This is a genomic window from Flavobacterium sp. LC2016-23 (assembly GCF_009674775.1).
Taxonomy (GTDB): Bacteria; Bacteroidota; Bacteroidia; order Flavobacteriales; family Flavobacteriaceae; genus Flavobacterium.
In genome coordinates this window covers 114,146-168,793 of the sequence record NZ_WKKE01000015.1, presented here as the reverse complement: position 1 = coordinate 168,793, position 54,648 = coordinate 114,146, and the positions used below count along the sequence as shown (strand labels likewise).

General features: G+C 36.5%; 39 protein-coding genes (1 of these 39 running past the window's edge). 13 read left to right on the top strand and 26 right to left on the bottom strand.

From position 1 onward, the window contains the following. The 3 genes from GJU43_RS14270 to GJU43_RS14260 all read left to right on the top strand — a co-directional run. Positions 1–3,249, top strand: a 3,249-nt coding sequence (locus GJU43_RS14270) for a gliding motility-associated C-terminal domain-containing protein (protein ID WP_154341427.1), incomplete at its 5' end; no start/stop codon positions are given. 78 nt (positions 3,250–3,327) lie between these two features. Further along, positions 3,328–4,245, top strand: coding sequence for a type IX secretion system membrane protein PorP/SprF (locus GJU43_RS14265; protein ID WP_154341426.1), 918 nt, complete (start codon positions 3,328–3,330; stop codon positions 4,243–4,245). 12 nt (positions 4,246–4,257) lie between these two features. Next, on the top strand, positions 4,258–6,180 hold the full coding sequence (locus tag GJU43_RS14260; protein ID WP_154341425.1) for an OmpA family protein: 1,923 nt from the start codon (positions 4,258–4,260) through the stop codon (positions 6,178–6,180). A 125-nt stretch (positions 6,181–6,305) separates the two neighbouring features. Here GJU43_RS14260 and GJU43_RS14255 read toward each other — a convergent pair whose 3' ends face one another. The 7 genes from GJU43_RS14255 to pyrR form a co-directional block, all read right to left on the bottom strand. Next, on the bottom strand, positions 6,306–6,812 hold the full coding sequence (locus tag GJU43_RS14255; RefSeq protein ID WP_154341424.1) for a CAP domain-containing protein: 507 nt from the start codon (positions 6,810–6,812) through the stop codon (positions 6,306–6,308). Between the two features lie 170 nt (positions 6,813–6,982). After that, entirely contained in the window at positions 6,983–7,627 is a 645-nt protein-coding gene (gene pdxH / locus GJU43_RS14250; protein ID WP_154341423.1) for a pyridoxamine 5'-phosphate oxidase, read from the bottom strand. Positions 7,628–7,808: 181 nt separating this feature from the next. Beyond that, complete coding sequence (locus GJU43_RS14245; protein ID WP_154341422.1) at positions 7,809–8,717, bottom strand: ribonuclease Z; 909 nt, start codon at positions 8,715–8,717, stop codon at positions 7,809–7,811. A gap of 204 nt (positions 8,718–8,921) precedes the next feature. Continuing rightward, positions 8,922–9,254 carry a ribonuclease Z gene (locus GJU43_RS14240; protein ID WP_154341421.1) on the bottom strand — a complete coding sequence of 111 codons (333 nt, stop codon included), beginning with the start codon at positions 9,252–9,254 and terminating at the stop codon, positions 8,922–8,924. A gap of 185 nt (positions 9,255–9,439) precedes the next feature. Then, positions 9,440–10,366 (bottom strand): aspartate carbamoyltransferase catalytic subunit, encoded by a 927-nt coding sequence (locus GJU43_RS14235; RefSeq protein ID WP_154341420.1) that lies wholly within the window; start codon positions 10,364–10,366, stop codon positions 9,440–9,442. An 83-nt stretch (positions 10,367–10,449) separates the two neighbouring features. Beyond that, positions 10,450–11,091, bottom strand: a complete 642-nt coding sequence (locus tag GJU43_RS14230; protein WP_154341419.1) for a hypothetical protein — start codon at positions 11,089–11,091, stop codon at positions 10,450–10,452. A gap of 104 nt (positions 11,092–11,195) precedes the next feature. After that, positions 11,196–11,735 (bottom strand): bifunctional pyr operon transcriptional regulator/uracil phosphoribosyltransferase PyrR, encoded by a 540-nt coding sequence (gene pyrR, locus GJU43_RS14225; RefSeq protein WP_154341418.1) that lies wholly within the window; start codon positions 11,733–11,735, stop codon positions 11,196–11,198. Positions 11,736–11,970: 235 nt separating this feature from the next. Here pyrR and GJU43_RS22815 point away from each other — a divergent pair, with 235 nt between their 5' ends. The 4 genes from GJU43_RS22815 to GJU43_RS14210 all read left to right on the top strand — a co-directional run bounded on the left by GJU43_RS22815 (position 11,971) and on the right by GJU43_RS14210 (position 18,338). Further along, positions 11,971–12,144 (top strand): hypothetical protein, encoded by a 174-nt coding sequence (locus GJU43_RS22815; protein WP_195760050.1) that lies wholly within the window; start codon positions 11,971–11,973, stop codon positions 12,142–12,144. Positions 12,145–12,482: 338 nt separating this feature from the next. Next, the gene (locus GJU43_RS14220; protein ID WP_154341417.1) at positions 12,483–15,569 is read left to right on the top strand and encodes a SusC/RagA family TonB-linked outer membrane protein; all 3,087 of its coding nucleotides are present in this window, start codon (positions 12,483–12,485) and stop codon (positions 15,567–15,569) included. 11 nt (positions 15,570–15,580) lie between these two features. Continuing rightward, the gene (locus GJU43_RS14215; protein ID WP_154341416.1) at positions 15,581–16,981 is read left to right on the top strand and encodes a RagB/SusD family nutrient uptake outer membrane protein; all 1,401 of its coding nucleotides are present in this window, start codon (positions 15,581–15,583) and stop codon (positions 16,979–16,981) included. 112 nt (positions 16,982–17,093) lie between these two features. Further along, entirely contained in the window at positions 17,094–18,338 is a 1,245-nt protein-coding gene (locus GJU43_RS14210; RefSeq protein ID WP_154341415.1) for an amidohydrolase family protein, read from the top strand. Between the two features lie 155 nt (positions 18,339–18,493). Here the strand turns inward: GJU43_RS14210 and GJU43_RS14205 are convergent, their stop codons facing one another. From GJU43_RS14205 to GJU43_RS14195, 3 genes are all read right to left on the bottom strand, one after another. Further along, complete coding sequence (locus GJU43_RS14205; protein WP_154341414.1) at positions 18,494–20,113, bottom strand: ABC-F family ATP-binding cassette domain-containing protein; 1,620 nt, start codon at positions 20,111–20,113, stop codon at positions 18,494–18,496. A 360-nt stretch (positions 20,114–20,473) separates the two neighbouring features. Next, positions 20,474–21,247 (bottom strand): TlpA disulfide reductase family protein, encoded by a 774-nt coding sequence (locus tag GJU43_RS14200; RefSeq protein ID WP_154341413.1) that lies wholly within the window; start codon positions 21,245–21,247, stop codon positions 20,474–20,476. A 117-nt stretch (positions 21,248–21,364) separates the two neighbouring features. Beyond that, a complete protein-coding gene (locus tag GJU43_RS14195; protein ID WP_195760049.1) occupies positions 21,365–21,724 on the bottom strand; it encodes a helix-turn-helix domain-containing protein in 360 nt (119 codons plus the stop codon). Positions 21,725–21,848: 124 nt separating this feature from the next. Here GJU43_RS14195 and GJU43_RS14190 point away from each other — a divergent pair, with 124 nt between their 5' ends. From GJU43_RS14190 to GJU43_RS14180, 3 genes are read left to right on the top strand one after another with little or no spacing between them, the layout of a single operon-like run. Continuing rightward, a complete protein-coding gene (locus GJU43_RS14190; protein ID WP_154341411.1) occupies positions 21,849–23,435 on the top strand; it encodes a hypothetical protein in 1,587 nt (528 codons plus the stop codon). After that, complete coding sequence (locus GJU43_RS14185; protein ID WP_154341410.1) at positions 23,413–23,979, top strand: hypothetical protein; 567 nt, start codon at positions 23,413–23,415, stop codon at positions 23,977–23,979. Before GJU43_RS14190 ends, GJU43_RS14185 begins: the two co-directional genes overlap by 23 nt. A 12-nt stretch (positions 23,980–23,991) precedes the next feature. Beyond that, the gene (locus GJU43_RS14180; protein ID WP_229655065.1) at positions 23,992–24,552 is read left to right on the top strand and encodes a hypothetical protein; all 561 of its coding nucleotides are present in this window, start codon (positions 23,992–23,994) and stop codon (positions 24,550–24,552) included. Between the two features lie 200 nt (positions 24,553–24,752). Here the strand turns inward: GJU43_RS14180 and chiA are convergent, their stop codons facing one another. The 8 genes from chiA to GJU43_RS14140 all read right to left on the bottom strand — a co-directional run bounded on the left by chiA (position 24,753) and on the right by GJU43_RS14140 (position 45,071). Continuing rightward, entirely contained in the window at positions 24,753–29,492 is a 4,740-nt protein-coding gene (chiA, locus tag GJU43_RS14175) for a T9SS-translocated chitinase ChiA (protein ID WP_154341409.1), read from the bottom strand. Between the two features lie 512 nt (positions 29,493–30,004). Next, a complete protein-coding gene (locus tag GJU43_RS14170) occupies positions 30,005–32,071 on the bottom strand; it encodes a beta-N-acetylhexosaminidase (RefSeq protein ID WP_154341408.1) in 2,067 nt (688 codons plus the stop codon). Positions 32,072–32,230: 159 nt separating this feature from the next. Continuing rightward, a complete protein-coding gene (gene nagB, locus GJU43_RS14165) occupies positions 32,231–34,168 on the bottom strand; it encodes a glucosamine-6-phosphate deaminase (RefSeq protein ID WP_154341407.1) in 1,938 nt (645 codons plus the stop codon). A gap of 113 nt (positions 34,169–34,281) precedes the next feature. Continuing rightward, entirely contained in the window at positions 34,282–35,865 is a 1,584-nt protein-coding gene (locus GJU43_RS14160; protein WP_154341406.1) for a RagB/SusD family nutrient uptake outer membrane protein, read from the bottom strand. Between the two features lie 10 nt (positions 35,866–35,875). After that, entirely contained in the window at positions 35,876–38,899 is a 3,024-nt protein-coding gene (locus tag GJU43_RS14155) for a SusC/RagA family TonB-linked outer membrane protein (RefSeq protein ID WP_154341405.1), read from the bottom strand. Between the two features lie 333 nt (positions 38,900–39,232). After that, positions 39,233–40,258, bottom strand: a complete 1,026-nt coding sequence (locus GJU43_RS14150) for a glycosyl hydrolase family 18 protein (protein ID WP_154341404.1) — start codon at positions 40,256–40,258, stop codon at positions 39,233–39,235. A gap of 95 nt (positions 40,259–40,353) precedes the next feature. Further along, entirely contained in the window at positions 40,354–41,871 is a 1,518-nt protein-coding gene (locus tag GJU43_RS14145) for a SusD/RagB family nutrient-binding outer membrane lipoprotein (protein ID WP_154341403.1), read from the bottom strand. A gap of 11 nt (positions 41,872–41,882) precedes the next feature. Next, positions 41,883–45,071 (bottom strand): SusC/RagA family TonB-linked outer membrane protein, encoded by a 3,189-nt coding sequence (locus GJU43_RS14140; protein ID WP_195760048.1) that lies wholly within the window; start codon positions 45,069–45,071, stop codon positions 41,883–41,885. Between the two features lie 270 nt (positions 45,072–45,341). On the opposite strand from GJU43_RS14140, the gene GJU43_RS14135 reads away from it, so the two are divergent. The 3 genes from GJU43_RS14135 (at position 45,342) to GJU43_RS14125 (ending at position 48,741) form a co-directional block, all read left to right on the top strand. Next, on the top strand, positions 45,342–46,394 hold the full coding sequence (locus tag GJU43_RS14135; protein ID WP_154341401.1) for a sensor histidine kinase: 1,053 nt from the start codon (positions 45,342–45,344) through the stop codon (positions 46,392–46,394). Further along, entirely contained in the window at positions 46,384–47,085 is a 702-nt protein-coding gene (locus GJU43_RS14130; protein ID WP_154341400.1) for a LytTR family DNA-binding domain-containing protein, read from the top strand. Before GJU43_RS14135 ends, GJU43_RS14130 begins: the two co-directional genes overlap by 11 nt. Before the next feature lie 180 nt (positions 47,086–47,265). Continuing rightward, positions 47,266–48,741 carry an MFS transporter gene (locus GJU43_RS14125; RefSeq protein WP_154341399.1) on the top strand — a complete coding sequence of 492 codons (1,476 nt, stop codon included), beginning with the start codon at positions 47,266–47,268 and terminating at the stop codon, positions 48,739–48,741. A gap of 80 nt (positions 48,742–48,821) precedes the next feature. On the opposite strand, the gene fsa is transcribed toward GJU43_RS14125, so the two are convergent. From fsa to GJU43_RS14085, 8 genes are all read right to left on the bottom strand, one after another. Further along, entirely contained in the window at positions 48,822–49,478 is a 657-nt protein-coding gene (fsa, locus tag GJU43_RS14120; RefSeq protein WP_154341398.1) for a fructose-6-phosphate aldolase, read from the bottom strand. 207 nt (positions 49,479–49,685) lie between these two features. Further along, a complete protein-coding gene (locus GJU43_RS14115) occupies positions 49,686–50,066 on the bottom strand; it encodes a hypothetical protein (RefSeq protein WP_154341397.1) in 381 nt (126 codons plus the stop codon). A gap of 111 nt (positions 50,067–50,177) precedes the next feature. After that, positions 50,178–51,005 (bottom strand): DNA adenine methylase, encoded by an 828-nt coding sequence (locus GJU43_RS14110; RefSeq protein ID WP_154341396.1) that lies wholly within the window; start codon positions 51,003–51,005, stop codon positions 50,178–50,180. A 191-nt stretch (positions 51,006–51,196) separates the two neighbouring features. After that, positions 51,197–51,388 (bottom strand): hypothetical protein, encoded by a 192-nt coding sequence (locus GJU43_RS14105; protein WP_154341395.1) that lies wholly within the window; start codon positions 51,386–51,388, stop codon positions 51,197–51,199. 25 nt (positions 51,389–51,413) lie between these two features. Further along, positions 51,414–53,279, bottom strand: coding sequence for an SGNH/GDSL hydrolase family protein (locus GJU43_RS14100; RefSeq protein WP_154341394.1), 1,866 nt, complete (start codon positions 53,277–53,279; stop codon positions 51,414–51,416). A gap of 1 nt (position 53,280) precedes the next feature. Further along, positions 53,281–53,493, bottom strand: a complete 213-nt coding sequence (locus GJU43_RS14095; RefSeq protein ID WP_154341393.1) for a hypothetical protein — start codon at positions 53,491–53,493, stop codon at positions 53,281–53,283. A gap of 17 nt (positions 53,494–53,510) precedes the next feature. After that, positions 53,511–53,900: a hypothetical protein gene (locus GJU43_RS14090; RefSeq protein ID WP_154341392.1), complete on the bottom strand. Its 390-nt coding sequence runs from the start codon at positions 53,898–53,900 to the stop codon at positions 53,511–53,513. Then, on the bottom strand, positions 53,900–54,648 hold the 3' portion of the coding sequence (locus tag GJU43_RS14085; protein ID WP_154341391.1) for a hypothetical protein. Its footprint extends 19 nt past the window's final position; the window shows 749 of its 768 coding nt (coding positions 20–768); the start codon falls outside the window, past its right edge; the stop codon is at positions 53,900–53,902. The genes GJU43_RS14090 and GJU43_RS14085 overlap by 1 nt, the downstream gene beginning before the upstream one ends.

Genomic DNA, 54,648 nt, shown 5'->3' with positions numbered 1-54,648 from the left:
GCAACCGATACCTGTGATGGTGATGTTTCGAATAGTGTAAAAACAAGCGGCGCTTTTGTTCCGTCAGAGACTTGCGCTAACGCAGGAACCTATACCAACACCTGGACTGTAAAAGACGATTGCGGAAATACTTCTGATACTTTCACGCAAGTGATTACCATTGAAGATACTACCGCACCAACCTGGAATACTGCGGCGGGTGCTTTAAACGTAACAGTGCAATGCAGCGATGCTGAGGCTTTGGCTGCTGCACAGGCACAATTCCCTATCGCAACCGATACCTGCGACGGTGATGTTTCGAATAGTGTAAAAACAAGCGGCGCTTTTGTTCCGTCAGAGACTTGCGCCAACGCAGGAACCTATACCAATACCTGGACCGTAAAAGACGATTGCGGAAATACTTCTGATACTTTCACGCAAGTGATTACCATTGAAGATACTACCAAACCTATGTTCAGCGGAGATCTTCCAACAAATATCACTGTTTCCTGCGATGCAGTTCCTGAACCCGCCGAACTGGCAGTTTCGGACAATTGCAATTTAGATTTACCGATTGTTTTCTCTGAAATAAAAAGTGACATTCAAAATCAATGTAACTCTAATTATACTTTGACACGCACCTGGACCACAAGTGACTGTTCCGGTAACACAGCATCTTATTCACAAATCATAATGGTGAGTGATACAACACCTCCAACCGGAACAGCGCCTGCGGATGTAGCCGGATTACAAAGTATTTCTGACATTCCTGTTGGTCGTCCTCAGGATGTTACAAATGTTTCTGATAATTGCGATTCAAATGTAACCGTTACGATCAATGACAGTAATAATGGTGCAAACGGATGCGATGGAAACGCTTATGTTTTAACGCGAACTTATACGCTTACAGATTGTTCCGGTAATAAAACGGAATTGATACAAACATTTACTGTAGAAAATAAAGTTAGTGTGAGCGCAGTCGTTTCAAACGTAACCTGTCTTGGAGGTACCGATGGTGTGATCACTGTAACAAGCAGTCCCGGTTCAATTGTTGTTATTAGAAATCAAAATAATGAAGTTGTTGGAAATATGAATCTTCCCGCTGGTATTTATACCTTAACTGCAACTTCCGCTGTAAATAATGAAAACCAAACTTGTACTGCAACTACATCAGTTACTATTACTGAGCCTCCGTATAAAATTAAAATATCTGGCCAAATTATAAATGCAGATACAAATACTCCGCTTGCTAATGTGCCTGTAACGCTTATACCACAAGGAACAACAACTGGCCCTGTTCTATTACGGTTAACAGATGCTAACGGAATGTATAGCTTTACCGGCATGGCTTCCGGAAATTATGTGGTACAAGTACAGGATGCCAATTTAATTAGTGCTTACCAATTATATCCTGTTAACTCAAATTCGTTTTTAACTGCTCTTGAAGAATGTAAATTCCAGGTACATAATTTCGAATATGGAAAATCAAGCCTTCCTGTTTTAGGCGATTATGTTTGGTACGACACCAATGCCAACGGAGTTCAGGATGAATGGTATGATGCCAATAATGATGGTGTAGTAACCAAAAACATACCGGATGGTAATGGAGCTGTTGATTATAGTTTATGGGAATGGATTGATTTAAATGGTGACGGAAGTTACTCCGGTGCTCAAAATGTTGGCGAGTTAAATGCCGGCGGTTTCGGAAACGCAATGAGTCCAAACGTTATTATTGATGGTCCAAACGGATATCACGCAGAAGTTATCATTGGCATGCAGGGATTTTGGATCAACCGACCTGCTTTTGAAAATCCTTATGGCGATTATAACGTAAAATTGCTAAGAGATTCCAGTTTCGATACTGCTGCAGCAGCTTTAGGAGCAACAGGACTGGTGAAAGTTATTCCTTCGGCAGCAGCCAAAAACGCACCATCTAAAACCGGAAAAGCGCAAATGCATACTATTTGCAGCATAACCAGTACGGGTGCTTATATTGCAACAGTTACAACTGCTGATTTGGTTCATTTAGATCTTGACTTTGGTATTGTCTGCAAAACGTATGCTGACATCATTGCCAATGACGATAGTGCAGGTCCGATAGCGGGAGTGAATATAAAAACGCCAAATATTTTGAATGTACTGCCAAATGACACGTTGGAAGGTGTAGTAGTAACGGCTGCAGATGTTGTAATCACTACCGTAACACCAAACGAATTTTTACAATTGAATCCTGATGGTTCTGTAGATCTTTTACCAAATGCTCCTACTGGCACATTAACCATGGTATATCAAATTTGTGAAGCCGATGATATCAGTAATTGTGATACCGCAATGGTAACTGTAACAGTAATAAATACACCTCCGGCTCCGCCAACAATTCAAGCCAATGATGATCTGTATGCTACTATTGGCTGTACTACTTTTGGACTGGTTGGAAATGTATTGAGTAATGATTTCTTAGATACCGCAGCTGCCACCATAGAACTTACCAACTTTACTTTAATAAATGAAAACAATAATGCGGCAAAAACAGATCCGAACATATCAATTGATGCTTCCGGTAATGTAAATGTATCCAGCTTAACACCGGCAGGGACCTACACCTATATGTACCAGCTTTGTGTTAAAGCATTCCCGGATATTTGCGATACTGCCACTGTTACCATAACTGTAGTTCCAAACGGCATAACCAATATAAGAAGTGAGGCTTGTGCAGATGACTCAACTCAGATTAATCTGCAGACTTTACTGCCTGAAAACACTCCGTTAACTGGAACATGGGCGGATACAGGTAACAGTAATGCATTGCAGGGCAGCACCTTTAATCCGTTTGGTTTAGCAGTGGGTACTTACGCTTTTGAATATAAAATAGTAGATGAAAGCTGTCCAAGAAGTGTTGTATTAACTATGGAAGTAAATGACGACTGTAAAGTGCTGGCTTGTGAAAGCATCGTGATACACAATGCCTTTACACCGAATGGTGATGGAAAAAATGATTTTTTCCAGATTGATCATATTGATGAAGTGACTTGTTATCCTAAAAATACGGTAGAAATTTACAATCGTTGGGGAATATTAGTATTTGACACCATCAACTACAATAATACAACTAATGCATTCGACGGGACTTCAAGAGGACGAACAACTATCAAACAATCGGAAGGTTTACCGACAGGCACTTATTTCTATATCATTAATTATGAGACTTTAGACGGAAAAAATATCGTTCAAAATCATAAAGAAAGTGGTTATCTTTATTTGTCCAAATAAAAATACCCTGACAGTGATTGCGGATTATAAGTATTAATAAAAAAATCATTAGTAATAATTGAATAATAAATAGCTACTATGAGAACAAAATTATTTTTCTTAGTCATCATGTTTACAGCAATAACTGGCTATGCACAGCAGGATGCCCAGTTTACACAATACATGTACAATACGATAAATATCAATCCGGCCTATGCAGGATCACGTGGAGCCCTGAGTATTTTCGGCTTATACCGTACGCAATGGATCGGACTTGACGGTGCACCGGAAACGAGCAGTTTTTCGGTTAATACGCCCATAAACAACAGTAATTTAGGGGTTGGAATTTCACTGGTCAATGATAAAATCGGGCCAACCAATGAAAATACGCTTTCAGCCGACCTTTCTTACACGATTCAGACATCAGCTAATTTCAAACTTTCTTTTGGGATCAAAGGGACGGCTAATTTATTCAATCTAGATATTAACAAACTGAATCCCGCAGATCAGGGAGATCCTCAGTTTCAGGATCTCCGTAATAAATTTTCTCCCAATGTAGGCGCCGGGATTTACTGGCACTCTGATAAAGCCTATATCGGTTTATCAGTACCTAATTTTATTGAAACTGATCGCTACAGTAATAATGATATTGCCATTTTTAAGGATAAAATAAACTATTATTTCATGGCGGGTTACGTTTTTAATTTAGATCATTATGAGTACATTAAGTTTAAACCTGCCGCTCTTGTTAAAATGGTAGAGGGTGCCCCTTTACAAGTCGATGTTTCTGCCAACTTTATGTTTATCGATAAATTTGTTCTGGGTGTCGCTTACAGATGGAGCGCTTCGCTAAGTGCAATGGCCGGTTTTCAAATTACAGATGGTTTATATATCGGATATGGATACGATCACGAAACTACCCATTTAAACAATTACAATTCAGGCTCCCACGAGATCTTCTTACGATATGAATTTTTATCGAACAAAGGTAAAATGACAACTCCCCGTTTCTTCTAAAAAATAATGACCATGAAAAATTATATACTCCTTTACCTGACAATTATTATTGTTTCCTTTAACGGTTATGCCCAGCAGTCGAAAATAAATTCTGCCGATAAAAATTACAATAACTATGCGTATATAAATGCCATAAAGATCTACGAACGTGTCGCCGAAAAAGGGTACAAATCTGAAGACATGTTCAAAAAACTTGGGAATTCGCATTATTTTAATTCTGATTTTGAAGGCGCTGCGAAATGGTACAATGCCTTATTTGAAATGAATAACGATGTGGAAGCAGAATACTATTACCGATATGCCCAATCACTCAAATCAACGGGGCAAATGGATAAGGCAAAAAAAATTATGGATGAATTTAATTCGAAATTCAAAAATGACAGCAGAAGTAAACGCTACGATGAAAATGAAGATTATCTGAATAAGATAAAAGCAAATTCAGGTCGTTACACCATTGAAAATGCCGGCATTAATTCTAAATATTCCGATTATAGTACCTTTGTACACGACAACAAAATCTACTTTGCCTCTGCACGGGATACAGGAAATTTTTCAAACCGGAAACACAAATGGACGGACGAATATTTTACAAATCTATATTTCGCAGATGTGGATTCTGTCAGAGTAATGAAATTTAAAAATGCCGTAAATACAAAATTTCACGAAGCAACTCCTGTCTTTACAAAAGACGGCAAAACAGTTTATTTTACGAGAAACAATTATGTAACCGGTAAAAAAGGAAAAGATGCCCATAAAATTACTCTACTAAAAATTTACAAAGCGACTTTCGAAAATGGTAAATGGAATAGCGCAGTACCCGTTTCATTTGACAGTGATAATTACAGTACGGCACATCCTGCACTTAGTCCGGACGAAAAAACATTGTATTTTGCCTCTGATATGCCCGGAACATTCGGCCAGTCGGATCTTTACAAAGTAAGTATAAACGACAATGGCGATTTTGGAACCCCAAAAAACTTAGGAAAGAGTATTAATACCGAAGGAAAGGAAACCTTTCCGTATGTCACGAGTGAAAATGAAATCTATTTTGCCTCCGACGGGCATCCCGGACTTGGCGGTCTGGATGTTTTCGTGGGTGAAATCGGAAATGACGGAAGCATTACTAATATCCAGAATATCGGTAATGATATCAATTCACCAAAAGATGATTTTGCTTATATAATAAATCCTGATTCCAGAAAAGGGTATTTCAGTTCCAATAAAGACGGAGGACAAGGATCCGATGACATTTACAAATTCCTGGAAACCAAAAGGCTGAAATGTTTACAAGAATTAAACGGGGTCATTACCGATGCTGAAACCGGAGCCACTTTGCCAGGCGCAAAAGTCACTCTATTTAACAATGAGATGGAGCAAAAAAATACGGTCCCTGCAGATGCTTCCGGAAATTATATCTTTCCTGTTGAATGTGGTAAAACCTATTATGTAAGAGCCGAAAAAACAGATTACACCACCAAAGAAGTGCCTATTACCATTGAAAAAACAAGCGGAAAAACAAGCCTGCCCATAGCTTTGGATAAATCGACCTGCAAAGTAACGGTCGGAGATGATTTAGGAAAATGTTTTGGTATAAAAATGATTTATTTTGATCTGGATAAATCGAACATTCGTTCTGAAGCGGCACTGGACCTTGAAAAAATACTGGCAGTCCTCAACGACAATCCCAACATGAAACTCGATATCCGGTCACATACCGACAGTCGCGCAACCTTTAAATACAATGAAAACTTGTCCGACAGAAGGGCAAAATCAACTATTGAATGGCTTATTGGAAATGGAGTATCTAAAAATCGACTGACCGGAAGAGGATATGGAGAAACCGAACTGGTAAACAAATGTGCTGACGGAGTACCTTGTACCGAAGCGGAACATCAGGAAAACAGACGAAGTGAGTTTATTATTACCGCATTGTAATAAAAAAATCTTTATTTAGTAAAAGCTGTCTGAAACTAATTCTGGCAGCTTATTTCTAAAAAAAATCGTTGTAATTCATAGAATTACAACGACTAACTAAAAAAAAACAATCCAATTTGTTTTTGTTATATTCTCGCAAATATATTGGTATAATATTTCTTTCCTGTTGCAGGATCGGTAGTAACAGAAATGCCGAAGTGCGTATAGTTTCCTTCGATATTTTTTTTGTGTCCCGGAGATTCCAGCCAGGCTTTCAGAACAGCCTCTGAAGTTTTGTAATTGTAAGCTACATTTTCTCCCACATTTTTAGCGGCAAGAACTTTCATAATATTTTCAGATCGGGAAACAAAATCACTGTGGTCCACAACATTGTTTGCAATCATATATTTATTATGTTCTTCGCATTTGTTAGAAATATGATTTACTTTTTCCAATGCATTTAAACCAATACTCGTACGATAATTGTTTATAAGCTGCATCAATTCTAATTCTGAATCATTGTAAGTATAGGTTACATTCAGAGTTTCAAGTATAACGCTGTTGGTGTCAGTTCCTTCTGCTGTGTCTGCAGAACATGAGTTCATTGTGATAATCATCACAACGAACATCATGGTGCGCATAATCTTCTTCATAGTCATTAGCATTTAGCGTTTAAAGTAAATGTTGGGGCAAATCCTTTAAAATATTATTTTAATATGTTCTTTTCATTTTCTGTGTCAAACATATTCAATTTGTCGCTAAACCGCAAAAATAATCGATGAAATACATTGCAAATCCTTTATCTAAAATAAATTTCTTACAACTAAGAAGACAGCCTTTCTATTTTCCATGAAAAATCAGTTTGGCTGCTGTATCTGATTCTGTCGTGCAATCTGTTGGGTCTTCCCTGCCAAAATTCAACCTCTAAGGGCGTTACTAAAAATCCGCCCCAATTTTCCGGTCTTGGAATTGGTTTTCCTTCAAATTCTTTCTCCAGTTTTTTCAGGTTTTCTTCCAAAAATGTTCTTGACGGAATTACGTCACTCTGATTGGAGACAATGGCCCCTAACTTGCTTCCGTCAGGACGGGAATCAAAATAACCGTCAGAGATATTTTCCGACGTTTTCTGTGCAATACCCTTTATAATCACCTGACGCTCCATTTCCTGCCAGAAAAAAGACAAACAGACATGCGGATTCGCAGCTATAGCTTTTCCTTTTTCAGAATTATAATTGGTATAGAAAATAAAACCTTCTTCAGAAAATTTCTTCAGCAGAACCACTCTCGATTTTGGAAAACCATCCAGACCAATTGTAGCCACAGTCATCGCATTTACTTCTCCGCCTGCGCCAAAATCTTCCACTTCATGAAACCATCGGTTAAAAAGATTAATCGGATCTTCGGGAATAGTACTTTCAAGCAATTCGCTTTTTTCGTAAGATTTTCTATAGTTGCTTAAATCATTCATTTTTTAGATTTTTAGATTTTTGGACTTCTTAGATTGTTGGACTTCTTAGATTATCGGACTTCTTAGATTATTGGACTTCTTAGATTGTTGGACTTCTTAGATTTTAGATTTAACGGAATGTTGAATCTTTAACTCATTAAATCAGAAACTTAGCAACTTAGCTTCTCAGAACCTTAGCGCATTAGTCAAACTCAAAACTTCTTCCATCGTCTCCTAAAAGTACATTCGGAAAAATAGCTTCTGCTTCTTCTTTAAAACGTTCAATGCCATCATATCTTGTAGAATAATGTCCTAAAACCAATTGTTTTGCATTGGCTTTCAGGGCAATTCTTGCTGCTTCTTTTGCGGTAGAATGCAATGTTTTCAGAGCCAGAGGAGCTTCTGATTCTAAAAAGGTGGATTCATGGTATAAAACATCTACGTCTTTTATAATCGGAATAATAGCTTCATTGTAAACCGTATCGGAGCAAAAAGCGTAACTCATTGCAGGAATCGGATCGAAAGATAATTTTTCATTTTCGATTACGCTTCCGTCTTCCAGTGTTACATTGCCGCCGCCTTTTATTTTTTGATAATAGGCGGTGTGAATATTGTAGTACTGTACCGCCTCAACATTTAGTTTCCGGTCTCCCGGTTTTTCCTGAAACAGAAATCCATTCGTATAAACGCGGTGTTTCAATGGAATTGTTTTGACAATGACGCGGTTATCCTCAAAAATTACTTCACTTTCTGTCGATTCCAGTTCATGAAAAAACAGATCATAAGTTGTCCAGGAATTGGATAGCCTTAACTGTAAAGTGATAATTTCCTTCACTCCTTTCGGTCCATAAATGTGTAAATCGGTGGTGCGGCCTAATAATGCAAAAGTAGAAATCGTACCAATCAGTCCAAAGAAGTGATCACCATGCAAATGCGAAATAAAAATGTGATTGATTTTAGAGAATTTAATCTTGTTCTTACGCAACTGCGCCTGAGTTCCTTCTCCGCAATCAATCAGAAACATCCTGTTTTTTATTTCTAAAACCTGTGCTGTCGGATTCGTAATCGTTCTTGGAGTTGCGGCATAACAGCCGAGTATCGTTAATTTCAATATTTAATATTTAATCGTTTATTTGGTAAATCGTTTAATCGCCAGAATTATAATTTCATATAAAATCTATTATAACATGACATAAAATCTATTAAATAGTTAACAATTTTAGTTTAGTTGGTAAATTGTTTAATGGTTAAAAAGTAACTCAGCCAAATCGATTAAACAGTTCAACGGTTAAACAAATAAACAATTAAATCAACTTTAAAATCCGAGGTCTCTTTCAATTTCTTCCATTTCGATAATATCGTGTGCTTCCAGAAGAGAAGGAACAACCGTTAATTTATCAGAAACAGCATTAAAGTCAAGGTCTGCAACTACTATTACAAATGATTTTTTTGCTTTTTTATGTTGCTTCGAAAGTGGTAAAAACAGCTTTATATCTTTTTCAGATAAAGCAGTATGTGCTGATAGATCTATTATAATATTTTGTTTTTCAAAGGTTTTAAATTGCTGCGTTACTTTTTCCAGGAAAGCATTAAAATCTCCCTGTGTGTCTTTAATAGTAACGGTATGTCCTTTTTGATCTACTTTCATTTTATAATTTATATCGCTTTAATATGAGTACTAAGGTACAAAGTTTTTTTGGTGTTCCTTTTTTAGATTTGAAGTTTCATGTTTGTCAGGCTGAGCGAAGTCGAAGCCTCTTTTTACCTAAAAGCCTTTCGACTTCGCTAAGGGTGACAAATGAGCCGCTGAGACTGAAAACTGAGACTAAAAAACTACTGAATCTTCGATGCCAAAAGATAAATCACAGCCATTCTGATTGCTACACCGTTCTCTACCTGATTTAAAATCACTGACTGACTGGAATCGGCTACTTCACTTGTAATCTCTACTCCTCTGTTGATAGGTCCCGGGTGCATGATTATAATTTCTTTACCCAGCGAATCCAATAAGGGCTTGTCTACTCCGTATTGCTGTGCGTATTCCCGTGTTGAAGGGAAAAAGTTCACGTCCATGCGTTCGTTCTGAACACGTAACATATTGGCAACGTCACACCATTCCAAAGCTTTACGCAAATTAGGTTCCACCGTAACCCCAAGGGATTCAATATATCTTGGAATCAGTGTTTTGGGTCCGCAGACTTTTACCTCAGCACCCTGCATCTTCAAGGCATAAATGTTAGATAATGCAACTCTTGAGTGTAAAACATCGCCCACAATAACTACTTTTTTTCCGGCAACATCACCTAATTTTTCTCTGATCGAATAACTGTCCAATAAAGCCTGAGTCGGGTGTTCGTGTGCTCCGTCTCCCGCATTTACGATACTGGCTTTGACGTTTTTAGATAAAAAATAAGCCGCTCCGGGATTGGAGTGGCGCATTACAACCATGTCTACTTTCATGGAAAGGATATTATTTACCGTATCGATCAGGGTTTCTCCTTTTTTAACCGACGACTGGGCTGCCGAAAAACTAATCACATCAGCAGATAATCTTTTTTGGGCCAACTCGAACGAAAGTTTTGTCCGTGTACTGTTTTCGAAGAAAATGTTGGCAATCGTAATATCTCGTAATGAAGGAACTTTTTTAATTGGCCGGTTAATGACTTCTTTAAAATGATCGGCAGTTTCAAAAATCAGGTTAATATCATTCTCGTTGATGTATTTAATTCCTAATAAATGATTTACGCTTAATTCTTTCATTGTGTTTGTTTAATATTATTTGTCAAATTCCTGAAATACTGAACTTATTCAGTCTTTCAACACTTCTTTAAGGAGCAGCTACTCTATTGCACCATTCTGTCTACCACCTCACTATAATCTTGCAGATCTCTCGCATCTTCGTCAAAAATCTTCTGCCATCTGAAACCCGGAATCTCTATTTTAGTCGTTGCCGAACCATTCCATTTTATTACAAAATCGTTATTTATTAAAACTTCGGCAACCCGTTTCCCCACTTCAATGGTAGTTTCATCATCAGTATTATCTACTTTCTGGAAAGCGATAAACAAACCCGGATTTTCAATTGCAACAGCCCTTTCCAGATCTTGTCCGTGATAAAAACAATAACCATCAGATTCGACTTCGTTTTCCTGAAGTTCTCTTTCCACCTCCACTACTTCATATTCACCTTCACTTGTGGTGTAACCTGCATTGTGAAGCGCAAAGATATTGTCATCACATAACGCATCAAACGCTTTTATGAGCTTTTCAGTATCTGTTGGGCTTTTCCACTGTTTACTTTCCGCCAGTACCTTTTGGTATTCTTCTCTTATTTTATCAAAAGCCCATTCTTCTGAGATTTCGTCTTCAAATTCGTTGTCTTGAATCTCTTCTATGATATTTTCCTGGATCTCATCAAGAGAAAGAAATCCCATTCTAACCTGATTAAAAATTGATTCATAAATAAACGCTTCGTTCTCTGTCATTTGTTGTTTAATCGTTGATTTGTTTAACCGTTTATTTGTGTGATCCTTTAATCGTCTGTTTTTGTGATTAAACGGTTAAACAAATAACCGATTAACCGATTCAACTAATTCGTTATCAAATACACGGCGTCTTCCCCTTCGTTTTCTTTCCAGCTCACTTTTACTTTTTCACCATTTATGGCATCTACCTGACGGCCGCGGTAATCGGGCTGAATAGGCAAATTGCGGCTAAAACGTCTGTCGATTAACACTAACAATTCAATTTCAGAAGGTCTTCCGAAAGACTGAATGGCGGTTAAGGCAGAACGAATGCTGCGTCCGGTAAACAAAACGTCATCGATAAAAATGACTTTTTTATTTTCGACTATAAAATTTATTTGTGTTTTATTGGCTTCAAGCGGTTTATCAGTTCGGCGAAAGTCATCCCTGAAGAAAGTGATATCCAGATAACCCAAAGAGATTTCCGGTGTCTGGTATTCGTTTTCTAATATCTGTTTCAGGCGTTCTGCCAGGAAAACACCTCTCGGCTGAATTCCCACTAAAATAGTATCCGAAAAATCTAAGTGTTTTTCAATCAACTGACAAGCCAAACGATGGAATATGATAGTAACTTCTTTTGAATTAAGTAATACTTTTTGGCTCATAATGCAGTGACATTTTTAGTTGGGCAAATATACGAAATCAGAATTTATTTGTTGGGGTGTTGGGTGTGGAAATATTTTTTTTCAACAATAAGCATGTTTGTTTTTTCTGAAAACCGATAAATATTAGAACTTTTCAACCAAATTATATAAAACCTTTTTTCGCTGTTTGAAGTAATTTTATCCCACCCTAATTAGAATACTAAATTCTTTTTAAAACAATTAAAACAGCAAAATCATGCAAAAGAACATTACACGTTTGTTAATGGTATTCGTAATACTATTTTCATTTACAAGTTGCGAAGTTATTGGAGACATTTTTAAAGCCGGAATGGGATTCGGAATTTTTATCGTAATCTTTATTATTGCGATCATCATTTTCATTTTCGCTAAACTTTTCGGCAGAAAATAAAACATAAAAAAAATCCCGTTACAAAAGCAACGGGATTTTTTTATCTCACTAATTTCATAAATAATATCTCTTCTTTCGCAGTTACCTCTTCTTCCTCTTCATTTTTATTTTTTACTGTTCAAACAGCTATCAAAAGTGTTATCCCGGTAAGCAACTTACTAATACCTCCTGACCGCTTACAATATACTTTTTAGTTAAAAAAAGCCACCTAATTCATACTTTTTTCTACAGTTATCAATTAGAAACAACCACTTATCAATCGGTTTATGGTTTTTTATTTATCGTTCCTAAATTCAAATCACAAATTTACTAACGAAACTAAAATAATTGTAAAAAGTATGAAAAAAAATAACAACAAAAAAGTCCGAACGGTACTTTTATTTTCTTTAAAAACATCCTTAAAGAAAAAACTAGCCGCTCTTTTTCTTATTGCTTCGGTACTGGATGTACAATCCGGAAATTATGCGAAGAAGTTAAAAACAGCGAACAAGCCGGTTGTTACTATCACACGTGAAATTTCAGTTCAGCAGAAAATTCATGGTGTAGTTAAAGACCAAAACGACCTTCCTTTAATTGGAGTAACCATTTTAGTAAACAATGAAAAACAAGGCACAACTACTGATTTTGATGGTAAATTCGAAATACTGGTACATAATGGTGATGTGATTCATTTTAGTTTTTTAGGCTTTAAGACCAAAAAGATTAAAATGACCAATCAGGTTGTACTCAACGTTACCCTTGAGCCCATTACCAACGAACTGGACGAACTCGTTTTGGTAGGCTATGGAAAAACATCCCGGGATAAAATAACCGGTGCTGTCACAAAAGTCGATACCAAAGTATTGCAAAACACACAAAATGTATCTTTTGCTGATGCTTTAATTGGTGTAGTCCCGGGTTTATTTGTTCAGGAAAACTTTACCTCTCCCGATGCACCGCCCTCCATCTTATTAAGAGGTGTTGGTTCTATAAGTGCGAGTACAGAACCGCTGATCGTGGTGGATGGTATTCAAATGCCGAGGTCGGGACTAGGCGCCTTTTCGTTAAATGCCGCAGACATAAAAGAAATCAGTATTCTGAAAGATGCTGCTTCAACTTCTATTTATGGATCTAAAGGAACAAACGGCGTGATCATAGTTACTACGAAAAGAGGAAACCGAAATGCAAAACTACAAGTTAGTTTCAATACCAGACTGGGGGTTAAAAAAGCAGATCAGTCCTTTACCAATGATTTAATGAATGGTTCTCAAAAATTAGATTTTGAAGAATCATTGGGGTTTTATAAATCTAATCCGGCATTGCTTCAAAAAAGAAGAGACTCCAATACGAATCTAAATTGGGCAAATCTTCTTTTAACGAATGAAATCAACAGAGAAAACGACATTTCTTTTTCGGGAGGTTCAGACAAAGCCAATTATTATACTTCTGTCACTTACAATAATGTCGAAAATATCTTTGGCAGCCACTATAAAAGATATACCGCAACAATGAGAATGGATTTTGACCTGGGATCTACATTAAAGGCAGGATTTTCAGGAAATTTCGGAAATGTAAACGAAGAGGATAAACGAACGATTGGATCCCCATTTTCTAATGCCTTTTTATTAAATCCGTGGCTGACCGTTTTTGATGATAATGGAGATCCCCTGAGACTGCTGGATGTTGGTAACTCTTCCGGAATTCCTTACAACCCATTATATGTTCGCGATAATACCGATATAAGTGCCAACCGAAAAAATATTGGCGGAAGCGTTAATCTAACGTATACACCTTTTAAATGGTTAAGCTTAAATGGCGTTTTAGGAGCAAATTACAACACTTCAAAAAGCAGCAGTTTCGAAAAAGTCATAGTCAACGGAGGTGTATTAAGTTATTCTAACGGCGATAATAATAACTATACGGGAACGCTGACAGCAAGCATAGCCCAAAAAATAAAAAAACACAATTTTGATTTTATACTGGGCAATGAATTTAACGAATACGAAACGAACAGCTTGTCGGTATTTGCCAGAGATTTCAATTCCGATGCGATACAAACTATCAGTGCTGCAAAAACCGTGTCTACCATTAGTGAACGAAAATCTCACGCCGGTTCCTTATCTTATTTTTCAAGATTAAATTATTCGTTCGATAACACCTACAGTCTATCCTTATCCTTCAGGAGAGACGGATCTTCCCGTTTTGGTGACAATCATAAATATGCGAACTTCTGGTCTCTCGGAACTTCCTGGAATATTTACAATGATTTTTTTAAAGACAGCAGTATCATAAACTCTTTAAAATTAAGAGCCAGTCTTGGAACTTCGGGCAATGATTTTATTGGCGATTTTGCTTCCCAGTCTTTATATGGTTACAGAAGCCAGATCAATTATGCCGGCAGCACAGTACCGTACTTAACAAGAGGAGAAAACGCAGATTTAACCTGGGAAAAGAACAATAATAAGAACTTCGGTCTGGATTATGGTGTATTCAAAAATCGTATTTCGGGAACAATTGATTATTATATCAGAGACACTAAAGATTTATTAAACAGTAAGCCTCTTCCATTAACTTCGGGTTTTACCGAACTGATTTCGAATATTGGAGATTTTAGAAATGAGGGTATTGAAATAAACCTTCACCTCGTAAACTTTAAAAACAAAGATTTTTCGTGGACCACCGATTTTAATATTGCCTTTAATAAAGGAACTGTTTTATCGCTATCGAATGAAAAGGATATGCTTATAAATTCCGGATCTACCGTATTTAAAGAAGGCAGCCCCATAAGATCTTTTTATATCACGGACTGGGCAGGTGTAAATCCGAAAACGGGTTTTAATCAATATCGGGCACAGGACGGGAAGCTGACAGACTATAACACGAGCAGAACAGCCTCTAATGCCAACGAGATTAACGGTCTGAGACAAGTTGTCAATAAAACCTCTATACCTAAATATCATGGTGGTCTGACCAATACGTTCCGATTTAGAAACCTTGATATGTCGTTCCTGATTTCTTATGCCGGAGGACATTACGTTTTAAATGAGGGCATTTATAACTTATACAACAACCCCGCTTTTAACCAGCATGTTAACGTAGCAGCTGCGTGGAAAAATCCGGGCGATCAGACAGATTTAGCCATAAGGCAGGTCTATCTGGCCCGGCCAACATCGCCCATGGTTTCCGACTACAAAACTTCTTCTCAGTTTCTTCAGGATGCGTCCTACATTAAATGGAAGAATATTACTCTCGGCTACACGCTCAACAAAACGGTCTCTGATAAAATAGGGATTCAGCGTTTACGAATTTACGTTCAGGGACAAAACCTGCTCACAAAAACAGCCGTGTCTTACATAGATCCGGAATATGCGTCTGCCAGTGGCGGTATTGGACTTTCCTCTTCAATTCTAAGAGGCTACTCGTTTGGTCTTAATGCTAATTTTTAATACAAAAGATTATGAAAACAAATATAAAATTACTTTTTACTGCAGCAGTGTTTATTTTTTTTAGCAGTTGTTCTGATGATATTATAAACAAACAACCGCTGGACGAATTAGCTCCCGGTACCCTGCTTCAGACCGAGGGAGGTTTCAGAAGTGCTTTGGATGGTGTTTATGGTCTTATGAAACAAGACTTCAATGGGTATTCGTTTGGCATTTATACGATTCCTGAGGCCATTAGTGACGATCTTCTGGCCTCATCAAGCCCAAATGATTATTCTTTTGACAATAGTGTTGAAACCTTATATCCGTTGGCTTACAATGGTTCAACGGGAGGAATAGAAGGGTTTTGGAGAATTTCTTATCAGGCCATCAATAATGTAAACACGATCATTAGGCAGGCGAGATCGAGTTCCTTAAAAAATAAAGATGTCTTTTTGGGTGAAGCACTGGGATTACGCGCTTTATTATACTACAATTTATATCGGTTTTATGCTCCGGCTTATAATAGCGGTACAACCGCATTGGCTGTTCCTTACCGGTTTGAAACTGATGCTTTGCTCACAATCAAACCCAGAAACACCACGCAGGAAGTTATTGGTTATGTTCTGGCAGATTTAAAGGAAGCTGCAGCATTAGCAAACAATACGGCGAATTCGTACCGAATATCAAAAACAGCTATTTATGCATTATTGGCCAGAGTGTATCATGAAACCGCTGATTATAAAAATGCTATTGTTAATGCCAGCCTGGCGTTAACAGACAACAGATATAAATTAGAAAACACTTTAACTGCTTTAGAAAAAGAATGGGACAAAGATGAATCTAACGAAATTATTTTCAGAATCCGTTTTGAAAAAACCGAGACCGGACAAACTGCCGCACTTCTGGCCATACCTGTTTATTCGAGTTATCCGTACTTGGTATCTACTGATTTAATAAATCTGTACGACAAGACGAAAGACATTCGATTTACGGTATATTTTAAAAATCATCCCACAGTAAAAGGAAGCTATTACCCTAAAAAACAAGCAGGAACAAGAACCACTAATGCGGCGGCATTTGACCCGGGAAACATAGATTTGAAACTAATCAGAGTCCCTGAATTATATCTTATACTGGCAGAATCATATCTACGCGAAAACAATAACACGGCAGCATTAACAAATCTAAATAAACTAAGAAATGCCCGTGGTTTGGGCAATTATTCAGGAAATGATCTTAGCAGCGAAATTTTAAACGAACGAAGAAGAGAACTCGCTTTTGAAGGTTTCAGGTTTACAGACCTTAAAAGACTGGGACTGGGTTTTACAAGAGCAGATGGTACGGGTTTACCCGCTGATGCAAATCGGTTTGCTTTGCCGATTCCCCAAACAGAAATAGACCGTTCGGGCATTAAGCCAAATCCCGGATATTAGAACACATTGATTTAGAACTACTAGTCATTTCCGGAGCCAGAGTTTATATATCCATAACTCTGGTTTCCGGAATCCCAAAATTTTGCTTGTCTAACACTTAAAACCTTCTTAAATGAAAAAAGAAATAGTTCTTCTTTTTATGTTTTCTCTGGTTACCATAATAACAGCAAACGCCCAACGCAAGGAAATCCCTAAAGTTACCATACTAAAGAATGGATTTATCTTTAATGATAAATTTGAATTACACAAAGGCAGCTTAGTAATCACTGACGCTACAATTACAGCAATTTTACATGATGATAATATAAGTGAATATGTTGGAGCAATTATCATTGACATCACCGGAAAGTATGTACTACCCGGATTAATAGATACACATGTACATTTGGCAACGGCACCTGATCCCGATAGGGAAAAGAATAATCAATATATGAAGGACCAGCTTTCCAGGATGATATATGCCGGTATCACAACAGTAAGGGATATGACAGGTAACGCTATTATCCTGGCCGATTACAAACGTGCCAGTAAGCTGAATCAGTTGCCTGCTCCTTCTATTTTTTATGCTGTACAATTTGCAGGGCCAGCTTATTTTAATTTAATGAGAAAGCATTCTAAAGAAGATAAAGATTCACCATGGGAACGTACTATCACCGACACAACAGATATTAAAATGGCCGTAGCAGAAGCTAAAGGCGCAGGTGTAACGGGAATAAAAATATATAATGATCTAAGTCACAATATCATTAAAAAAATTGTAAAAGAGGCCAAAAGGCAAAGATTACAAAGCTGGAGCCATGCAGCAGTATTTCCTGCAACCCCAACCGCTGTCGCCAGCGCAAAAGTAAACTCCATGTCACACGCCTTTGACATTCCTTACGATTTTTCGGAAGGAAAGACGGAGCATCATAAAAAACCACCTGCCATTGATACCCAAAAACTGGATAAACTTTTACTTCTCCTGAAAGCCAACACTATTATACTCGATGCCACCAACTATATGGGAAAAAACAACAATTTTTTTGATGGTATGAAAATAACCAAAAGAGCTCATGAACTTGGAGTAAAAGTATCGACAGGAACAGACTGGCCGTACTTATTTGAAGAAGCCGGCACTACTCCGTTATTCAAAGAAATAAAAATACTAACTACTGACTGTAATTTCAGCAATAAGGATGCATTGATAAGTGCTACTAAAATCGGAGCAGAAAGCATTGGACTGAAAGACAGAGGTGTTCTGGAAGCGGGTAAACGTGCAGATATTTATATTACTAATTCAGATCCCGTACAAAACATCGAAAACTTAAAAGATGGTTTTATAACTATTAAGTCAGGGATTATTTATACTAAAAAATAAGTACTTAATAAGTGCTGAGAGTTGCCATACTAAAAAGAACTGGTTTAACCACAAAGACCTGTAAAAAGAAAAAACACTTGCAAAACGATTTTTGCAAGTGTTTTCTAAATATTTCTAATCCTTAAATTAGTATTGATTCTTTACGACCACACGAATTAAAGGTTGTACATTTTCTTTCTTTGCTCCTGAATTTTTTCATCATCCAGATACTCATCAAAAGTCATATAACGATCGATAACTCCGTTTGGTGTCAACTCCACTACCCTGTTACCAACCGTTTGTGCAAACTCGTGGTCATGAGTAGTAAAAATTACAGAACCTTTAAAGTTTTTTAACGAGTTATTAAAAGCGGTGATCGACTCCAGATCAAGGTGATTCGTAGGTTCATCAAGCATCAGGATATTGGCGCGCTCCATCATCATTCTGGATAACATACAACGTACTTTTTCTCCTCCTGATAATACACGGCTGGTTTTTAAGGCTTCTTCTCCGGAGAAAATCATTTTCCCTAAAAACCCTCTGATAAATACCTCATCACGCTCTTCTTCTGTTTTTGCATATTGACGTAACCAGTCTACCAAACTCAAATCATTTTCGAAAAACGAATGGTTTTCAGCCGGCAAATAGGCCTGATTGGTTGTAATTCCCCAGTCAAAAGTTCCGGAATCAGCTTTTTGCTCATTATTTAAAATCTGATAGAAAGCTGTTGTTGCACGTGAATCTTTCGAAAAAAGAACGATTTTATCGCCTTTTGCCATATTCAGATGAACATCTTTAAATAAAACGTCTCCATCTACAGAAGCGCTTAAGTTTTCTACATTCAGAATCTGATCTCCGGCTTCGCGGTCCTGATCAAAAATGATCGCAGGATAACGACGGCTGGAAGGTTTGATATCGGAGATATTCAGTTTAGAGATCATTTTTTTACGGGAAGTTGCTTGTTTCGATTTGGCAACGTTCGCACTAAAACGACGAATAAATTCTTCTAACTCCTGTTTCTTTTCCTCGGCTTTTTTGTTTTGCTGCGCACGTTGCTTTGCCGCTAACTGGCTGGACTCGTACCAGAAAGTATAGTTTCCTGAGTAATGATTTATTTTTCCGAAATCAATATCAGAAATATGAGTACAAACCGAATCTAAAAAGTGACGGTCGTGAGATACTACGATTACTGTATTTTCATAATTGGCAAGGAAATTTTCTAACCAGGCGATAGTTTCAAAATCCAGGTCATTGGTAGGCTCATCCATTATAAGCAAATCCGGGTTTCCAAAAAGTGCCTGTGCCAAAAGCACACGAACTTTAATTTTACCCTCAAGATCTCCCATTAGCGTATAATGGTGTTCTTCGTTGATTCCTAAGTTAGACAACATGGCGGCGGCATCAGAATCGGCATTCCATCCGTTCATTTCTTCGAACTGAACCTGAAGCTCCCCTATTCTGTCTGCGTTTTTATCGTTGTAGTCGAGATAAAGTTCATCCATTTCTTTTTTAACAGCGTACAAAACTTTATTTCCCATCAAAACGGTTTCCAGAACAGTATGCTCGTCGAACATGTTGTGATTCTGGTTTAAAACCGACATACGTTTTCCGGGCTCTAAATGAATGTGGCCTGAAGTTGGATCGATATCACCTGAAATGATTTTTAGAAAAGTAGATTTTCCAGCACCATTGGCTCCAATAACGCCGTAAATATTTCCGTGTGTGAATGTCGTATTTACTTCGTCAAACAAAATTCGTTTGCCAAATTGAACTGATAAATTATTGACTGTTAACATGAATGTCTTTTTAATTAATTTGGTGCAAAAGTACGGAAAAAGGTTCTAAGTTGCAAAGGTGCTTAGGTGCTAAGTTTTTCTCCAAAAAATATTTTTCACGCAAAGACGCAGAGATGCAAAGTAAACAGACATTAGAAGGGTATTTTCTGCTATAAGTTCATTTAAAATACTATTAATTTCAAAAACATTTGAAAGGAAAAATCTTTGTGTAAAATATTTACCATGTAAGTTATATCAGTTTATTTAAGATTGACTTTATTAACTTTAAAAAAAACTTTGCACCTTTGTCAGATTAATGAGCCAAGCTTTATTTGTAGCATAAACTTATATTGTCTTACATACTTATATGTTTAAAAAAAACTACAATTTACTCTCTTTCGCCAAAGCGACTTCCAGACTTTCAAAATTGGGTAAAACCTTAGAAATCAAACCTTCTTTATTGAGAATAAAATGTGTTGGAAAAGCATTCAAATCCAATATTTCATTCATGTAGATTTTCATATCCGGAATAACTGCATAGAACAATGGTTTTCGCGCTAAAAATACTTTTAATTGCTCTGGCGAATCTTCAGCAAGACTGACAAAGAGAATATCTTTTCTGTCTTTGTATTCCTCCACCAGACGATTTACCTGCGGAAATTCCCTTATGCAGGGCGTACAGTGAATGTACCAGCATTTGATTACTATAATTTTCCCTTTCATCGTTTCGTTTGAAACTTCATTTCCGTTTAAATCTTTAAATGAAAATTTCGGAAAAGGGATGCCTTCCATTTTATAATTTTTAAGGGCATCAAAACCTATTTGATTGATGGTCGCTTTTATACTTGAATCGGTATTTGAGTCAATTTGAAACAGTTTATAATAATAAATGGAATCATCTGATTTTAATCGGATTGGAATATAATTTCCATTCGCCAGCTGGTCTAAAAAAGATTCTTTTGAAATTTCTTTTGAAAAAACATCAATTGCTACAAAATCCCGGGAAAGCATAATGTTTTTATTCTCATAGGCTGACCATTCGCTGAAATTCTTTTGAATCTGAGCTGGATCAACTTCAGGTTTTTTGGAATTGGTCTGAGCGAAACCGGAAGTGAAAATTAGAAAGAGAATGATAATGCGGATTGATTTTTGCATGAAATTTTTAATATCATTATTGAGATGTAAAAGTACTTAAAAATCAGATTTCTCTTTAACAAACATTAAACGAAATTTTTATAATTATATCCTCTTAACTTTCTGATTCAATCCTATTTATTTTTTGTCCAATTTATTTCTCAGATAAGTTATTTCATTTTTTAAAATGTCTATTTGTTCCTGGTACAATTGTCTCTCTTTATCGAAATGATCTATTATCGTTTTCATTTCGTCCGGATTTGTATTAACACGATCAGCAACTAATTTATCCAGCTTCTGAGTTTCATGGAAGTCTATTATACTACTAACTTCAAGATCAAAAATGGCAGCTATTTTTTTTAATTTTTCAAAATTAATCTTCGTCTTACCTCTCTCTATATCAGAATACGCCGCCTGAGATATGTTTAACAGATCCGCTACATAGTCCTGAGAAAATCCCTTGATAATTCTAATCTTACGTAAATTTTCTAAAAGCATTTTTTTTCTTACAAAAATAAGAGATAATTTACACAAATAAATTATAATTGTAAAGTAAAACTTATAAAATATAAGTGAGTGTAGTTTTAATTTTGACGAATTAACAATTATAAACTCACAATTTATGAAGGCCGAAAAATACATTTTAATTTTATTATTGACTATTTGTTGTACTTCTTGCGAACATGATAATAGTAAAGACTTATTTAATAAGAGTAATTCAGCAAAACAAATTACGGTTGAAAATGGACGAATATCTTTTCCAGATAAAACTGTTTTTCATGATTTTTATAATAAATCCAAAAATCAAAGCAGTGATGAAATAGCTTCCCTTCTAGAAAAAGATTTTTATAAAAAAGATTTTTATTCTTTAAAACCAATTGTAAATGATCACACAGAAATTACTGAAATACAAAGGCACTTTGATAAAATTAAAAAAAACTATTCGTCAAAATCCTTAAACAGGAAAAATGCTTCCTTAACAGACGAAACAATTATAGAACACTATGATGAATTGGATGATATACTTGGAGATGACTTATTTCAAAGTTTACTGAATGAAAATGGAGAAATACAAGTAGGAGATATTATATATGTATACACAGAATATGGACTCTTATTCGCAAATAAAGAATATGTAAATGAAATTTATAATTTCATGCAAGTCAATCAAATTAACTCGCTTGGAGATATTGGAGAAATCGGGATTACTCAGCGTTATCCCAGTTTTAATTCAAATGGTGGGCTAAAACAAGTAACATCCCATGTCAGCTCCTTTATAGACATTAAAGAGGGTGACAAGATTTCGAAAAATTCTAAAAATAATTTTGATAAATCTATTTCAATGGAAAGTGTTACGGCGGTACAAGAGCCCATTTTCAATGATGCGGTTAATAATCTTTCGACTTGTAATCCGAATGACCCTTGGTTAGCCAATCTTTTTGGAGAAACTAAAGTTTGTACAACAAATTATGAGCGTAAACGTCGCGTAAAACTAAAATATTATAATGTAAATTTATTTTTAGCTTATTCGATTGGAGTGAAAGTAAAACATCAATTTAGAGGATGGACTGGAATTTGGAGAGAAGAAAGAGCAGATGAAGTTGCTTTGGGAGTAAATAGTGTAACCTGGTTTTTTGATAATTCAAAAGTTTTTAACAACACCACCAATAGCATGATAGTAAATTACTACGTCACAGATACTGGAAAACTCTATACAAGTTTAAACAGTTACAACAATGCAATATATGCAGGAACAAATAAGCCAATACCGAATTTACCAATTAAAAATCTTGATTTGGTAATCGAAGTTGCTGCAGATTTCATAGGTAAAGACCTTACCGAATATCAAATCCGTAAATTGTTCTACGGATCAATTTACGGACAGGCAGAAAAGATTATGAAATCACTAAACAAACCAATGGATGAAGTTGGTGTTATAATAAATCAAAGAGGACAATCAATTGTGCAATACTATAATTTAGGTACGAGATGCACTAATTGTTCTGATATACAAAAGAACTTTGATTGGGGAATCGTCAGTCCGAAAATAACGTATAATTTCGGAGTTGGAAATGGCGGTGATTTTAAAATTAACACTGGTTTTAATGAATTAAAATTTGATTTTAAAAACCCAAAAGTTACAGGAATAAACATATATGGAATGGCTAAAAAAAATATAACATGGCATGGATTTAAAATGGTTTTTTAAGATTATACTATTAATTCCAATAATAGTTCATTCTCAAAATAGAGAATTTAAAGATCGGGGAATTAGTGTCGAGGCTTCAACCCTAATCCTGTTCCCTTACGATTTTAGGATACCTTCAGAACATAATGAGATTTCTGAAACTAGTACTAAATCTAAAATACTGGGGACTAGTATACATTTAGACTACTATATTTCAAAACACTTTGCTTTTAGGGCAGGAAGTGGATACGAATTTATAAATCAGCCCAAAATTGATTATATCCCGGTTACTGGCGGGATTAAATGGGTTTTAAACGATACAAAAGAAAGTTTATCAACCTCTTTTGATTTAGGGGGGCATTTGGGACAAGTTGAAAAATTCGGTGTTCTAATGCGAATAGGAGTAGGCTACAGATTCGTAATTTTAAAAAAGGTTCTGGGCAGTTTTGAATTGTGTTATTCCCATCAAAATTTATACAAAACATTTATTAATCAATCCAATCAAAAAGTAGATTATCATAATATTGAAAGTGCCGGATTTAAATTGGGAATAGAAATTTATTAATAATATAAAACTATGAAAGTATCAAAAATAATACCCCTTCTCTTTATGCTGCTATTTGGTGGAAAAGTTCTTTCGCAGCAAAAAGCAACGGTAGAAAAATCAATTTTCGGCATACAAGCCGGTTTTTTAGGTTTTTGGATTAACAATGAAAGCAGCTTATCATCTAATCTGTCATTAAAAAGCGAATTAGGATTAGACGCAGGACTATTTGGAGGGAATTCAAATGACAAAATGGGCAGTGTCGTAGTTCCCGTTCTTACTTTAGAACCCAGATACTACTATAACATTCAAAAAAGAGCTGTTAATAATAAAGTTACAGCTAATAACAGTGCAAATTTTATTGCGCTAAATTTAAAATACCAATCCGATGTATTTGTTATTTCCAACAGCAATGTTGATGTAATAAGTACTTTTTCTATTATTCCAAAATGGGGTATTCGTCGAAACTTAGGAAATAATTTTCATTATGAAACTGGTTTTGGTGTTGGTTACAGACATTTTCTGGAAAAGATAAATAGCGAAAAAGGTGAAGTAACAGTTGATTTACATTTAAGAATTGGATATAATTTTTAAAATTTAAACTATAAAAAAACCCGACAATAAAATTGTCGGGTTCATAATGCGCTCCTTCAGGTGAAAACCAAATAACAAATCACCCCAATTCACTGCATTTATTCGAAATATAAAAACCAGATTAAAAAATAAATAACCAAACTCAATTTTAACCGTCCCAATTTTTTTATTTCTAAGTTTTCCATTCTTCGTCGTATACCTTAGTTTAAAAAGTTCATGACTTTGAATGATTTTTTATTTCCTGCTTTGTCCGTCACTATCACTATAAATAATTGTTTAGTCGAGAAACTTTGATTCTGAAGCAGTACTTCTTTATTGTTCTGAATATTTTTATGACTCACAATAGATTGTCCGATTGAATTAAATACATCCACCTGAGCAATATCCTCGGTTTCATTTGTAACCGATAAAGCATCATTTTTAAAATAAGCTATCGTGCTACTCTTCGCTTCAATTTTGTCAAGAGACAATGTTTTTGCTGCTGACTGTGATGCAAAATAAGCGGCATACGCTTTAGACAATTCAGATGAATTACCACAAGAAGAGGCATCCCAGTTTACAGACCAGGTCATTAAACCTCTTAAAGAAGGATATGGACCGCCTGGCTGCATAGTGTATGTTCTTCCTGAAAAAGTAGTTCCGGTTCTTAAATAATGCATAGCACTAATTCCTTCTGCCGGTGTTAAATAACCACTACCTGCTGCACTTGGACAAGCTGGTAAGGCAATCAGAACTTTTGAGGCCGGTAAACCATCAAAATGCATTCCTGTTGTAGCAATGTTATAGCCTTTTATCACCATATCAGTCAGGGCTGTTACCATGTTTGCTTTTTTAGCTGAACCATAATACTGACCATCTAATCCGTTTTCTCCTCCTGTATTATACAATTGTACCGCTAACAAATCCAATTCATTACGCAAGTTTTGAATGATTGGCAGGAAAGAACCAAAAGTATCCGTATAGGTAGAATATCCTCCTTGTACGTATTGTGTTTCCGGAGCTGCAGTTAATAAAAATCCAGGGCCATAGTACGCTTTTAATTCTTTGAAAGCATCTACTACGTTTTTTAATCTTGGATAAGCAGAAATACCCGCATAAGAAATATCTCTTAATCCCCCTGCATTAAAATTCATCGATCCGCCTTCAAAATCAATATCAACTCCATCAAACTGATACTCATCAATAATGGCCTTCAGACCATTAACAAAAATATTTTTTTGAGCTACATTGTCCAGAACAACATGACCATTTTGACCTCCAATAGAAACGATAACAGGAACGCCGCTATCTCTTAAGGATTTTATATCATTTTTCAACAATTGCTTATTGAAAACACCATTGGTCAAATATCTGGTATCATTTGTAGTTAACACTGGTGTGTAACCATCACGATTCACTGTTTCTACGAAAGAATAATCTACTACGTTAAACTTACTTCCCACCATTTGAGAAAAGTATAAAAATGGAGCACCAGCATTTTCCCAGGAATGTGCATACCCTAAAATAATTTTAGAGGGAAGCGCAATGAATCTATTCGTGCTCACCGGAGCAATTTTAATCGTATTGTTTAAGGTAGTTACAGCAGCTCTATTATCGGTTGCTTTGATTACAACCGGATAATCCTGATAAGCAGCTGGTGTAAAATTATATGTATAGATATTATTGGCACCTGCTGTCATGTTAAATGTACCCCCGTTTATGGTAATAGTAACACCTGAAACCGATCCGTCACTATCAACAGCGGTAACTGAAATTGGCACCACCTGGAAAGAACTTTGGTTTAAAGTAGTATTCGATGGTGAATTCCAGGTAATTACAGGCAATGAATTCGGACAGTTTGCACCTGAACAAGTTAAGGTAAAACTATATGTTTTTGAATCTGTTGTTCCGTTTGATGCAGTAGCCGTAACGGTTAACGTATGAGGAAGCGAAAACTGATTGGCTGCCGGTGTCCAAATTGCTGTATAAGTTCCGGAAGAATTGGTAGCACTCAGGCTTTGCCCATCTAAACTAAATACAACAGAGGAGATTGTAGTGGCATCAGCAGCACTTAATCCAACACTTGCAACAAAATTAATTGCTGATCCTAAATTTATAGCAATCGCCGAAGCTGTTGGTGCTGTAATAGTAACCACTGGCTTAGTCGCAACCACCGCCTGTCTGTTAAAATTATAAACCGTTGGAGTTGTTGGAACTGCAAAATTGGTTAAGTTATTTGGGTAATACGTCACTTCACCATTCTCCCATGAATTCAATTTCAAACTTAAAATTTGTGTATAGCCTGCTACAACTGAATTATCGAAAGTATAATTTCCTGATGCATCTGTTGTGGCCAAAACACTTTTCCAGTTATGTGTATTGTCTGTCCACGGTAAAACGATTTCTACTTTTGCACCAGCAACCGGAGTTGTTCCGTTTTTAACCGATCCACTGATTAAATTTACAACGGCAGCCAAGGCTGATTTTGCGGTAGAACTTGTATTAAAATTGTAAACTGTCGGGTTTGCCGGAACAGCAAAGTTGGCCAGATTATTTGGAAAATAAGCTGTTTCTCCGTTTTCCCAACTGTTTAATTTTAAACTTGTAACAGTGGTATAACCTGCTACAACCGAATTATCAAAACTGTATTTTCCTTGTGCATCTGTTATCGCAATAACACTTTTCCAGTTGTGTGTATTGTCTGTCCACGGTAAAACGATTTCTACTTTTGCACCGGCAACCGGAGTTGATCCGTTTTTAACTGTTCCGCTAATTTTATTAGAAGGAACTACAATAACATCCTGAGAGAAGTTTAATGTTTTGTTAGCCGTTAAATTGGTATAAACTGTTGAAGCCGGAGTATACGTTTGTCCTGCCAAAGCTGCCGTTACGGTATAATTTCCGCCTGACGGTAAATTAGCAATCGAATAAACCCCGCTTGAATTTGAAGTTGCCGTAAAAGTTCCGGCTGTGGAAGTTGCTGTAACTGTTACACCGGAAACCGGAGTTGATCCGTTCAAAACAGTTCCGCTTACCGTGTAATAAACCACTGGTGCTCCCTGAGCAAAATTCAACGTTTTGTTCGCATCAATTGCAGTATAAACGGTTGAAGTTGGCGTATAGGAGAATCCTGTTTTAGCAGCTGTAACCGTAAAGTTAAGTCCGGCTGTTAAACCTGCTACACTGTAAACTCCGCTTGCATTAGAAACCGCCGTTAAAACGGTAGCTCCTGACGTAGCTGTTACCGTAACACCTGATACCGGAGTTGCTCCGTTAAGTACCGTTCCGCTAACCGTATACAAAGGCTGGCTTCCGTTGATGACAACAGCAGTCTGATTAACGGTCACGTTTGTCAAAGTTACAGGCGTAAAAGTATAAGTCGCTTTTGAGGCCGTAAGGATATAATTTTGTCCTGAAGTTAAGTTGCTGAATGTAAAATTACCTCCTGTAGAAACTACGGTTTGCAATACTACATTACTGGCATTACGCAATTCAACGGTAACATTCGAAACTAAATTTGCTCCGTTTTTCACAGAACCAGAAATACTTACTGTTCCCGGAACAACGCTTCCAAAGGACGTATCTACCTGAGTTAATAAGGAGTTCGGTATAGCACCTCTGGTATCCTGAGATAATTCCCAAACCATACCTCCGGCAAGATTTCTTGATTTGATATACTGCACTTTTAAATCCATTGATTGTTTATCTTCATAGCTGATAAACTGTTTTAAAGTGGCATTGTATAAATAAGGCACTTTGGTGGTATTGTCAAAATAACGTACCCATCCTGCAGCTGCAGCCGTTGGCGTAACCAGCATGGTAGTGGGATCTAAATAAGCATGTGAATTGGTCACCGGATTTCCGACTAAATCGCAAATTTCGATGCTTCCGGAACGCTCGCAGGCTGCCGGACCATCCCAGGTTCCGATTGGATTTTGCGGATTCGTACAGCCTGAAACTATATCTCTTGGCGCTGAAACGAATAATCCGTTGGTGGAGTTCGTGGCAACATGATCAAACTTTTTACCGTAAAAAGGCAATCCCATGATCAGTTTATTGGCTGGAAAACCAACCACATTTAAGTACTGATTCGTCAATTCATCCAGTGATTCGGACTGAGTTGCTCCGTAAAGCGGATCATTGGTGTTTCCGCTGGCGTATAATGGTGCATTGTAGCAGGTTTTATCATACCAGTTTCCACCAAAATCATAGCCAAAATAAGTAATGTAATCACAATACGTCGAAATGTCTTCTGTCATTCCGTATTGTGCTCGGTTAGAAGGGCCTAAATATTGCTGCGCCACTTTTCTAACATTGTTTCCGGCTGCAATTGAGATCAATTTATTTGGCATTGCCTGACGCATTGCTTTCAGTAAATACACTAAATTTTTGTTGTCGTCCGGGCTGTACTTTTGTGGAGGAATTGGTGCTCCGTTGATCACTTCAGTACCGTCTGTTCCTCCGGAAAGAGGATATTCCCAGTCAATATCGAATCCGTCAATAAACGGATAAGTGACGATGAAGTTTGCCATATCTGCGGCCAAAGCAGCTCTTGCTACCGGACTGGCGGCAATTGGAGAAAGATCCTGACCTTTAGTCCATCCTCCGACAGAAATTAAAATTTTTAAATGCGGATACTTTTCTTTTAACTTTTTCAGGTCATAAAAATTCCCTTTTACAGGAGCATCCCACGGAATTCCGCCTTCCATATGCTCAAAGTCGGCATAGGTATCCAAACAATGAAGTTTTGTATTCTCCGGATGGGCAGGATCATAAGTTGTCCCATAAAAAGAATAATTCAAATGCGTCAATTTACTTCCATCAATTTTCGGAACGTTGAAATCCCGGGCATAAATAGACCATTGCGCATAATATCCCACTACTTTCTTACCGTGAGCTGGTTGGGCTGACGCAAGTAAGGGAAACAATAACAATAAAAGCAATCTGTAATAATGTTTCATAATTAATAAATATTGGTTAATAGAAAAAAAATATTCCAATTACAATCACTTACACACTGAAATTCAGCATGTAAAAAAACAATAACCGGGATTCAATCGACTGCAAATAGAAAACATTGCAATCATTGGAAATTAATTCGATTTACTTCTATAAATAAATATTACTATTACTGATTCTACCATAATCATTAGCAAATAGTATTGATTGATATTTATGTATACTTCTTTTTTAAAAAATTAGTAATAAATAAAAAAAAGATAAATTTGGGGGGCAATTCTACTTTCTAAAATTCTACTTTATTGTCATGTTTTTGGGTATTCTCTTATTTGGTTTTTAAAGGTTAATACATATTTTAGTGGTTATTTTATTATTGATTCTGAATTTATTTTTGAAGTTTAAAAGAGACGTTATAAATTCGTTACTATAATTATCTCTACCAGAAAAATTCTGATAGAGATAACTAAACAATCTGGTAACTTAAACTTACTAACTACTAATTCAATCCAAACTTTTATATTAATTTTTTTAAACTTTTGTAAACGGCCAACTCCACATCTGCATGATCTTTGGAGTCGCATTCTTCTACCAGTTTTTTCAGGTCATCTGCTTTTAAAGTGGCCTTATTATCCAAAACAAGTAATAATTGTTCTGATACATCATTTAACTTTTTAGCTAAAGGTAAAATAGGCTGAACTAACGGCGCGTTGGAACTTAGTTCATTTAAACCTTTATTGACAGCAATCCATTTGTTTAAATATGCCGCTACTTTTGCTTTATTTTCAGATGATTTATTGGCCAGATATTGATTGACTGCATCATCAAAAGCCAAAGCATCTTTCGCATCCGGAGTGCAGGCATCTGCAAAAAGGGTAAACGGAGAATACATTTGATATTCGGTTCCGCCTTTATTTCGTTTATATCCTTTTAAGGGTTCACAAACATTTGAAAATTCGCTCAGTGATTTTATGCTCTGATTGTTCGCTATGTTTCTTAAGATAACTGCTTTATTGCGAATGTGCGTCAATCCGAGTTCTTCTAATCTAAAAGAAACTACATCCAGACGTTTTCGCATGTTTGCGACATCGATAACCGTTTCGGCAGACCAAAGTCTTTCGGCTATTGCGGCTGTTCTCGGCCATACTCTTGAATCTATGGTTGTTGGCGTGGCAAGCTCAGTCCACATGGTGGCTTCTCCTCCTAAAATCCTTGCTTTTTCCTCGGCAGATAAATCAGCTCCTTTTGGCATCGGATCATTGAGATAATGACTTTCAACCGGATACATCAAATCGATATAATATCCGTTTGACAAAACGGTTTTGTATCCTTTTTTTACGGCATCTACCAGTGATTGTCCGGCAATAACGCCTTCATTTGGCCCTCTCCAGGAATGTATGATGGCTTCTTTTGACATGTTTTTGGTCAAAATTTCTTCCCATCCCATCAATTGTTTGCCATGTTTTTTAAGCATGGGCACCAGCTGCATGGTGAAATACGTTTGCAATTCGTGGTTGGTCGCTAACTTATTTTTCTTTTTAAACTCCTGAATTTTTGGATTCGCGTCCCAATCTTTCCCTTCGTTTTCATCTCCCCCGATATGAAAATAAGACCCGGGAAATAGAGGGCACACTTCGTCAAAAAACTCACTGAGTAATTGATATGTTTTAGGATTTGAAGGATCTAATGTTGGTGAAAAAATACCCGCATTTCTTTCAATTCCATAGGTCGCAATAGCGGTTCCCTGAATATTTTTTTCTGAAGTTCCTCCAGTCAGCGTAGTCACTTTACTGCCAATTTCAGGATAAGCGGTTAAAATCGCTGATCCGTGGCCCGGAACATCTATTTCCGGAACTATTAAAATACCGCGCTCATCAGCGTATTTTACGATATTTTTAATTTCCTCTTGTGTGTAATACAATCCATCCGAAGCCAGTTCTATAAGTTTTGGATGTTTTTTCATTTCAATTCTCCATCCCTGATCGTCTACTAAATGCCAGTGGAATACATTCATTTTCATCGCTGCCAGTGCATCAATATTTCTTTTGATTACGTCAACCGGCTGGAAATGCCTTGCCGCATCGATCATCAGGCCTCTCCACGTAAATCTTGGAAAATCTGATATTTGGGAAGCCGGGAAATAAAATGAGGCACTATTATTCTGCAGCAGCTGCAATAACGTTTCAAGGCCATGCAGCGCGCCTAAATCGCTGGTTGCGTTTAGTGTAATTTTGTTCTGACTGATGTCTAAATGATAACTTTCATCTTCATATAAGGCAATTTTACCGCTTTTCGTACAGTTGATTTGTAATTCAGCTGTTGGCACTTCATTTAATTTTGCAATAAAACCCTGTTCGAAAAAAATACCGGTTCTACCATCTAAGCGACGTAAAAAACGTGTTACACCGCCAAAGATTCTTGGATTTGGATTTCCGGTAATGTTTACTTTAAAGTTTTTGGTTAAGGTAAAACTACCGTCATTTACTACAATACTCTGGGGCCAGGGCATGAGGTTGAGCTGCTCTTTCTGAATTTGTGCGCCAGAGGTGAAACCCGCGAATAGTAGGACTAATAAATATTTCATTGTAATGTTTTTGAAAGATGTTATCCGCAGACAACTTTAATAAATAGATAAAAGAAACAAAACTCAGAAGGATCTCTGCCGAACCTCACTTTCCTATGAGATCCATCTGATTTTTGTAATTTGATTCGCTCTCACCCGAATCGGTTTTAAAAACAACTTCTAATAATCAAAACGTTTAAAGGCTTCAATTGCTTCATATTCAGCCAAACCTAATTCATCGTATAAGATGGCTGTATTTTTGTTTCGGTCTTCTGCCCTCACCCAAAATTCCCTGGAGTCATTTCCCTGAAACATTACTCTGTCTTTTTGGGACTGGTGGTATAAAATCGCGTGACGTTTCAATAATACTTCTGATGGAGAAAGCGGAACAGCCATATCAATTTCGTGAATGTCCCATTCGTGCCAGGCTCCTCTGTACAGCCATAACCAGCAATCGTCCATGTATTTCTCCGTTTTCAATTGCTTCATTGCTGCAAAGATCGCATTCAGGCAGACTTCATGTGTTCCGTGCGGATCAGCAAGATCGCCTGCGGCAAATACCTGATGTGGTTTTATTCTGGCAATAATATCTTTTACAATAGCAATATCTTCAGGCCCTAACGGATTCTTTTTAACTTGTCCGGTTTCGTAAAAAGGCAGGTCTAAAAAGTGTGTATTTTCATCTTTTAAGCCAATGTACCTGGTAGCGGCATACGACTCTCTTCTTCTGATCAGTCCTTTTAATTTTCGAACTTCCAAAGAATCAATCTGATTCTCTGATTTGTTGTTTAAAAATTCAATAACCGATTTAAAATTTATTTTCGTGGCATCAGGGCCAACAAAATCGCTGCAGACCTCAGCAAATTTTAATGCTTCGTCGTCTGTAACGGCTATATTTCCGGAGGTTTGATATACGACGTGTACATCATGCCCTTGTTTTATCAATTTTGAAAAAGTTCCTCCCATCGAAATTACGTCATCATCCGGGTGTGGACTAAAAAGAATTACTCTTTTTTTGGCCGGATTGGCTCTTTCCGGACGATGTGAATCGTCGGTATTTGGTTTTCCGCCTGGCCATCCGGTAATGGTGTGCTGCAAAACGTTGAACATATTAATATTCAAATCATAAGCAGAACCTTCTTGTGCCAAAAGATCTGACATCCCGTTATTGTTATAATCGCGGTCTGTTAATTTTAAAATAGATTGTTTCGTTTTTTGGCATAACCAAACAATTGCTTTGCTTTTTAATTCTTGTGTCCAGATACATTCTCCCACTAACCACGGTGTTTTAAAACGGGTTAATTCTACTGCTGCAGACTGATCCAATACGAAAGTGGCATTGGGATGGTTTTGTAAAAAAGTGGCAGGAACTTCAGAACTAATATCACCCTGAACGGTTCTTTTGATGATATCGGCTTTGTTTTGCCCCCAGGCCATTAATACAATTCTTTTTGATCTCATGATCGTAGAAACTCCCATGGTGATCGCCCTTTTAGGAACGTTATCTATCCCATTAAAATCGGAAGAGGCATCAACTCTTGTAATATGATCCAGTGTTATGATGCGTGTTCCGGAGTTAATGTGCGATCCCGGCTCGTTGAACCCTACGTGACCTGTACGTCCGATACCTAATAATTGAAAATCAAGACCACCTGCGCTTTTAATATTCATTTCGTAATCGATACAATACTGATTCAATTCTTCAATTGCAATGGTACCATCGGGAATATTAACATTTTCAGGTTTAATATCAATGTGATTAAAAAGATGCTGGTGCATGAAATAGTGGTAGCTCTGATTGTTCTCTTTTGTCATCGGATAATATTCATCCAGATTAAAAGTGATCACGTTGCTAAAACTCAGGCCTTCTTCTCTGTGCATTCTAACCAGTTCCTCATATACTTTTATAGGAGAAGAACCTGTTGCTAAACCTAATACGCAAGATTTGCCTTTCTCTTGTTTAGATCGGATTAACTGAGCGATTTCATGTGCTACAATTAGGGAAGCTTCCGCTGAATTTTTGAAGATTTCATTATGGATTTTTTCAAATCTGGTTTCTTCAAATTTCCCCGCACTTTTATAGCTGATATCAGGTTTAATTTCTAAAGCACTTTTCATTTTTTTCTTTTTATAGTAATTACCCTTTTGGTTTATGAAATGGTATAAGTAACTTTCATTACCTATACCATTTACTAACCAAACTTATATTCTTTAACTTTTGATATTATTTTTTAGAAATTTGGAGCTGTAGTATCCCACCAAAGTCTTGTACCTCCCGTATCAGGCCCGTTAAGCTTTGCTATTCCAGTTGCAACACCACCTGAATTAGTTGATTTTTCAGACTGAACAAAATTAATTCTTCTTACACCAAATTCAGTTGTGATTGTATTACCACTGTAATTTTTGATTACCGGGAAAAGTTTAGGATACCCGGTTCTTCTGTAATCGGACCAGGCTTCTTGTCCTTCAGGGAAACCAGCAATCCATTTTTGAGTAATAATTTTTTGCAATTTAATTTCGTTAGTGGCAGCTGGATCCCAGGCTACAGTAACATTGTTTACAGGAGCAGCATTATTAACTGGGAAATTAGGGTCTACGTATGCCTTTGGTAATTTTACATTATCAGCAATATAAGCAGCAGCTCCGGAAGCACCTCGTTGTTCGAAAGAAGCAGTAATACCTTTTTTGTATAATGATTCAGCATCCTCACCCATATTCCATCCTCTTAATGCACCTTCAGCTCTTAAAAAATAAGCTTCAGCAGTAGTCATTAATACAATTTCTTTAGATCTGACAACAGATCCAATTCCTGAAAAAGCCTGATGATCTGATTTTGCAGCAATATCAATACCGGTACGAACTCCTTTAAATTGGCCGGGAAATTGAGTTGAAGTATCAAAAAATATAGCTAATCTTGGATCTTCATATCCTCCCATAATTGACTCCATATCCGCTGACATCCTAATATCAAGCCAAGAACCGCTAATTGTAGCAATTGGATTTGTATAAACAGGTGATACAACTTTAAATAAATCAGCATTTGTTGTAAATACTCCAAATTTTTGAGCAACAGCTTTTTCGGCTTCTGTTTTTGCCAATGCAGGTTTTACTTTTACAATTCGCATAGCTAATCTTAAACGTAAAGTATTTGCAAATTTTACCCAAGCCTTATAATCTCCTTTATATGCTGATAAATCTGTTGTAACAAATGTTGATGCTTCGCCAGCATCTACTCTTTTTGTCAATTCAGCTACGGCAATGTCTAATTCAGCAAACATTTGATTGTATACTTCTTCTTGTGAATCATAACCGATAGTGGCATCTGAGGTACCGAATTTAGAATAAATAATCGGACCAAAAGTATCAGTCAGTCTATGCATTCCTTCGACTTTTAATATTAAAGATAATGCATAAAACTGATCATATTTTCCTTTAGATTTATTTGCAATATCATAGGCATTAAACATAACGTTTGGATACGCATAATCCCAAATAAATCCATTCCATCCATCTACTAATGAATATGTAGTATTGTTTATACCACCGGCAAAACCTGTCGGAGTTGCCATATACCCAGACCAAATATCACAATTCAACCCTTGTTGCAGTTGATATACCCACTCTGGGGTTAATACTTGTATATTATTAAACATAGGAGAAAAACCTCCTTTAATATGGTTAAAATCTTGTTCACGTAATTCTGGTGTAATACCATTTGGATTGGTATTAATTTCGTCAAAATTACTTGTACAACCTACTGCCGCAAATAATGCCATGCAAATAGCCGCTTTTGTTATTTTATTATTTAGTTTCATTTTTTTAAATTTAGAAAGTTACATTTAAATTAAGACCAATACTTCTCGTAGATGGTAAGCCATAAATGTCTACCCCTTGTAACCCCTGACCAGTACTTAATGCAATATTTGGATCAAAAGGAGCGTCTTTGTAAATAAAGAATAAGTTTCTGGCAATTAATGAAATACTTGCTGTTTGGATAAATGGTAATGTTTTAGGATTAAAATTATATCCAATAGAAACCTCTCTTAAACTTACGTTTGTTGCATCGTAAATATATTCTCCACTAACTCCTGCTCTTCCTCCAACTTGGGTATAATAAAGTTGAGCATCCATCGTAGATACCGGAGTGCCATTACTGGCTCTCACAGCATTGATTGCAACACCACCTGCATTTCTCGCATCACCTGTAGCTTTTGATACTCCGAAAGAATCATTTTGAGCTTCCGTTAAACTCATAACATCTCCACCAAAACGGCCATCAATCAAAACGTTCGCAAAGAAAGAACCTAGTTTAAATGAATTTGACCAACCTAACATAAAATCCGGATTAGCGTTTCCAACTTCTTCGAAGTCAGTTTTTTGAACTGTATTATCATCATTTAATAAAATTCTGCCTTGAGCATCTCTTTTAAAGTTGATTCCTTCAATTACACCATAAGGTTTACCTTCGATTAGTGCATATCTGTAACTGTTAACACCTGCCTCAGTTAAGTTCACTCTTCCTCCTAATTCGTTAGGAATTTCTTTTACTTTGTTTTTATTTTGGGAAAAGTTGACAGATGTATCCCAAGAGAATTTATCTCCTCTGATTATTCCTCCATTCAATACAACTTCTATACCTTTATTTTCAATACTACCAGCATTAAATCCATAAAATTTAACCCCTTCTTTATTTCCAACTGGTGCCAATATTTGTAAATATTGATTTTTAGTTTCAGAATTATAGTAAGAAATTTCGAAACCTAACCTGTTATTAAACATTCTCCACTCTGTACCAAACTCAAATTCTGATTTTAATTCTGGTTTTAATGTGGTTCCTGTTTTTGGACCCGCATTTGGCTGAGTATTACTACCATTTGAAGGAGTATAAAGATAAGTTGGATCAGTAATAAAAGGATAAATATCATTACCAACTTTAGCAAAAGTACCACGTACCTTACCAAAATTAATCCATTCCGGTAATGTAGTCATTTCACTAATAAGTGCAGTTACACCCACTGATGGATAAAAATAAGAATCTGCAACTGTAGATGACCAATCATTTCTTCCGGCAACATCTAAGAACAACATATCTTTATAACCAAATGTTGTAGTTGCAAATACAGATTGAACTTCTCTTCTGGAATCTATTGTTTGATAATTACCGGAATTATTAACAAAGTTCGCTAATGTAAACCAGTTGGCATAAACTAATCCTGAACTAATACCCGAATCTAAAATTGTTTTTTGATTGGTTAATGTATTTGTAATACTTGTTCCAACATTTGCATTGAAACTTAAATCGTCAACTATTTTTGTATTAATTGTTGCAATTAAATCAGCATAACGTTGTGTACTCAATGAATTTTCATTTATATATCTACCATTAATATTAGAAAGAGTACCTTGAGTTGAAGCATATATTTTTTTATCATATAAACTTGTTATTCTGTTGTAACTGTATCTGGATGCAATAGTTAACCAATTGTTAGCTTTATAAGATAAAGACAAAGCTCCGTTAAAGAAATCATTTTTATCTTCAGATTTGTTTCTGTTGATTGCCCAATATGGATTTTGCATAATATCTCTATTCGTCATCCAGTTTTGAGCCATTAAATTTCTATTAACATCAAATAACTCATACTTTTCTTTATATTCATTAAAGTCGTTTCCCCTTGGCATTAAATAGACACCAGTAAGTGGATTGAAGTAAAAACCATTGACAGGTTTATTTATAATTGTTTGTGATGTATAATTTGCATTTGCTGCAAATGTTAATTTATCCTCGAAAAATTTTGCTGTTTGTCTGATTCCGAAGTTATTTTTCTTTAAACTGTTTCCCGGGACTATACCTGTAGCAGATGTATTGGCATAAGAAAAAGCAGTTGAAGAAGTTTCAGTACCTAATGAATAACCTACTGATGTAATTTGAGTCGTTCCTGTATTAAAAAAATCTTTTACATGATCCGGTGTTTTTTGTTTAGCACCCCAGGATTCATCTGCTCCGGGAGCAGCAATATAATCTGTTTGAAATTTAGGCATATAAGCCGCTGTTTCAAAAGTGGTTACAGAAGAAGCAGAAATATTTGCTTTTCCTGTCTTAGCTTTTTTGGAAGAAAGTAAAATTACACCATTCGCTCCCTGAGAACCGTATAACACAGAAGCTGCAGCACCTTTAAGTACAGTCATTCCTTCATAATCATCCGGATTTACAAGAGAGATTACATCTCCTCCATCACGGTTACCACCTGATAAACTACCAAAAGTATCATTTGGCTGGCCTGAACCTGAATTCAACATTGGGATACCATCTATTACATATAAAGGCTGGCTATTCGAGATGGAAGAATTTCCACGAATAACTACTTTTGTAGATCCACCCGTACCACCTGAACTTTTAGTTACGGCAACACCCGCGATTTTACCGGCTATTGTATTGATAACGTTGGCATCTTTTACACGAGTTAATTCTTCTCCTTTAAGTTCCTGAGCAGCATACGTTAAAGATTTTCTGGTTTTCTTGATACCTAATGAAGTTACAACAACTTCGTTAAGTGCATTTGAAGCTGCCGGAACCAATTTAACATTAATTGTAGCGGCATCTCCCACCACTATTGATTGTGTTTCAAGGCCTACATAAGTAAAAACCAATGTTTGTCCTTTTTGTGCCTCAATTGTGTACAATCCGTCAAAATCGGTTGTAGCCCCTTTTTGACTTCCCTGCACTGCAACAGATGCCCCTGGTAACGGCATCCCATCAGAATCTGTAATCATACCTTTGACATTTTTTACCTGAGCAAGCGAAACCTGCGCTGTAAAAACAATCATAAAGATTAAGAAAATTTTTTTCATGTTTATTTATTTTGTTAGTTATGGTGTAAATTTATTCTTAACGTATTGTTAAAAAAAATAAATTATACAAACGGTTATTTTTTTTAAACCAACGACATAAAACAATCAATAATACGTTTTGCGAAAACGTTTTCTCCTTACCAGATTCTACTATTTACTTCTATTTATCAATAGTATATACATCAAATTAACTATTTCTTTATACTATCACAATTCTAAAGCAAACCTTTAAAAACGTGCTATTTAGAAGAAAAATTAAGATTTTTTTAATAACAATGGGGGCTTAATCAAGGAAGGACGAATACTTATTTTATGGTGTGATTTCATTAAATTTTAATTGCCACACAATCCGGTAGTTTTAAATTTTAAATTGGTATATTTTTTATGAATGACCTCTAATAAAGAATAGTCGCTAAAAGAATCCTGTGCCAGTTCCCAAATCATAATCCCTCCGGTATATTGTGAAGCATATTCTACTTTTTGTGAAATGGTAGGTCTTCCGTTATAATAAATTTTCCCTAATTCATCCTGATCTGCAAATTGAGGTCCGACTTCTACAATCTGGCCGTACGTTAAGCTGGTCACTGCTGCATAGGTAAAATTATAACCGTAAAAAGGTACGCCCAGCGTTATTTTTTCACTTGGAACATTTTGAAGTTTATGCCAAAAATCAATTCCGTCCCTGGCATTACTCATTGAACTGTGCTGACCGGGATTATTGGGTGTCCACGGTCCTGTACTATCATAAGACATTATATTGATAAAGTCGAATGCATTTAACGCTGCTGTAGTTATATTTTCGAAACGGGAATTATTGGGCAATGCGGCCGTTAAAAGTTTTTTACGCTCCGTAAGGCTTTTTCTTAATTCGAGAACAAATCCGCTATAACCCGGAGTTACGGCTTCCCATTCGAGATCTACATCGACTCCGTCAAGATGATGAACGTCTACAAAATTTAAGATACTTTGAATTAAAACGGGCCTGTTTTCGGCCGTATCAATTAAAAAAGACCAATTGGCTGCCTGTTCTTCCGATAATACACCGCCCGCAAGCGAAATACTGATGACAATATTGGGATTAACCGATCTGGCATATTGTATAAGAGCATCGATATCTCCGCTGAAATTCAGGCTTCCGTCTTTATTTGGATTGGCAAAAGCAACATTGAGATGTGTCAGTTTACAAAATGGTATCGAAGTCATTTTACTGATATTATCCGAAGATAAATACCCTACTACCCTCGCTGTTTTTGTTTTGTTTTCCTCCGGATCTGATTCTTTCTGTGTGGTACAACTATAAACTGAAATTAGCGAACTTATAAAAAAAAGGATGCCTAATAAGGCTTTATTTTTTATCATAATTTTGAAATTTTAAACTTGCTGTTTTTAATTTTAATTAGACTGAAATAATACCTTATCAGGCATAACTTTATTGCTGGTGTTTTAGGACTTTTTTAGTTTACATCCCACCAGACTTTATTTAACCAGTCATTGGTACCTCCCATTCTGGAAAGTGCTTCCAAATAATTTTTGGAGTTTTTCTGCATCTCATCGTTCGGATAATACAAACGTGTCGGTGTTACGCCCTGCGTTTCCGAATCCGGATTTGTTATCGGCAGTAAATGCGGATATCCTGTTCTTCTCCAGTTGGAATAGGCTTCGATACTATTAAATAAATAAGTCACCCATAGCTGTGTCCCAATTTGTTCTTTTTCGGTTCCGGCCACTAAAGGCTTAGCCGACAAATACGTATTGATTGCCGTCTGGCTTGCCGCCGGAGCACCATACACTTCTAATTGTCTGATCCCTGCTTCAACCCCTTTTTTATAATAATCGGCTGCTGCACCTGTAATCCAGCCTCTGTACGCCGCTTCGGCCAATAGCAATTGCGATTCTGAATAACTTACGTGTAAAAACGGAGTAGTTTTTAACTTTAAATAAGGCTGAATCCCTGAAATTGCATTCGAGCCGCCCGGCATATCCCATTGAAAAACTCCGGGAATATTACCCACATATAATTCTTCTCCCGGTGCAGGAGGTCCCCAGTTTGCGCTTCCGGTTTTAGCCGTAGCGAGCATGGTTAATCTTGGATCCCCGTTATTTCTTAAGAAATCAATCATCAAAGAACTAAAGTGATCTGCATGTTCGTTTCCGATAAAAGCATAAGACAAACCGTTACCTCTAAAATCAAGTGCCCCCGGAGTATCATTGAAAGGAAAATCCAAATGATGCATCACACAGTTATCGGCATTACTTTCGAAAACACCATTCTGAAAAGCAGCTTTTGCCTGTTTTTCAGCTTCAACAGGGCTTACTTCAGAGATTCTCATTGCCAGACGCAAACGCATGGTATTGGCTAATTTTTTCCATTTGGTAATATCACCCTCATAAAATAAATCTCCTTTTACAGCACCACCATTAGCATTCAGCTGTGTAAAAGCTTCTTGCAGTTCCGTAAAAAAGGCATTGTAAATATCTTGTTGTTTATCGTATTTAGGGGTTACAATTCCTTTAGAAAATCCTAAACCTGCTTCTGAATAAGGCACATCACCATAAATGTCCGTCAAACGTTGTGCAATCATTACTTTCATAATTTTGGCAACAGCATTCATATTTACAGCTGCAGGATCTCCACTGGTTTTTTCCAGCACGTCTACAATACTTTTCATTTCATTAGAATACCCATTTCGCCATAAAGCGGTTGCATAGTCATCATTTTTCTTGAATTTGCTTCCAAATTCCGTCACGTTCCAGGCACCTGCGTAGTGCTGGACAAATCCGCCCGAATAGATTAGGTTCGCTCTCCATTGGTAATACCCGTCACCGGACATACACAATTGGGTAAATCTCAGCTGGCCAGCAGGATTTGCAGATAACGCCACCGGATCTTTTTCCAGTTCATCAAAGTTTTCAGTACAGCCCACCATCGTAAATAGGGAGAGTACGGCTATTATTATTTGTTTAAATTTCATAATTTCTTTTTTTAGAATGTAACTTTAACATTAAACCCATAAGATCTTCTAAAGGGTAATGAACCATACTCAAAACCTTGTCCGTTTCCTGAAGTATACATAGATTCGGGATCAACGTTTGGCAAATCTTTATTAAAAGTCAATAAATTTCTTGCGAATACCGAAAAATAGATACTGTTGATTTTCGCTCCGTTGAACACACTTTTAGGTATGGTATACCCTAAACTCACCTCTCTTAATTTCACATAAGAAGCATCGTAAATAAAAGGTGCCGGTGTATTGTTAAAAACGCTGTTCCAATAATCCTGGGGATTTACAGGCGTTGTATTTTTTACATAATTCGGATTATCGGCAGTTCCTGTATTTACAACACCCTCAACTACATATCCCGCAGTAGGTACCCAGGTGGACTGGCTAAAGTTTGGATCGTTTGCCACAGCCTGTGCTCTTGCGGCATTATAAGCATCCCTGCCTTCTGTAGTAACATCCAAAAGTCCTTTTTGAGCGGCAAGTGAATTGGTCATAGAATAGACATCCATTCCAAATTTCATATCAATCAAAAACTGAAGCGTAATTCCTTTGTAGGAGAAACGATTCGTTAAACCCGCTGCCCAATCCGGCAGTCCTTTCCCTAAAGCAACTTTACTATCTGTGAACATAGGCATACCGTTGGCTCCGACAATCTTTTCTCCGGACGGAGTTCTAAGAAAATCTTTTCCGATGATAGTTCCGTACTGTCCACCCACCTGCGCTACGATGGCAGCACCGGCCCAACGGGCTTCCGAAATCGTATAGGTGTCAATATCCGGGTGTAAAGAAAGAATCGAGTTTTTATTCTTAGAAAAGTTTAAATCAATTCCCCATTCAAAATTCTTTGTTTTCACTGGCGTACCGGACAAAAACAACTCAATACCTTCGTTACGTAATTCACCTGCATTTACAGAAATATATTCATATCCCGAAGTAGCAGAGGATGGCAAATCAATAGTCTGATCTGAAGTATCTTCACGATATACGGTAATATCCGCTTTCAGCCTGTTTTTAAAGAATGAAGTCTCCAATCCGAATTCAACTCCGGTTTTAGACTGATACGTTAAATCAGGATTTGGTGCCGAAGTATTTTTAATATTCACCACACTACCGCCACTGTAAGAAGAATAAGTAGTATAGTTTAACGCATTTTTATACGCTCCCGGTGCGTTGGAAACCTGTGCCCACGAAGCTCTTAATTTACCATAAGAGAACGTATCGCTTTGAATACCAAAAGCATCCGAGAATATAAAACCTAACGAAGCTGCAGGATAAAAAGCATCTTTATTGATTACGCTGAACCAGTCATTTCTTCCCGTAAACTCCGCATATAAATAACCTTTATAATCTAATTTTGCCGAACCGTAAACTGAATTTGTTCTGGTTCTGGTTTCCAATGGTGCATTTTCGGTCTGATTCGAGAAATTACTGATGTATTCTGTTCCCTTTTCAATGATGTTAGTACCGAATCTTGAATTCTGCTGTCTTCTGAAATCTCTTCTGCTGGTTCCTAAAATTCCTGAAAAAGTAAGGTCACTTGCCAATTTAATATCGCTAAAAGTGGCAATGATATCTGTATTCATTTCAGAAACCGTAATATTATCCAGTCCAAGATAACCATTGTCTCTTCCCGGCCAGGTGCTTCCGGCAGCCATAAAATCCTTGGCACCGAAAACATAAGTATCTAAACCGGTTCTGAACGTTAATCCCATCCATTTTTTAAGCTGGTACGTTCCGGTAACATTCCCCATAAAACGATTTTTAGTAGAGGAATTATGGTTTTCGTTTACAACAAAATAAGGATTTAGCGAATACACATTATTATTCCATTGGTACATCGTTCCGTTTGCCGGATTTTCATAATTTTTAAGCCACGCCTGATCGATATTTGGTGCCAGACCACTTAAAGAATAACCCACATTATTTGGTGAATCTCCTAAACCAGGTCTGTTATTGGTGTTTTCAACCATGTAATTTACATTGGCATCCAAAGTAAACTTATCTGATTTTATCGTTGCATTTAAGCTCGCATCGTTTCTTTCCAGACCTGTATTTGGAATTACGTCTGCATTTTTAAGATTATTGAATCCAAAACGAACAAAGGCATTTTCACTTCCGCCGGATAACGCGACTCCGTTTGTGGTAGTAAATCCGGTTCTGAAGAAATCCTGAATGTTATTTTCCACTTTAGCGTAAGGTCTCATAGAACCGTCAAATATTTTGACTTGCTGTCCTACTGATTGTGAGAACTTAGGCCCCCAGGCATTCGTTGTATATCCGTAGATTTCGGAAGGTGCTTTTGCCGGGTCCGGTAAAATCCCGTTAGATCCCGTACCATACTCCGTCTGGTAATCGCTGTATTTCGCATTAACACGGTCAAAGCTTACACCACTTGTTAATTCGACCTGTAATTTTCCTTTGGTACCTTTTTTGGTCGTAATTAAAATAACCCCATTTAACGCTCTGGAACCGTATAGTGCAGCCGCAGCCGCTCCTTTTAATACAGTTAAACTCTCGATATTATTTGGATTAATGCTCGAGATTCCATCTCCGCTGTCTCTTCCGTCAAACCATTTGCTGGTAGCGGCACTGTCGTTAGACAACCCCGTATTATCAATAGGGACTCCATCCACAATATAAAGCGGCTGATTGTTTTCGCCTATACTCGAAATCCCCCTGATAATTACTCTGGTGCTTCCCCCTACCCCTGTTGCGGGAATAGAAACATCTACACCGGCAATTTTTCCGGAAAGCGCAGTGGCTACGTTGGTTGTAATAACTTTACTCAACTGATCTCCTTTTACATCCTGAACGGCATACCCCAGTTCTTTCTTTTGTCTTTTAATCCCTAATGCCGTTACAACAACTTCATTAAGATTTTGCGCTTCATCAACAAGAGAAACGTTTAACTGGCTGGCATCAGTTACCGTTACTGCTTTTGTCCTGAATCCGATGTATGAAAATAGCAAGACATCATTTTTTGATGCCTGAATTTCATACACCCCATCATAATCAGATTGACTCGCTTTAGCTGTTCCCTGGATAAGAACAGTTACTCCCGGTAATGGCAATCCGTTTTGATCACTTACTAAACCTTTGATTGTTTTTACCTGGGCAAGCATGACTTGCGTAGTAAAGAAAATCATAAAGATTAACACAATTTGTTTCATTTTTGTCATGGTTTTGTTGGTTAAGCGATAAAAATATTGTTAAAATTAACATAAATAAAATTATTTAAACAAACAGTCCAAAACCTTAAACAAACGACACAAAACAATCAACATTATGTTTTACGAAAACGTTCTACCTGAAAAATATGCCATCATTTCTATTTTTTTTCAAAATTTTATTCAAAAGAATTGCGTTTTAACCTGTAATTGTTTAAAGTTGCAAAATCTTTATTCAAAAAGACAAACCCTGCTAATTCCTTAAAAACAAAGTTGAACGAAATCCGGAAATTAAAATTCGACATAAAGCTTCAGAACCACATTTGGTTTTGGGGAAGTTATTTCACTCTTAATTTTTTAAGATGGGGGGCTTACTTCAACGACTATCCCTATTCGTTCAAGTCGAATCTGATTGAGTTTTCGCTGCACATACCTCTGGTTTATTTTAACCTTTTTGTTTTAGTACCCAGATTTGTTTTAAAGCAGAAATACATCCAGTATACCTTTTCCTTAATCGTAAGCTTGTTTGGAATTTATTTATTAAAAACCGCACTGACCTATTACATCATATCCGAAAATATCTGGCCGGAAGCGAACCGGGAATATCATCCTTTTGAGATCAACCATATTGTTGCCGTTTGTATTGGCGAATTGTATGTTCTGGCAATGGCATCATCAGTTTATCTGACCTTAACCTGGCTGCGTGAAAGAGAAAGAAACAGGTCACTAAGGGAAAATCAATTCAAAATCAAACTAAAATATCTCGAAAACCAGATTCAGCCGCATTTTTTCTTTAATACCTTAAACAATCTATACGCACTCTCCTTAGAATCTTCAGACAAGGTTCCGGACGTAATCATCAAATTGTCTAATTTGATGGAATATGTTTTGTATGATGTAAAAGGAACCAAATTTGTGCCGCTGATCAAAGAAATCGACTACATTCAGAACTATATCGAAATCGAAAAGCTGCGTTTTGAAAATGTAGAAGTTACCATAAACCTGGAATCAGATATAGAAGAGGTCGTAGTACCTCCGCTGATCTTTATTTCACTGGTTGAAAATGCTTTTAAACATGGTGGTCTAAACAATAAAAACTTAAAAATAAAGATTAATTGTAAAGTTACCGATACTAAAATGTTAGATTTTGAAATCCTAAATAATTTTGTAATTTCACCAAATCTTAACTCAAAAGGAGGTATCGGACTAGCCAATACTAAAAAGAGATTAAAATTAATTTATAAAAACAATTTCAGTTTAAAACATAAAACCAAACTCAATTACTATATAATCCGTTTGCAAATACCTATTCGTAATGAAAATTAAATGCGTGTTGATTGATGATGAGCCATTGGCAATCAAAGTACTGCAAAATTATTTCAGCAATTTTACCGACTTTGAAGTTATAGGTACCTTTAATAACTCTCTGGAAGCGCTCGATTTTATAAACAGTACTGCTGTTGATGCTGTCTTTTTGGACATCAACATGCCTATGATGACCGGTTTTGAATTAATCAGCTTAATTGAAAGCAAAACCAAAGTGATCATCACTACCGCCTTTCGTGAATTTGCTGCCGAAAGCTATGATCTTGATGTTTTGGATTATTTAGTAAAACCAATTCCGCTGCCCCGATTTATAAAATGTATTAATAAAATCACAACCGAATACAATTTAAAAAACAATATTAAAGTAGAAACCACCAAAGGAGACTCTCATATTTTTATTAAAGTAGATAAAAAGATGATGAAAATTAATATTGAAGAAATCCTGTTTGTAGAAGGGATGAAAGAATACATTAAAGTCGTAACCCCTGATAAAACCTACATTACACATAAATCACTGACTTCTTTATCAGAAGAATTACCTGCTGATCGGTTCCTTCGGATTCATAAATCATACGTTATTGCCTTAAATAAGGTAAAATCTATTGAAGGAAACCGTATTCAGATCCAATCGTACACCATTCCTATTGGCCGAAACTACAGCAAAGAGGTCAAAAATAAAATTTTAGAATAAAACTCCTTTGTAAATTTCGTTTTTTAAGAGGTTAAAAATTAACACTTTGTTGAAAAAATACTGTTGTTGGTTTAAATTTAACATTATTTGTGCCTTTTTATTTTTTTTTGATATACTTAACAAATATATTTACGGTCTTCAAAAAACATAAATAATAAAAATTAACCTTTACTACCACTTATGAGTTCAGAAAATGTACAAACCAAATGGGGGCAGTTTATCTCTTTGATAATCGTCTTCTTCTTTTGGGGTTTTGTCGGATCGGCCAATGACATCCTTATCCCAGTATTCAAAAAAGTATTTACCCTATCTCAGGTTCAGTCACAATTGGTGGCCTGGGCTTTCTACGCTGCATACTTTGTAGGATCAATCATCTTCTTTTTAGTATCCCTAAAATCAGATGTCTTACAAAAATTCGGATACAAAAAAACCCTTTCTGCCGGATTAATTCTTTCTGCAGTTGGTTCCTTTTTATTCGTTCCGGCTGCTACTATGCAAAGTTTTCCTTTCTTCTTAACAGCTTTGTTTACGGTAGGTTTAGGATTTTCGATTCAGCAAATTGTAGCCAATCCGCTGGCTATTAAAATGGGAAGCCCGACTACCGGAGCACACCGTTTGACGTTGGCAGGAGGTGTAAACTCTTTCGGAACCACAATTGGTGCGATCCTGTTAGGAATTGCTCTTTTTGGAATGGGAGACAACAAAAAAACAAACCTTTCTTTAGAAGATATCAAATTACCTTTTATCATTTTAGGACTTGCTTTTATCCTGGTGGCGGTTTTCATGTATTTTTCTAAAATCGAAGACCCGGCTAAAATAGATGAAGAAGAAGCTAAATTAGAACACAAACATGCTAAATTCAGCATTTTAGACTACCCGCAATTGTATTTAGGAATGTTGGGAATCTTTATTTATGTGGGAACTGAAGTAACCATCATTAGTAATTTACCGGCTTTATTAAAAACAAACGAATTCGGTAACATTTTAGAAGATGCTATTTCTCCGTTTATCGCCCTCTATTGGGGAAGTTTAATGATCGGTCGCTGGAATGGCGGGGTGAATGTTTTCAACACCTCCAACCTGGTAAATACAGCCCTTAAATTTATTGTACCGGCTTTGGCCTTTGGCGTGATTATCGGAGCCAACGTTTTTGCGGCTCATGATGTTTCGTCTTTCTATATTTATCCAATCTGGATTTTATTATTTATTGCAGTAAGTTTCGTAGGTGGAAAAAACGCCGGAAAAACATTAATGCTTTTCGGAATCTCCGGTTTATTGATGATGCTTGCCGGATTAGTTTGCCCGGATACCGAAATTGCTAAATTCTTCTTTATTTCAGGAGGATTGTTTTTATCGATCATGTGGCCGTCTATTTTCGATTTAGCGATTGCAGGATTAGGAAGAAACACCGGAAAAGCTTCGTCTTTCCTTATCATGATGATTCTGGGTGGCGGTGTTATTCCATTGGTACAGGGAAGTATCTGTGATTTAGACCTAACGAATCCAAACGGAATATTAGGCATTACCTACACCCATTTCTCTTATATCGTACCTTTACTTGGTTTTGCTTATTTAGCGTTTTACGGTTTTTATTGCCCTAAAATCTTAAAAAGCCAGGGCGTAAGTCACGTGCAGAGCGAAGGAGGAGGACACTAAAAACACTGAAGACACAACATAAAAAAAGACCCGTTTTACAATCGTAAAACGGGTCTTTTTTATATTTAAATCTGTAAGAACTATTTGTTTCCTTTCTCAAAATCAGCTACAAACTGAGCCAGTCCGATATCTGTTAAAGGGTGTTTCAACAAGCCGTAAATAGCAGAAAGAGGTCCGGTCATTACATCGGCACCAATTTTAGCACAGTTTACGATATGCATCGTATGACGTACCGAAGCAGCCAGAATCTGAGTCTCATAACCGTAGTTATCATAGATCTCTCTGATTTCCTGAATCAGGTTCAGACCATCTGTAGAAACATCGTCCAAACGTCCGATAAACGGAGAAACATACGTAGCACCTGCTTTTGCAGCCAATAAAGCCTGACCCGCAGAAAACACCAACGTTACATTTGTTTTAATTCCTTTATCAGAGAAATATTTAGCTGCCATAACACCTTCTTTTGTCATTGGCAATTTTACTACGATTTGCTCGTGTAATTCAGCCAGCTCCTCACCTTCTTTGATCATTCCGTCAAAATCCAGTGCATTCACTTCAGCACTCACATCACCTTCAACAAGATTACAAATATCAACGTAATGCTTCAGAATATTATTTTTTCCGGTAATTCCTTCTTTTGCCATCAATGACGGATTTGTAGTTACACCATCCAAAACACCTAAAGCCTGTGCTTCTTTAATCTGAGCTAAATTAGCTGTGTCAATAAAAAATTTCATATTTATTTAAATTTAATTGTGTTCATAATCGGGGCGTGACCCCATTTTCAAAAGGCGCAATCTACAAAGCGGGTATTGGCGCCTTTCGTAAATGCTATAATCGGAAAAACCAAAAGTACATAAAAACCTAGCCAAAAGTATCAAAAAAAAACAAAAGCCACTACATTGTAGTGGCTTTTTAATTATAGCTTAAATACTATTTAAACGCTAATTAGTACGAGTCTTAACCCATCCACGATCATCGTCACGGTGATCGTTTTTACCTACATGGCTTGAACTTTCTTTGTTGTAGGGTCTTGGTTGTTCTATAGGTTCTTGTGGCCTGTAAGTCATCATATTTTGACGATAGATTAGTTTTGCATCCGGTTTTAATTCCAATGCAAAAGGAACAAAATGAAATTCTAATCGTATATGATTTAAAACTCTGGTAAAATTGACAAAAATACTATAGTCGCCTCCAAAGGCATAGCTTAACAAATTACCATGCATCAGCAAGCTTTGCAATGCCCTATAACCGTTTGAGGTTGTCTTTAACATTGATGCTTTAAGTATATGAGCATCAATTTCTAATTCTTCTGATGGTGTCATAATTTTGAATATTTAGTTTCACAAAATTAAAACTGAAATGTCATATCTATTAGAAATTGATTGTTCTAAATTGTATCAAAGTTAAACGTCGTTTAAATGCTGTTTAAATCACTAAACTTTGTAGATCATGATATCCGTATAACTTGCACTATAATTTACTGTAGCAGTCATTGTTTCAGTATATGCACCATTAAACGGGTTACTCATTGGTGTCTTTGTCTCAATCCACTCACAAAGCTCAATAATAGAGGATTTGTTAGATGTAAAGTAAAAATACTTTGTCTTATCCAATACCTGCAAAACATCTAAATAGTCTTTAAGTTTCCAATATCCCTTGTATGAAGTGGTTTCTGTTGACAAATAAGGAGGATCAACTAAGAATATTACATTGTCCAAATCTTTGTACAAGTTAAACAGCGTTTTATAGCATTTACTAACCACCTCAATGCCGTCTAAGTATCCAGTTGCATCATAGTTTGATTGTCGTACACAGTTGTAAAGTGTCTCTTTTTTAAACTGATCTAACGTAAAAGCATATTTCATACTAAATAGCAATGAGCTGGAAACAGTAATAAAATCTAAATAACCGCTTTTTTCTTCCTTAGAAAGCCTATTTATGATTTCATCGCGCGCTATGCCATCGATACGTCTATCTTTCGGGTAATCGGCTAAAATTAACCTCAAATCACTAATTAGCGCATTGGTTTTGTTGATGTTTTCTAATCTTAAGCGATAATTGTCGAAATCATTGTAAATAACAGTTGCATCCGGATAAATTGATTTAACGGTATGGCTTAATAACCCACTACCTCCAAACAAATCTACATAAGTTGCTGTTGGTGAGTATTTTTTTAAAGCAGGTTCAAACTGCTTTAAAAATTTGCGCTTTTGACCCATAAAAGGTAAAGGAGCTGCTTTGAAAATTTTCTTATTTTCCATTCGATTTTTGATTGATGATTGATTATATTTGCACTTCCTAGGTTAATTTAAACATGACGCAAAAAAGCCAAAGCAGGAAGACTTTTTTAGTCCTCCAACGCTTTGGCTTTGTTGCTAATAATAAATTACCCTAGGAAAGTATTTTTATGTTGGAGGACTTTTTTTAATTCCCTACTCCCTTGGAATTTCTTTTACTTTTCTTCTTTTAGAAACAATGGTGTGATACTGGGTAACACCGCTGATAAAACCAAACCGATTAATTTGATTCTATTGATTGTTAACAGTGAGAATCCCACTTCTTGTAAAAGATCGAATTTGGTATCAATGATACCAGTCAATACAATTAAAATGCTGGCGATGATAGCCATTTTTTGTTTATTCATATATTAAGATTTATAAGTTTACTAATTAGAGTGATTGGATTGTCTCCCAAGCGGTACCGTTGTAGACACAAAGCTTCTTTAAAGTTGAGTCGTACACAATTAAACCTTCAGCCGGGGAAGCAATAGCGTTCTTTTCTGTAGTCGTCATTCTTGGCGGGAGAAAACCTTCTGTATTGCTATTAATGGCAAATCTAGCCGAGGCAACCTCCGTAAAAGTTCCTCCGGATTGCAGAACTTCGCGACCACTCGCAAACATTTGCTTTACTTGAACTTGATTCCCGCTAGTACCTCCAGACATGAAGGTCTTTAGTTTTCCACTAACAAATGAATTTCTTAATGCTGTATCCCCGGATGAATCGTACAGATGTAATCTGCCGTATAAAGTTGCCGAAACGGACTGATCAATGTAAGCTGTACCATAAGGAATAGTGATTCCATAAGTCGGCTTTATAAAACCTGAAGCTTGAATATCTAAGGCCAGTAATTGAGTTGTATTTGTATAAAACCTAAAACCGCCATTATTATATCTACTTCTAAAATTGGAATATCCAGTTGAAGTGTCGTATAATTCAATTTCAGCGTAGTTCGAATTATCATTCGCGCTAAATATTTTTGACTGACCTTTCAAAACAAAATCCATGTCGGTAACCGTTGACGGAACATAAGCAGTTGTCTGTTTTATTCCCTTATTTACAAACATACCTCCCTGAGCAATAATGCCGTCTGGCAAACCTAATAAACGAGTTGTTGCGCCACTATTCGATATCCCTAACAAAGTGCCTGTTGCTGAATAATTATACTTTGAAAATTTTATATCAGTAAACTCTGAAAGCCCTTTTACGGCTACAACTTGATTACTGTTTTGATAATAGTAATTAATTGCAGGCATTACAATTTTTGCCATATCCTCACATCCTGTTTTATTTGGGTGTGTACCATCGTATGTTAATGCTGAATTTGTCACATTACCAAAAGGCGTATTAGTGACCATCGAGTACCACAAATCTACATACGTACAACCTTTTGCCGTAGCCACATTTGATATTGCTGTATTATAGCTTAAAATGGAAGCAACTCCGGAACCTCCCTGATAATGAAATCCGGGAAGCGAAACCAAAATAATATCTGAACCTGACCAACCTTTACTAATGGCATCATTAACCAAATTGGTCAAGTCCGTTTCAAATATCGTGGCAGTATTACCTCCTAATGCCCTGTCATTAGTTCCATATCCGAAAACTAAATACTTCATACTTGAAGTTTTGGTCGGAGTAAGCGATAGAGGAGTAGTTTTCGCGGTTGTACCACTCACAGCCAAATTACTTTCTGTATAACCCATTGCATCGCATAACACTTTAGGCCAACGGTCTGTTGCCGTAATTCCCTGCCCTGTCATTAAACTATCACCACGAAAGACAATGGTTTTAGCAGCTTCAAAAGGTGTATTTAAAATCACTTTATCCTGAGAAATTACGTCAGTTGCGACGATATCGGCCTCTGTACCTCCAAAACTCCTTCCGTTAAGTTTAATCATGAATTGCTTACCAGTGTCAGTAAGCGTATAATATTGTATTTCAGATTTAGCAACTGCAAAGGACGAAGGCAAAGCATTTATGTAACTCACAAATCCTGCTATATCCTGAGTGATTAGATTAGCCGAAGTTATGTTTGTATTGACGATCTTAATTTCGCCACTACCTCCACCGCCAAATTCGCTGCGAGGTACATGTTTTACAATTTTGCCGTTCAGAACCATAACGGAGTCGGCTTTTGATATACTTAAGGGAACGGAATTTAATTCTAAAGTTTTAGCGAAATAAGTAGTTCCAGATATTTGTGCCGAAAGATTTAAACTAACGGCCACCAGTAATAGTAAAATTATTCTTTTCATATTATTTATTGTCTATGATTATGATTTCAGTGTCTTCATTTTCACTAACTGTTTTCCTTATCTTTTCAATGAGAAGGACACCGTTTCTTAGACTAATTTCCGCTCTAAGATTCGGATCACAGTTGTCGGTTAATGTAATGGTGTCTTTTGCAACAACCGTTTTTAGCTCTTTGAGCGCTCTTTTCAATTTTTTAATTTGCTTTGTGGTATTCATATATTTGATTAAATTATTTACGTGTATGAAGATTTTAGTTGATCGTTGCTGCCTGTCCAGTTTCCGCTGACGAAAGAGTTTTCAATCCAGCACATGCAGTAATCACCTGGTTCTTTTTCATTCTCATTTACATTTGGTGCAACCTTGAAAAAAAGAACTTGTCCTACTGGAATACAACGTGATTTTAGTAATAAATTAGGATGTGCATTTTCATCCTGTAAATGATTGTCAAAAACTTCCTGTTCGGTTTTGCTTGCAAGAAGACCATTAATACCGCTGATGTCAGTGACAGCAATCTGATCGCTTTTGTGTCTAAAAGAATCCCATGTATCCCAAAACTGATTTTGGTCAGGAACTAAACCAGTTTTAAACCAGTTTTTTATTGTAGTTAATGATACTATTGCCATTATCCTTTATATCTTATAAAATGTACAATTCTGTACGGGTTCATAATGCTAAATTCCTGATCTCCTCCAAACGGTTTAATAAGTTGTCCTTCTGCGAAATCTCCAGTTCCATAGTCGCCAACTGTTAATCCGTCAGTACCTCCTCCAGTACCACCCTTTTTGAGAGCCGAACCGTTAATAGGACTTATTTTAGGAAGCTCTGCTACTGATAATTTCTTATTTTTATTTCCACTAGCAGAACCCAATGTTGCAAAATCGGGATCATCCGGATTTAAACCAAATGGCATTCTACCACGAAGGTTTACATATTCTTCCCATCCTGCTGGTATGTCTTCCAAAGGTCTTCCCCAAATAGCAATTAAGCCAATAGGAATATTGCTCGGTTTTTCTTCGAGTGCTGTAACTCGTAATATCAATTCATCCAAATCCGTCTTATCACCTTTCGACTCTAAAGCAGCAGGAATACCTTTTGTTTCAAAGCCCCTTTTAAAATCAGCCCAAGGATATTGTATTGTGGCAGTTCCGAAAGTTACTTGCCTTATAAATTTTACTTCATTCGAGTTACCGTCTTCGAACTCTAATGATTGTTTTGTTTCACTAATAATTACATTGGTCGTTTTTACACCTCCTTTAAAAGGCAAAAGTTCACCGTTGATAAAGACAAAGCCGTCTGAAACGTTAGTCCCTGTTAGTATGCAGCCTGATATAATTGAAAAATTACCGACGATAGCACCTAATGAATTAAATA

Coding starts and splice junctions, on each gene's coding strand:
- GJU43_RS14265 (WP_154341426.1), top strand. CDS start 3,328: ATGAGAACAAAATTATTTTTCTTAGTCATCATGTTTACAGCAATAACT.
- GJU43_RS14260 (WP_154341425.1), top strand. CDS start 4,258: ATGAAAAATTATATACTCCTTTACCTGACAATTATTATTGTTTCCTTT.
- GJU43_RS14255 (WP_154341424.1), bottom strand. CDS start 6,812: ATGAAGAAGATTATGCGCACCATGATGTTCGTTGTGATGATTATCACA.
- pdxH (WP_154341423.1), bottom strand. CDS start 7,627: ATGAATGATTTAAGCAACTATAGAAAATCTTACGAAAAAAGCGAATTG.
- GJU43_RS14240 (WP_154341421.1), bottom strand. CDS start 9,254: ATGAAAGTAGATCAAAAAGGACATACCGTTACTATTAAAGACACACAG.
- GJU43_RS14235 (WP_154341420.1), bottom strand. CDS start 10,366: ATGAAAGAATTAAGCGTAAATCATTTATTAGGAATTAAATACATCAAC.
- GJU43_RS14230 (WP_154341419.1), bottom strand. CDS start 11,091: ATGACAGAGAACGAAGCGTTTATTTATGAATCAATTTTTAATCAGGTT.
- pyrR (WP_154341418.1), bottom strand. CDS start 11,735: ATGAGCCAAAAAGTATTACTTAATTCAAAAGAAGTTACTATCATATTC.
- GJU43_RS22815 (WP_195760050.1), top strand. CDS start 11,971: ATGCAAAAGAACATTACACGTTTGTTAATGGTATTCGTAATACTATTT.
- GJU43_RS14220 (WP_154341417.1), top strand. CDS start 12,483: ATGAAAAAAAATAACAACAAAAAAGTCCGAACGGTACTTTTATTTTCT.
- GJU43_RS14215 (WP_154341416.1), top strand. CDS start 15,581: ATGAAAACAAATATAAAATTACTTTTTACTGCAGCAGTGTTTATTTTT.
- GJU43_RS14210 (WP_154341415.1), top strand. CDS start 17,094: ATGAAAAAAGAAATAGTTCTTCTTTTTATGTTTTCTCTGGTTACCATA.
- GJU43_RS14205 (WP_154341414.1), bottom strand. CDS start 20,113: ATGTTAACAGTCAATAATTTATCAGTTCAATTTGGCAAACGAATTTTG.
- GJU43_RS14200 (WP_154341413.1), bottom strand. CDS start 21,247: ATGCAAAAATCAATCCGCATTATCATTCTCTTTCTAATTTTCACTTCC.
- GJU43_RS14195 (WP_195760049.1), bottom strand. CDS start 21,724: ATGCTTTTAGAAAATTTACGTAAGATTAGAATTATCAAGGGATTTTCT.
- GJU43_RS14190 (WP_154341411.1), top strand. CDS start 21,849: ATGAAGGCCGAAAAATACATTTTAATTTTATTATTGACTATTTGTTGT.
- GJU43_RS14185 (WP_154341410.1), top strand. CDS start 23,413: ATGGATTTAAAATGGTTTTTTAAGATTATACTATTAATTCCAATAATA.
- GJU43_RS14180 (WP_229655065.1), top strand. CDS start 23,992: ATGAAAGTATCAAAAATAATACCCCTTCTCTTTATGCTGCTATTTGGT.
- chiA (WP_154341409.1), bottom strand. CDS start 29,492: ATGAAACATTATTACAGATTGCTTTTATTGTTATTGTTTCCCTTACTT.
- GJU43_RS14170 (WP_154341408.1), bottom strand. CDS start 32,071: ATGAAATATTTATTAGTCCTACTATTCGCGGGTTTCACCTCTGGCGCA.
- nagB (WP_154341407.1), bottom strand. CDS start 34,168: ATGAAAAGTGCTTTAGAAATTAAACCTGATATCAGCTATAAAAGTGCG.
- GJU43_RS14160 (WP_154341406.1), bottom strand. CDS start 35,865: ATGAAACTAAATAATAAAATAACAAAAGCGGCTATTTGCATGGCATTA.
- GJU43_RS14155 (WP_154341405.1), bottom strand. CDS start 38,899: ATGAAAAAAATTTTCTTAATCTTTATGATTGTTTTTACAGCGCAGGTT.
- GJU43_RS14150 (WP_154341404.1), bottom strand. CDS start 40,258: ATGATAAAAAATAAAGCCTTATTAGGCATCCTTTTTTTTATAAGTTCG.
- GJU43_RS14145 (WP_154341403.1), bottom strand. CDS start 41,871: ATGAAATTTAAACAAATAATAATAGCCGTACTCTCCCTATTTACGATG.
- GJU43_RS14140 (WP_195760048.1), bottom strand. CDS start 45,071: ATGAAACAAATTGTGTTAATCTTTATGATTTTCTTTACTACGCAAGTC.
- GJU43_RS14130 (WP_154341400.1), top strand. CDS start 46,384: ATGAAAATTAAATGCGTGTTGATTGATGATGAGCCATTGGCAATCAAA.
- GJU43_RS14125 (WP_154341399.1), top strand. CDS start 47,266: ATGAGTTCAGAAAATGTACAAACCAAATGGGGGCAGTTTATCTCTTTG.
- fsa (WP_154341398.1), bottom strand. CDS start 49,478: ATGAAATTTTTTATTGACACAGCTAATTTAGCTCAGATTAAAGAAGCA.
- GJU43_RS14115 (WP_154341397.1), bottom strand. CDS start 50,066: ATGACACCATCAGAAGAATTAGAAATTGATGCTCATATACTTAAAGCA.
- GJU43_RS14110 (WP_154341396.1), bottom strand. CDS start 51,005: ATGGAAAATAAGAAAATTTTCAAAGCAGCTCCTTTACCTTTTATGGGT.
- GJU43_RS14105 (WP_154341395.1), bottom strand. CDS start 51,388: ATGAATAAACAAAAAATGGCTATCATCGCCAGCATTTTAATTGTATTG.
- GJU43_RS14100 (WP_154341394.1), bottom strand. CDS start 53,279: ATGAAAAGAATAATTTTACTATTACTGGTGGCCGTTAGTTTAAATCTT.
- GJU43_RS14095 (WP_154341393.1), bottom strand. CDS start 53,493: ATGAATACCACAAAGCAAATTAAAAAATTGAAAAGAGCGCTCAAAGAG.
- GJU43_RS14090 (WP_154341392.1), bottom strand. CDS start 53,900: ATGGCAATAGTATCATTAACTACAATAAAAAACTGGTTTAAAACTGGT.